This window comes from Pseudomonas sp. AD21, assembly GCF_002878485.1.
Classification (GTDB): Bacteria; Pseudomonadota; Gammaproteobacteria; order Pseudomonadales; family Pseudomonadaceae; genus Aquipseudomonas.
The window spans coordinates 1-56,346 of the sequence record NZ_NQYG01000002.1 but is presented as its reverse complement, the minus strand read 5'-3'; the positions used below and the strand labels follow the sequence as shown (position 1 = coordinate 56,346).

The window sequence follows — 56,346 nt, the reverse complement described above, 5'->3', positions numbered from 1 at the left end:
TGGCCACCAGCACCACCAGACCCACCGCCAGCACTGAGCTGGAGAACAGAAAACCTTCGTCCGATGGAATGTTCATGAACGTCGGTAGCCCGACGTATAGCAGATAGACCGTGTAGCAGATGGCCGCCGTGCCGACGATCATCCCCAGCCACATGTGCGGGTACAGCGCCGCCAACCCGCCAACGAACAGTGGCGTCGCGGTATAGGTGGCGAATGCCACGCAACGGGCCAGGCTCGGGTTGGCGTCATAGGTGCGGGCCATCCAGTGCACGAAAGCGCCCATGACCGCGACCCCGCCAAGCATCGCCAGGTACGACATGACGGTCATCCAGATGGCGCTTTCCACGGTGAGCATCACCGGGGCGCGGTTGCCGATCACCCAGCCGACCTGAGTGGTGCCGATAAACGCCGAAATGGCCGGAATCGCCGCCAGGATCAGCGTGTGCGTCAGGTACATGTGGCTGATGCTTTCCTCTTGGTCGCCACGGATTTCCTTCCATTCCTGATCGGGGTGGGTAAAAAGTCCCACTACGTGATGGATCATGCCAGTCACTCCTCTTGTTATTGCCATCGCCCCCCAACGGAGCGCCTACGGGCCAAGGTGGCCGAGCAAATACAGGTCTTCAGATGTGTGCGACCTTATGTCGCAGTATAGAAAGGACTTAACCGCACAGGGACTAGGGACTTAGAGCAAATCGCGCTGTAAACCCGGGGCTTAATTGCCTTGGGGTCTTGGCGTCCACTCAAGTTGATATTTGAAATACCCTGTGGTGAGGGGATTTAGCGCAACGGCGCACCGCACCGCCCCGACCGGCTGCGCAGCAGTCGCCAAGCCATTCACCGCGCCGTCTCAGGCAAAAAGAGTTCTCAGGTTCTGGGGCTGCTGCGCAACCCATCGGGGATGAATCCCCTCGCCACAGGGAATGAGTGAAGCAGGGGGCAGACCCATGGCCCTTCGCGCATTCGGGGTTTTTTGCGTAAAATGCCGGCCTTTCGTCACACCTCACGGATTTCGCGTCATGGGCACTCTTACGGTCAACCAGAACAAACTGCAAAAGCGCCTGCGCCGCCTGGCCGGCGAAGCGGTCGCCGACTTCAACATGATTGAAGACGGCGACAAGGTCATGGTCTGCCTGTCCGGGGGCAAGGACAGCTACACCATGCTCGACGTGTTGCTGCACCTGCAGAAGGTTGCCCCGATCAAGTTCGAGATCGTCGCCGTGAACATGGACCAGAAGCAGCCGGGCTTCCCCGAGCACGTGCTGCCGGCCTACCTGAAAGAGCTGGGCGTGGAGTACCACATCGTCGAGAAAGACACCTACTCGGTGGTCAAGGAACTGATCCCGGAAGGCAAGACCACCTGTTCGCTGTGCTCGCGCCTGCGTCGCGGCACGCTGTACACGTTTGCTGATGAAATCGGCGCGACGAAAATGGCCCTCGGTCACCATCGCGACGACATCGTCGAGACGTTCTTCCTCAATATGTTCTTCAACGGCTCGCTCAAGGCGATGCCGCCGAAACTGCGCGCCGATGACGGCCGCAATGTGGTGATCCGCCCGCTGGCGTACTGCAACGAGAAGGACATTCAGGCCTACTCGGATTTCAAGGAATTCCCGATCATCCCGTGCAACCTCTGCGGTTCGCAGGAAAACCTGCAGCGTCAGGTGGTCAAGGAAATGCTCCAGGACTGGGATCGCAAGACCCCGGGCCGAACCGAAAGCATCTTTCGCAGTCTGCAGAACGTGATTCCGTCGCAACTGGCCGACCGCAACCTGTTCGACTTCACCAACCTGAAGATCGACGAGACGGCGGCTTCGCGCTTCGTTAACGTCGTAAACCTGTAAACCCCACCTGTAGGCGTGAGCCCTGTGGTGAGGGGATTTATCCCCGATGGGGCGCGAAGCTCCCCCAGAAAAGCCTGAGGCTGCCATGCAGCCCAATCGGGGATCAATCCCCTCGCCACAGGGCCCGCTCGTACTTTCGTTTCATTCAATAGGAGAGGGCATGCGCGATTACAAGTGGCTGCACGAATACTGTCTGAACCGCTTCGGTTCGGCGGCTGAACTGGAAGCCCATCTGCCCGTCCCCAAGACCCCGGCGCAATTGCGCAAGATCAGCGACGACCGTTATCTCTCGACCATGGCCCTGCGCGTGTTCCGTGCCGGGCTCAAGCACAGCCTGGTGGACGCCAAGTGGCCGGCCTTCGAAGAGGTGTTCTTCAAGTTCGACCCGGAAAAAGTCGTGCTGATGAGCGCCGAGCACCTCGAACGCCTGATGCAGGATGCGCGAATCATCCGCCATTTGGGCAAGCTCAAAAGCGTGCCGCGCAATGCGCAGTTCATCCTCGACGTGGAAAAAGAGAAGGGTAGTTTTGGCGCGTTGATCGCCGACTGGCCGGTGACTGATATCGTCGGTCTGTGGACCTACCTGAAAAAGCACGGGCATCAGTTGGGCGGGTTGTCGGCGCCACGCTTCCTGCGCATGGTCGGCAAGGATACGTTCGTGCCGAGTTATGACGTGGTCGCGGCGCTGAATGCGCAGAAGATTGTCGACAAGGCACCGACCAGCCTGCGCGATCTGGCGATTGTGCAGAATGCGTTCAACCAGTGGCATGAACAGAGTGGCGGGCGGCCGATGAGCCAGATTTCGATGATGTTGGCTTACACCGTCAACCATTAAAACCGAGTCGCGCCCAATCGCTGGCGAGCCAACCAGATAATTGTGGTTCAGCGCAGATCCTGTGGGAGCAGGTTTGAGACAGGCGCCAAAAGTCCCCGTTTATGGCAAACTTCGCGACCATAAATGCCGTTTTCGCGACCCAGAGCCTTAAGTGTGGTCACGAACGGGAATAAAAGATGCCAGGTCAGCGTCCCTGCACGGGAATAGACCCATTGTGTGTTGGTACGTCGGTGCCAGCGCTTTCTGCCTGAACAGATCAGAGAAACGACCATGCATAACGTCGTCATCAGCGGCACCGGCCTGTACACCCCGGCCAACAGCATTTCCAACGAAGAGCTGGTGCAGTCTTTCAATAGCTACGTCGCGCAGTTCAACGCCGACAACGCCGAAGCCATCGCCAGTGGTGAAATCCAGGCGCTGACCGAATCCAGCGCCGCGTTCATCGAGAAAGCCTCGGGCATCAAGAGCCGCTTTGTCATGGACAAGGACGGCATTCTCGACCCGCAACGCATGGCCCCGCGTCTGCCGGAGCGCTCCAACGACGAATGGTCTGTACTCTGCCAGATGGCCATTGGCGCCGCCGAACAGGCTTTGCAGCGCGCAGGCAAGACGGCCGCCGACATCGACGGCGTGATCGTTGCCTGCTCCAACCTGCAGCGCGCCTATCCGGCCATCGCCATTGAAGTCCAGGAAGCACTGGGCATTCAGGGTTTCGGTTTCGACATGAACGTGGCCTGCTCCTCGGCGACCTTCGGCATTCAGGCCGCGGCCAACAGCGTGCAACTGGGCCAGGCCCGGGCGATCCTGATGGTCAACCCGGAAGTCTGCACCGGTCACCTGAACTTCCGTGACCGCGACAGCCACTTCATCTTCGGTGACGCGGCAACGGCGGTGATCATCGAGCGCGCCGACCTCGCGACGTCCAAGTACCAGTTCGACGTGGTCAGCACCAAACTGCTGACCAAGTTCTCCAACAACATTCGCAACAACTTCGGCTTCCTCAACCGTGCCGCAGAAGAGGGCGTCGGTGCCCGCGACAAACTGTTCGTGCAGGAAGGCCGCAAGGTGTTCAAGGACGTCTGCCCGATGGTCGCCGAGCTGATCGGTGAGCACCTTGAAGAAAACAAACTCAACGTCGGCGACGTCAAGCGTTTCTGGCTGCACCAGGCCAACCTGAGCATGAACCACCTGATCGTGCGCAAGCTGCTGGGCCGCGAAGCGACTGAAGAAGAAGCGCCGGTGATTCTCGACACCTACGCCAACACCAGCTCTGCAGGTTCGGTGATTGCTTTCCACAAGAATCAGGATGACCTGGCCGCCGGTTCGGTGGCCGTGCTGAGCTCGTTCGGCGCCGGCTACTCGATCGGCAGCGTGATTCTGCGCAAGCGCTGAGTGCGCCTGAAAAGATCGCAGCCTGCGGCAGCTCCTACACTGATCTCTGTAGAGCTGCCGCAGGCTGCGATCTTTTGCTTTCGACCATCTGAAAACGAGGCGTGCATGGCCGCAACGGACGACACCCAACTGCTCGAACGGCTGTTGGCCGGTGAGCAAAAAGCTTTCAAGGAACTGGTCAGCACCTACCAGAGCGCCATGCGCGCCGTGGCGTATGCCATCGTCGGCCAGCGCCATGTCGAAGAAGTGGTGCAGGACGCCTGGCTGTCAGTGGTACGCCATATCGGCGGCTTCGAGGGCCGTTCCAGCCTCAAGACCTGGCTGCTGACCATCACCGCCAACTCGGCCAAGAGCCGCTACAAACAGAACCGCCGCGAAGTGTTGATGGATGACCTGCCATCGCCGCACGGCACCATCGATGACGATCGCTTTTCCCCCGGTGACGGCCATTGGCTGGTGGCGCCGTTTGCCTGGCACCAGGACACGCCGGAAGCCTTGCTGACCGAAAGCGAGTTGCGCGACTGCCTGGAACACACCTTGCTCAGCCTGTCGGAACTGCAAAGCAGCGTCTTGCTGCTGCGCGAGCGTCAGGGGCTGGAGCTGGAAGAGATCTGTAATCTTCTGGAGATCTCGCTCTCCAATGTCCGTGTGCTGCTGCATCGTGCGCGGCTGAAAGTCTTCGCCACGGTGGAGCATTTTGAGGAGACCGGCGAATGCTGACCTGTAAAGAGCAAGTGGCGCGCTCAAGCGATTATCTCGATGGCCAGTTGAGCTTTCGCGAGAAACTGATGGTGCGTCATCACCTGATGTTCTGCCCCAACTGTCGGCGTTTCATTCGTCAGATGCGTTTGATGCAGGCCACGCTGAAGGCGATGCCGCAGAAACCCGAAGAGGGCGTGGATGCGCTGGCCGAACGCCTGGCCGAGCAACGGCGCAACGACCGTTCCTGAGAAATGATGTGTGGCGAGGGAGCTTGCTCCCGCTGGGGCACGAAGCGACCCCCGCTTTACTTAGAAGCAGAGGACGGCTTTGCACTCCAGCGGGAGCAAGCTCCCTCGCCACGTTTTCACTGAATAGCCCGACGCAGGGCGAAACGAACGGAGGATGGGGATCGTTCCATCCACGCCAGGCTATAGGGTGAGGCTTTTTAGAACTTCGCTTCCGCATCCAGTTGCAGGGTGTTGATGTCGGAGTCGGTCTTCTTCAGGCTGGCATTGGTGTAGTCCGAGTTCGCCATGAAGTAGGTGGCGCCCAGCGTGAAGTTCTTGTCCAGCTCGTAGCTGACTTTCAGCTTGCTGCCGCGCGAACCGGTGTAGCCGTTGGCGAAGTCGGAGTCGGTGAAGGCACCGACCACCGCGTTACGCTGCACGTCGCGGTAGTTGTAGTCGATCCCGAAGCCATAAACCTTGGTCTTGACGCCGGCCAGCCAGCCGGTGTCCTGGTCGTTGCTGGCGTCTTTGTTGTTGACGTACTGACCGTAGATCGACAGGGGTACTGGCAGGTTGGCGACGTCCAGCTGACCAAAGCCTTCATACAGTTTGAAGGTTTCGTTCGGGCTGTTGCCGTTGACGGCCAAGGCGCATGGCGCAGTCACGGTGCCGGTGGTCGGGCAGGCGCTGTCCTTGTCGTTGTCGTAGGAATAGAGGCTGCCGCCCAGGGTCAGTTTCAGGCTGTCGGTCAGGGCGAAGCGACCGCCCAACTGGCCGGCGTACAGACGCAGGTCGTGCTTGAACTGCACGCCTTCGCCGTCGACGTTGTCCTTGAGGGTGTAGTGACCGGCGCTGCCGAACAGCTCGGTGCTGCCGCTCAGCGGGTACTTGTAGGTGACGGCCAGACCTTCCGGGTTGATGTCGCTGTCCCAGATGATGTCGCCCATGCTGACCCACGGCTGGTTCATTTTACCGGCGATCAGGTGCAGGTTCTTGATCGCGTCAGGGTGATAGTCGACGTAACCCTGGTCGAGCCAGATCTGCTTCTTGTCGAAGTAGTTGTTCAGGTCCTGGTTGGTGGAGCGGGCGTCGTCGCTGCTGCCGGTGGCGATACGGATACCGGTGTCCACCTGCGGGTTGATTTCGGTGTAGGCACCCAGACGGGCACGAATGCGCTGACGGTCCTGGTCCTTGCTGTTCGGCACGCCATCGTTCTTGACGGTCTCCTGACGGAAACGCACGTCACCCTTGAACTGGGTCTTGGCAGCCCAGGCGAGTTTCTGGTCGAAGGAACTCAGCTCATTGGTTTTCTTCGCGGTTGCCGCGATTTGCTCGTTGGTCTCTTGCTGCGCCTGCTGCGCGATTTGCTGAGCCTTCTGATCCTTGGCCAGTTCAGTTTGCAGTTCAACGTACTGCGCCTGGGAAATGGAACCGTTAGCCTTGAGCATGTCGAGCAGTTTGGCGTCGACTGCAGCACTGGCCGGAACGCTCATGGCCAGCAACAGGCCACCGCACAGGGCCGCCGCAGTTTTCGTGGAAGCAAGACGCATAGCAATCTCCGAAGATGAGAGGGGATGGCTGAACCATCCAGGGCACACCGACGCGCACGTCGGAAAACAGTGTCCGGGTAGAACCCGGCGCTCTAAAAACAGGAGCGAGTATCGCGATGGTTTATGACAGAGCAGTGGCTAAATGATGTCATGTCGATGACGAGGCAAAGCCTGCGTGAACTATTGAGCTAGAGCGCTGTCGCCCGATTGAACGTGTGCAATGGGTGCCGATCGGCGATACTCGCCGGGCTTTGACGCCAAGATGTGGAGAGCCAGTTGATGCCGTTGCAACGTCTGCAAAACCTGTCAGAAATCGCCCCGACGACATGGGATGCGCTGGTGCCCGAGAACCAGCCGTTTCTGCGCCATGCGTTCCTCAGCGCACTGGAAGACAGCGGCAGCGTCGGCCCCCATACCGGCTGGCAACCCGAGCATCTGCTGCACGTTGAAGACGATCGGCTGATCGCGGCGCTGCCCAGTTATCGCAAGTGGCATTCCTACGGCGAGTACGTGTTCGATCACGGCTGGGCCGATGCCTGTGCCCGCGCCGGCATCGATTACTATCCCAAGCTGCTGACGGCGGTGCCGTTCAGTCCGGTCAGCGGGCCACGCTTGCTGGCCGCCCGGGTCGAGGACGGTTTCGAGCTGCTCAAGAGCCTACCGGGTTATCTGGAAATCGAAGGGCTTTCCAGCGCGCACATCAACTTCACCGACCCGTTCACCGATGCCGCGATGGCCGAGCAGCCGGGCTGGCTACAGCGCGTTGGTTGTCAGTATCACTGGCAGAATCGCGGTTACCGGGACTTCCAGGATTTTCTCGACGTGCTCAGTTCGCGCAAGCGTAAGCAGATGCGTAAAGAACGCGAGCAAGTGGCGGGGCAGGGCTTCGAGTTCGAATGGCTGGAGGGGCGCGAGCTGGACCAGGCGCAGTGGGATTTCGTCTATGCCTGTTACGCCAACACCTACGCGGTGCGTCGGCAGACGCCGTACCTTACGCGCGAGTTTTTCAGCTTGCTGGCTGCGCGGATGCCGGAGGCGATTCGGGTGGTCTTCGCCAGGCAGGGTTCACGGCCGGTGGCGATGGCCTTCAGTCTGGTCGGGGGCGACAGCTTCTACGGACGCTATTGGGGATGTCTGGCCGAGTTTGACCGGCTGCACTTCGAGACGTGTTTCTATCAGGGCATGGACTATGCGATTGCCCAAGGGTATCAGCGCTTTGATGCGGGTGCTCAGGGTGAACATAAACTGATTCGCGGTTTTGAACCGGTGATCACCCACTCGTGGCACTACCTGCGTCATCCGGGTCTGAAGGCCGCAGTAAAAGACTTTCTGCAGCAGGAACGTGCGGGGGTGTTGGCTTATGCAGCAGAGGCGGTCACGGCTCTTCCTTATAAACAGACCTGATGTATTCACCGGGGGCGATGGCACGGAATTGCAAGGTGACAGCACAAGGCCCGAAATGATTCGGGCCTTGTGCTTTCCACTTTAAGTGTGCCCCGCTATTAAACAGGCCAAGACAAGAAGTTAGAAACCTGCACCGGCAAAGCAATTCGCCAGGCCCTTCTCGGCGGCCACTTTGTCAAACTCTTCGATAGTGGCAATCGACGAGTGATAATAAATCATCAGGCTGGGTTTTTTGGCAATTCTGCAAGTGTATACGTTGGCCGGTCGCTCGCATTGCGTAACGCCGGTACTGCCATTTACCGAGCACTTTATTTCCGGGCGTACTTCAGACAACGCTTCGGCGATGTTGAATCCAATAGGAGTGTCACTGTCCACGGTTGGCGATAGCATCGCCGAGGCGAAACCGGAATAAGTCGCAGCGATGAATAAGGACAGGATAATGGTTTTGTAGTTTTTCATTTCAGTTGACCCGATTTTTAGTGTTGTTCTATTCGAATTAGTTTGGTAGTGCGTGACATGTGTGATCGCCAGAGCTTCCGTTATTTGGAGCTTTCGGCATCACCGCGCGACTCTGCTCGAAGTGGCAGTGTGCGCCTGATATAAACCATGTCGATCGGCTGTTACCACTCCCAATGGGTGGCGTTATCTTTGTCCAGCCAGACTTTGCAGTTCTTTAAACCCAATGTCTTGGCGGAATCGGTATTCATGAACTCTTCGGCGGTGTTCGCTTCATGATAAAAGCGTTTGAACTTCCAGATGTAATTCTTGAAGTCGTCGCTGTACTGCTGGCAGCGATAAATGTTGGTGGTTCCGTTTTCGGCGGCGAACGCGCTGCTTTGCATCAGGCCAGTAGTCAGTGCAAGGGCAATCATTCTCTTGATCAAAGTGTTCATGTCTCAGTCCTTGAGAAGCTAATGTTTTAGTGTGTGAAGAAAGTTGCTGGGGTTCACGCTTTTAAAGTAATACGGATGTTCGGGAATGTCAGCGATTTCGCTGTTTCAGGATGTTTGATGTTGCTGGGTTGTTAGTTTAAAAGACGCATCGCCAGTTATAGCGATGCGGCTTTTGAGTCGAGCGGTATTCAGTTCTTTTCAGCGCCCAGCGAGCGATAGATTACGCCGCCAATTACTGCGCCCATCAAGGGTGCGACCCAGAACATCCACAACTGCGCAATCGCCCAGCCGCCGACCATCAGCGCCGGCCCGGTGCTGCGCGCGGGGTTGACCGAAGTGTTGGTGACCGGAATCGAGATCAGGTGAATCAGGGTCAGACCCAGGCCGATGGCAATCGGTGCGAGTCCCGCCGGGGCGCGTTTGTCAGTGGCGCCGAGGATGATGATCACGAACATCCCGGTCATCACCAGTTCGGTAACAAACCCGGCCGCCATCGAGTATTTGCCTGGTGAATGCTCTCCGTAACCATTGGAGGCCAGGCCGGCGGCGATATCGAAGCCTTCCTTGCCGCTGGCGATGTAGTAGAGCAGCGCGGCGGCGAGTATCGCGCCGAGCACCTGGGCGATGATGTAGGCGGGTAGCTCCCTGGCCGGAAACCGCCCGCCGACCACCAAACCGACCGACACCGCGGGATTGAGGTGACAGCCGCTGATGTGGCCAATGGCGAACGCCATGGTCAGCACCGTCAGGCCAAACGCCAGGGCCACCCCCAGCACCCCGATGCCCAGAGGCGAAGACGCGGCGATCACCGCACTGCCACAACCACCCAAAACCAACCAGAACGTACCCAACAACTCAGTGACTGAACGTTTGAACAGAGACATGAGAGTGTCCTTGATAGGCGTGCTATCGAGACTGTATCGATTTGTGCTTCCTTGCCAATTTACGACAGGTTCCCTGCTGGAGCCTTGGCTGAGTACAGCAGGCTTTGGACAGATTTCCAGCAGGCGCAAAAAAACCGCCGTGGCCCGTGGGTGGCGGGCTGTGGCGGTTTTATTCGGTCAGGATTGCAAAAATCCTTGTAGGAGTGAGCCTGCTCGCGATAGCGGTATATCAGACAACCTGAATGGAGCTGACACACCGCTTTCGCGAGCAGGCTCACTCCTACAGGTTTGTGGTGATCTGACGTATCAATCGATCCCGACAAACCCTCCGGTCTGATGCGCCCACAACCGTGCATACAGCCCGCGATGCGCCAGCAGTTCGGCATGGGTGCCGCTCTCGGCGATCTTGCCGTTTTCCAGCACCACCAGCCGGTCCATGCGGGCGATGGTCGAGAGGCGGTGGGCGATGGCGATCACAGTCTTGCCCTGCATCAGGGTTTCCAGGCTTTCCTGGATCGCCGCTTCGACTTCCGAGTCGAGTGCCGAGGTCGCTTCGTCCATGATCAGGATCGGCGCGTCCTTGAGCAGCACCCGCGCGATCGCGATGCGCTGGCGCTGTCCACCGGACAGTTTCACCCCACGTTCACCGACGTGCGCATCGAAACCACTGCGACCTTCGGCGTCCGACAGCAACGGAATGAACTCATCGGCACGGGCCTTGTGCACCGCATCCCAAAGCTCTGCGTCAGTGGCATCGGGTTTGCCGTACAACAGATTGTCGCGGATCGAGCGGTGCAGCAACGACGTATCCTGGGTAATCATGCCGATGCGCGCGCGCAGGCTTTCCTGGCCGACTTCGGCGATGTTCTGCCCATCGATCACAATCCGCCCGCCCTCGACGTCGTATAGGCGCAGCAGCAGGTTGACCAAGGTCGATTTGCCGGCACCGGACGGGCCGATCAAGCCGATTTTCTCGCCCGGTTTGATGGTCAGGTTGAGGTCGCCGATGATGCCTTTCTTCTTGCCGTAGTGAAAATCCACGTGCTCGAAACGCACTTCACCACGGGCCACGGCCAGCGGTTTGGCCTGCTCGCGATCGGTGACGCTGACCGGTTGCGAGATGGTCTGCAGACCGTCCTGGACCATGCCGATGTTTTCGAAAATACCGGTGACCACCCACATGATCCAGCCGGACATGTTGACGATGCGAATGACCAGGCCGGTGGCCAGGGCAATCGCGCCGACGGTGATCAGCGACTGCGTCCACAGCCACAGCGCCAGCGCGGTAGTGCCGACGATCAGCAGGCCGTTCATGGTGGTGATTGCCACGTCCATGCTGGTGACCACGCGACCGGCCATCTGCGCCTTGACCGTCTGTTCTTCGATGGCTTCCTTGGCGTAGTGCTGTTCGAAATTGGTGTGGGCAAACAGCTTGAGGGTGGCGATGTTGGTGTAGCCGTCGACGATCCGCCCCATCAGTTTCGAGCGTGCGTCGGAGGCTTCCACCGAGCGATCTTTCACCCGTGGCACGAAGTAATACAGCGCGCCGATGTAGGCGGCGATCCACGTCAGCAGCGGGATCATCAGGCGCCAGTCGGCTTCGGCGAACAGCACCAGCGAACTGATCGCGTAGATCACCACGTGCCACAGCGCATCCACCGCTTGCACTGCCGAGTCACGTAGCGAGTTGCCGGTCTGCATGATGCGTTGGGCGATGCGCCCGGCGAAGTCGTTCTGGAAGAAGTTCAGGCTCTGCTTGAGCACGTAGCTGTGGTTTTGCCAGCGGATCATGCTGGTCATCCCCGGGCTGAGGGTCTGATGCACCAGCAGGTCGTGCAGGCCGAAGAAGATCGGCCGCAGTACCAGCGCAACCACCACCATCCAGGTCAGTTCGAGGGCGTGGTCGCTGAAGAAGTTCGGGTTGGGCGTGCCCTGGGCCAGGTCGATGATGCGGCTCAGGTAACTGAACAGCGCCACTTCGATCAGCGCGGCGAACAGGCCAACGACGAGCAGGGCGGCAAAACTCGGCCAGACCTGCTTGAGGTAATAGGTGTAGAAGGGCCAGACGCGATCTGGCGGAGACGCCGTCGGGGCGTCGCGGAATATGTCGATCAGTTGTTCGAAACGGCGATAGAGCATCAGATAACCGCCCGGACGCCGGGCTCTCCTTTTATCGGTGTGAGCGGCGTGAGGTTGAGTTCACGCCGCTCGAAACGCCCTGTACAGCTTAGTCGATGACTTTGGCCGACTTGATGATCACAGGGTCGGAAGGCACGTTTTGCATGCCTTGTTTGGTGGTGGTTGGCGAGTTGACGATGATGTCGACCACGTCCATGCCTTTGACCACTTTGCCGAATACGGCGTAGCCATCGCCCTGATCGAGGAAATCGTTGTCCTTGACGTTGATGAAGAACTGGCTGGTCGCCGAATCAGGTACGGAGGTGCGAGCCATGGACAAGGTACCGCGCACGTTGGCCAGACCATTTTTGTGTTCGTTCTTGATCGGCGCCTTGGTTTCTTTTTGCTGCATCTGCGGGGTGAAGCCACCGCCCTGCGCCATGAAGCCCGGGATCACACGGTGAAAAATGGTGTTGGTGTAAAAGCCGCTGTTGACGTAATCCAGAAAGTTCTTGGTACTGATCGGCGCCTTGACCGGATCCAGTTCGATTTCGATCTGGCCGTTGGTGGTGTCCAGCAGCACGTGCGGTGCTTTGGCCGGCGTGGCAGCCATCAGGTTGGCAGCAAACAGCACAGTACCAGCGGCGAGGGCGAGTTTTTTCAGCATGGGTCAGTGATCCTGAGATTGAATATCGGCTGCGGCGAGGAACTCCAGCAGCGTTTGGTTGAAGCGTTGGGGTTGATCGAGCGGGGTGGCGTGGCGCGAATCGGCGATCACCACCAGCCGCGCATCGGGCAGCAGTTTTACATAGGTTTCTTTCAGCGCCACCGGTGTGTAGTCACGGTCGGCGCTGATGACGAGCGTTGGACAGGTCACTCGGGAAAGTCGTTCCTGAACCCCCCAGCCAACAATCGCATCGAAGCTGGCGAGATAAGCACGTTTGTCGTTTTTTGCCCAGCGCTCGGCCATTTTCTCTCGCAGATCGGCCTGTTCAGGCTTGGGAAAAAGCTTGTCGCCCAGCGCCTTGCCGATGGTTGCCAGATTCAGCACGCGCATCAGGCTCCAGCGCTTGAACCACTGCCAGTAATCGTCGCGGCTGCGGATTTTGACTTCGGGGGCGCTGTTGACGATGGTCAGGCTTTTCAGCATTTGCGGCTGATCGACGCCGAACTGAAAGCCGATCATCCCGCCCATCGACAGCCCGACGTAGTGCACCGGGCCGAGTTTCAGGTGCTCGATCAGCGCCAGCAGATCGGCGCTGAACCCGGCGATGCTGTAGCGCTCGCGGGGTTTGTCCGAGCGGCCGTGACCGCGTATGTCCGGGACGATTACCCGGTAATGCGCCGACAGCGCCGGAATCTGCATTTCCCAGTCCTGGGTGCTCGAGCCGAGCCCGTGAACCAGCAGCAACGGCGTACCGTGGCCATATTCCTCGTAGTGCAGGTTGCAACCTTCATGTTCGAAATAGGCCATCGGTGAACTCCGTGTCAGGCTTGTTCAGGGGCGGCGAACGGTGCGTCCAGCGGTAATGTGTCGAAGGTGCGCAACAGTTCGATGAGGATTTGCGTCGCCGGGCCCAGTGGTTTGTCCTTGTTCGAATACAGATAGAAGCTCGGGTTGCGGCTGCCGCCCTGATCCAACGGTAGCAGCTTGAGCGAACCTTCCTTCAATTCGCGTTCGATCATGTGCCGCGGCAGCCAGGCAAAGCCCAGGCCACTGCTGACGAACGTCGCGGCGGTGGCGAGGCTGCCGACAGTCCAGCGTTGTTCAGCGCCGAGCCAGCCGACGTCGCGCGGTTGCTGGCGACCGGAGTCGCGGATCACCACCTGCATCTGGGTTTCCAGGTCCTGGAAGCTCAGTTCGCGATTGAGCCGATGCAGGGCGTGATCGGGGTGGGCGACGGCGACGAATTCGACGTCGCTCAATTCCGCGCCGAGGTAGCCGGGAATGCTCAGGCCGGTAATGGCCAGATCGGCCACGCCTTCAAGCAGTACTTCTTCCACGCCCGACAACACTTCTTCGCGCAGACGCACGCGGCAGCCGCGACTCTGCGGCATGAACGCTGTCAGCGCCCGGACAATCCGTGCGCTCGGGTAAGCGGCGTCGACCACCAGCCGCACCTCAGCCTCCCAACCTTGCTCCATGTGGTGGGCGAGGTCTTCCAGTTGGCTGGCCTGTTTCACCAGTTGCCGCGAACGACGCAGCAGTACGCCACCGGCTTCGGTGAGCACCGCTTTGCGCCCATCGATGCGCAGCAATGGCACGCCGAGTTGGTCTTGCATGCGGGCGACGGTGTAACTCACCGACGATTGCGAACGGTGCAGAACCTCGGCGGCCTGGGCGAATCCGCCATGGTCGACCACAGCCTGCAATGTTCGCCATTGATCAAGGGTCACGCGGGGCGCTTTCATCAATAGCTCCTCTTGTCCTAAGCTGGCCGTCCCTCATGGAGACTGGCGAATGAAAAAATTCTGTTGTGTGGTGCTCGCGTTGCTGCCGCTGACTGCGTTTGCTTACCCGATCGATGTGCAGAAGAACCTCAATGACTTGAAGATCGACTACGAAACCTTCGATACCGACAAAGACATCGGCTCCATCCGGGTCGCCAACTACGGCGATGTCGACGCGCTGTGCAAGGCTGTGTTCAGCAATGGCCCGGAAGCACCGCGCACGCGCAATATCGAAGTGCCGGCCGGCAAGCATACGAACGCCACGGCCAAGTTCTCCCGCGAGATCATCAGGCTGCGCATCGAACTGAGCTGCAGCCCGAAATAACAGCAATCCCTGTGGGAGCGAGCTTGCTCGCGAAGGCGTAGTGTCAGTTGACGCCTTCTCTGACTGATACATCTCCTTCGCGAGCAGGTTCGCTCCCACAGGGTATAAGCTGCATCTAAACTAATTATTCGATGCTTTGCAGCAATTATTTGCGCTTTTTCATCGATCCACCCCTGTTTAACCTTCACTCCATCGACCTACAACATTCTCGGATGGAGGCTACACCCCATGTCCCGCGTTCTGATCATCGAAAGCAGTGCCCGCCAGCAAGACTCGGTATCCCGTCAACTGACCCAGACTTTCATCAGTCAGTGGAAAGCGGCGCACCCAGACGATCAGATCACCGTGCGTGACCTTGCCGTGAACCCGGTGCCGCACCTGGACGCCAACCTGTTGGGTGGCTGGATGAAGTCTGCCGAGCAGCGCAACGCCAACGAACAATCGTCGCTGGACCGTTCCAACCAATTGACCGATGAGTTGCTGGCCGCCGACGTGCTGGTGATGGCTGCGCCGATGTACAACTTCGCGATCCCGAGCACCCTCAAGGCCTGGCTCGACCACGTGCTGCGTGCCGGCGTGACCTTCAAGTACACCGAAACCGGCCCGCAAGGTCTGCTCAGCGGCAAGCGTGCCTACGTACTCACCGCTCGCGGCGGCATCTACGCCGGCGGCCCGGCCGACCATCAGGAACCGTACCTGCGTCAGGTCATGGGCTTCATCGGCATCCACGACGTGACCTTCATTCACGCCGAAGGCATGAACCTGGGTGGCGACTTCCAGGAGAAGGGCCTGAATCAGGCCAACGCCAAATTGTCCCAAGTCGCTTGATTGGTTAATCGCCAGATAATCGCCGATTGTTTTAGTGACCTGGCGCAACCCCTTCAAGGCTCTACGCGCATCGAACCTCCCTTTGCACTTGTTGCTCCTGAGTGCTGTAGCCCGATTGAACGCTTTAGCGAGATCGGGCTTTTTTTTGCCTGAGATTCACAGAACGACGTAGATCCCTGTAGGAGTGAGCCTGCTCGCGATGGCGGTTGTTCGGACACATCAGTATTGACTGACACGCCGCTATCGCGAGCAGGCTCACTCCTACAGGGGATTTGTGTTGTTGGAGGGTTCGCGGTCTTGCGCAAAAACCGCTATCGTCGCCGCCATTCGATTTCGAGGCGAGCATGGGCTATCTACTTTTTGTCACGCTGATCCAGGCGTTTTCCTTCAGTCTGATCGGCGAATACCTGGCCGGTCACGTCGACAGTTATTTCGCGGTGCTGGTGCGCGTCGTGCTGGCGGGGCTGGTGTTCATTCCGTTGACCCGCTGGCGCTCGGTCGAACCTTCGTTCATGCGCGGCATGCTGGTGATCGGCGCGTTGCAGTTCGGTGTGACCTACGTCTGCTTGTACCTGAGCTTCCGCGTGCTGACGGTGCCGGAGGTGTTGCTGTTCACCATCCTCACGCCGCTGCACGTGACCCTGATCGAAGATGCCCTGAACCGGCGCTTCAACCCATGGGCGCTGATCGCCGCGCTGGTGGCGGTAGGCGGGGCGGCGGTGATTCGCTTCGACAGCATCAATCCGGACTTCTTCATGGGCTTCCTGCTGCTGCAACTGGCCAACTTCACCTACGCGGCGGGGCAGGTGATGTACAAGCATCTGGTGGCGAAACACCCGAGCGACCTGCCGCATTACCGCCGTTTCGGCTTCTTCTACCTCGGCGCGCTGGCGGTGGTGCTGCCTGCATTCCTGATGTTCGGCAAAGCCAACTTCCTCCCGGAAGCGCCGCTGCAATGGGGCGTGTTGCTTTTCCTCGGCCTGGTCTCGACCGCGCTGGGCATGTACTGGTGGAACAAGGGCGCGTGCATGGTCAACGGTGGCACGCTGGGGGTGATGAACAACCTGCATGTGCCGGTGGGCTTGCTGCTGAATCTGCTGATCTGGAATCAGCATGAGGAACTGGGACGGTTGTTTCTCGGCGGCAGCGTGATACTGGCAGCCGTGTGGATCAGCCGGTTGGGGAACAGGCACGTTCCTCAATCAAGGTAGGCATCGTCGTTGGCGCAGGATTTGATTTTGATGGACCAAGGAACACCACAACCGGTGGTTACGAACCTTGCGGGCATTCATGGACAACCGGACTAAAGGATTGACTGCGTGAGATCTGCGTACTGCAAAGTGATTTTGGCTGCTTCCCTAGTGGGCAGCCTGACGGGGTTTGGCTATATAGGAGTGATCCATCAAGGCAATAAGGCAAGTTCGGCAGAGTTTGAGGAGGGGCAATCGGCGGCCGGAAATGCAATAACGCCAGAAACCCCGCGAATCCGGTCAATGGCGAACCCCTCCAGGATCATGGATGCCCGGGTATTGCAGGCGGTAACGTCGTTAACCGTAGCAACCATTGTTGATGTCGAAGTTTTCCAATCCGAGAGTGCTGTTTTCGAGGTCGTGGGCGAAAGTCAGGAGCTCATTGACTCGATAAAAGCGGACTACGCAGAAGGTAACCTGATACTCAGCCATAAGCGGGGCAATTCCCGATTGCTCTCGTGCGGGAACGCCTCTGCATCGACGGATCTGACAGGCGGGGTTGTGGTTATCAATACACAAGGGGAAAGCAAGACAGCTCCGTGCCCGCTGGTGAGGATCGGTGTCAGGAAAATCCCTGAAATCAAAGTCGAGAGCAGTGGCGATGTAAAAGTCATGAACGTGAGTCAGGAGCAACTCGTTCTCAGCATCCACGGTTCTGGAAACATTTCGGCCGATGGGAGGGTTAAGTCGTTGATGATCCTGATTCATGGCTCGGGTGATCTAAACACGACGAAGATGCCGGCGGACAGGGTTTCGATCCTTTCTCAGGGATCGGGTGACGTCACTGTCGCGGTCAAGGAGCAACTGCAGTCGACGCTACAAGGTTCGGGCGACATTACAGTCTTGGGAAACCCGGTGAGCTTGCAAAGTTCGAAGAACGGATCGGGGAACTATCGAATCGTCAGTAAAAGTGTAAAGTAAATTGTAAGTTTTTGAGGTTTTAAACGAATACGCTTGCTAAAGGTCAGTCGGCTTTGCTAGGCGTTGTAGGAGTGGAAGGTGAGCGATCACTAGTTCTTGAAAAAATTAGCAATAATTACTATCGGGCGGTATTGCCTTCGACTTGTAACGCAATTATGATCCCGCGCCTCGGACCAGTCGTCTTGAACGACACCTCTATTAGCTAAGGATTGGCTATGACTCCCTCTCAAGATATCTAACTACCACACATATTCCGACTCCAGGTACATGCTATGAGTCGGTTTGCCTGTGTTCGGAAATCAATCTCTATATAAAAGTTTTTCGTGGAACTGTTTTCACGAAATAAATGGGCGTGTTTTAGCCAAGCTTAAGCGTGCCCGCAACATTAAGACAGCAAGGAATAGCCGTGGAAAATAAAGCCAGTGGTACTGAGCTCGTTGAGTTTGACGAGTATGGATCGTATGAAATTAAAGACTTGGAAGTACTGGATGCTGTAGCCGGCGGATGGGAAGTCAACATTGGTTGTAACGGCGGCTCGGGCAATGCCAAGTGTGGCGACACTCCCGTGAACGGCGGTTGCGGTTCGCCGCCTGTCAACTCGAGTTGTGGTGATGACCAGGATGGTTGATTGATGTGATGAACGTGGAGTACCAGTCTGGTACTCCACTCACATAAATAGAATGAGTAAGTTAGATGGATCTAGATAAAAATATTCTGGCAACACTCAATCCGAAGAGTCTCGAGCTCATTCTTTATCCCACTGAGCAGTGCAACTTCAGGTGTACCTACTGTTATGAAGATTTTCTGATAGGGCGAATGGATGAAAAAACTCAGGAGGGCATAAGGAATCTCATCGCCAGGCGATTGCCGAAACTGGATAACCTTCACCTCCAGTGGTTTGGTGGCGAGCCACTTGCAGCGAAAGATCTAGTTCTTGAGTTGAGCGAGTTCGCAAAAAAAGCTTGCGATCAGGCCGGTGTTAACTTCAGTGGATCCCTGACTACCAATGGGTATCTCCTGACACTTGATCTGGCAGAAAAGCTTTGTGACCTGAATCAGCGAAACTATCAAATCTCGCTGGACGGGTTTGAGAGCGGTCATGACAAAACCAGAAAACTTGCTTCAGGCGCTGGCACGTTTAACAGAATATGGTCAAATCTCCTGGCTTTGAAGGGGTCAAACCTGGATTTCAACGTCACCCTGCGGGTTCATCTCACCAAGGAAAACGTCTCGTCCGTAAAGCGACTGGCTGAAGAAATAAAGAAAACGTTCTTGTCTGATCGAAGATTCAAGGTGTTCCTGAAGACAATTGAAAACCTGGGCGGGCCGAACGACACGTCAGGCGTTTTGCTTTCAAAAAACGAAAGACTCGCAACGCTTGCAGAGTTGAATGAGTTGTTGAACGAGAAAACGGTCAGCAAATCCGATAACGGCCTTTACGTTTGCTATGCATCGCGCCCTAACTCCCTTGCGATACGAGCGGATGGAACGATACAGAAGTGTACCGTGATGCTTTCAGATGACAGGAATTCCGTCGGCAAAATAAACGAGAACGGAACCGTCAAGCTTGATTCGGAGCGGATGAACTTGTGGATGAGGGGGTACTCTGACGACAAGAAAACTCTAAGTTGTCCAGCTGTCGGTTTACCAAAAATACCGAACCTGATTCCAGTCGTAAATGCCAGCTAACCAATAATTGTCATCCTGTTGCAGTTGAGAGATTTGAATGCTTATTGATCTTGGAGTGTCGAATGAGTATTTCTTGAATACAATTCAGGAAAAAAACTTTTACCTTCGTCGCGGAGCGATCAAAGCCGATGCCTTCACGCTCGCCGATATAGATAATATTCTGGGTACGATCGAACCGGAATCCCCCAGTGTCAATCTCCATAATGGAACATTCATCCCGGAAAGTGAGTATGTCTTTACCTATAACGAAGTAGGAAAGCCGCGAAAGACGATCATCAAGCCAAAGTTCTACAAATTAATGCAGGAAGGGGCAACGCTGATTCTAAACAGGGTGCAGAAAAGCTCTCTATATATTGACAGCCTCTGTAAGGAAATTGCCGGTGTGGTGAGTCAAGAGACACTGGGAAACGGCTATCTGGCATTCAATCCGCAGGCTGCCTTCGGAAATCACTGGGATTGTCATGATGTTTTTGCCATTCAGTTGGTGGGAAGGAAAAGGTGGAGGATATACCCGCCCACCTTCGAACTTCCAATGCCGGGGCAGACCAGTAAGGAATTCAAGAGTGAGTGTTCGGAAACTCCCGTCCTAGATACGGTGCTGGAGGCTGGTGATCTTTTATATGTGCCGCGCGGATGGTGGCACAGTGCGATAGCCGTGGGCGAGCCAACGTTCCATGTTGCGGTGGGGGTGCATACGACACATATAAGTACCTATGTTGAATGGGTGTGTAACAAGTTCCTTGAAAAACATCTTGAATGCCGTAAAAGAATTGGCTTTTCGGAAACTGATTTACATGATATCGAGTCGGCCTTTGAAAGGGTCAGGCAGGAAGTCATGAGCGAGGAAAATTTCAGTCTGTTCAAACAGACAATCGTTTCCTCAGGCCGGACCAGCACGAAGTTTGATGTAGCGGCGAATGTGTTCGGGCGTGGTGATGGTCTGTGCGGTAGTGAGAAGTTGAGTTTGAGTAGTCATTATGCAGCTGTTATTGATGAAACTTGTGTTGTCAACGGAATAAAAATACCGGCCGATAGCCTTGAGTGGAAAGTAGTAAAGCTGCTTTCGCAGCAGAGTGGTCTATCGATCGATGAACTGTCGGTGAAACTCCGAGTTCCGCCTGCGTCAATGAGAAAAATCGTAAGCTCATTGATGTTTCATGATGTTCTGTATCGCGCCAGTGCGTAAGTCGCCACGAGTAATATTATGTTCAGGAAAGAGGCTCTGATTGCCAAGGCGAGCAAAAATGAAGTTTACGGCGAAATTATCCTCGCAAGTCCGATCAATCATACGCTGATATCTGTTTTTGCCGTTGTGTGTACATTGGTAACAGCTGCGTTTCTGTTCGGTGGGTATTACACAAAACGAGTGACAGCGCATGGGGAGTTGATTCCGGAGAGCGGGGTTACCCAGGTCTATGCAATCCAAAGCGGATTGATCAAGAGCCGATCTGTCAGCGAAGGACAGAAAGTCAAAGCCGGTGACACATTATTTGTTTTGTCCAGTGATCGAAAAAGCCAAAAAAAGCAGGCCATACAAGAAACCATAAATGCGGCTCTTCAGGACAAGCGAAGTAGCTTGGCGTCTGCAATCAAGACAACAGAGCATATTCACGCACTTGAGATGGAGGCATTACGTAACAATGCCTCTACGTTGACGCGTGAAAGAGATAATCTTGATCAGCAGATATCGCTTGCTGTCAAGAAGATGGCGTTGTCGGAAGGCTCGGTAAAACGTTACAAAGGTTTGATGGAGCAAGGCTACATTGCTCCAGAGCAACTTGATCAGAAACAAGAAGAGTTGCTTGAACAAAAAATACGCCTGAAGGACCTGGAGCGCAGTCGTGCAGATGTTGATTACAAATATGCGACAGTCGTTCAAAACATCTCAAGCACACCGCTTACGCAATCGAATATCAGGGAAGAACTTACCCGAAGCTTACAGGTTGTCGATCAGGAAATGGTCGAAAATGAAGCTAAATATGAAACGGTCATCTCTGCCCCAAGCGACGGTATCGTTACAGCGATAAGAGGAAACGTTGGCCAGACGGCAAAGGTTGATGAGGCATTGGCTGCCATTGTTCCCGGTGATTCAAGGTTTCAGGCTCATTTATATGTTCCTAGTCGTGCAGTAGGCTTTATCCGTAAAGGTGCAGTAGTAGGCGTTAGATACCAGTCCTTTCCTTATCAGAAGTTTGGTCAGGCCAAAGGAACAGTTCTGGAAATATCCGAGGCTCCACTTCTTCCTGTAGAAATACCGCCAATAGCGAATCCTGAGTCCAGTAAAGAACCAATGTATAGAGTGACGGTTGAGCTTGAACGTCAATATGTAAGAGCATACGGCGATGTCATTCCTTTGCGAGCAGGAATGCTGCTGGACGCAGATGTGATGCTCGAGAAGCGAAAGTTATATGAGTGGATTGTAGAACCAATCTATTCGATAACAGGCAAGATATAACTGGAAGTGACAATGAAAGAGTTGCTTGGAAAAATAAATTTTCACTCCGGAAACAGTACGCCTGTCATTCATCAGTCCGAGCGTTCAGAGTGCGGGTTGGTGTGCGTCGCGATGATAGCGAGCCATTTTGGATGTCACACCGATCTAAGAGAAATCCGTCAGCGGTTTTCGGTTTCCCAGCAAGGGTTGACTTTGCGTGGGCTCGTAAAGATTTCAAATGCGATGAATTTGAATAGCCGGCCTGTAAAGCTGGAAATGGCCGGTTTGAATAGTCTCAAATTGCCTTGTGTTCTTCATTGGAATTTTGACCATTTCGTGGTTTTGGTTGAAATAAAAAAAGCGGGTTTTGTCATACATGATCCTGCGCTCGGAAAGCGTACAGTCACCTACGAAGAAGTCTCAAAGTTCTTCACTGGCATAGCCCTTGAGCTGTGGCCAAATCCAGGCTTTGAACTAAAGGAAAAATCACCGCGTGTCGGCATAACCTCGGTCATCGGCAATGTTCGTGGCGCCTATCGATCGGCGGCAAAAGTGCTGGCTGTCGCGTCAGCCTTAGAGCTTATGTCACTCATGTCGCCGTTGTTTTTACAGCTCACTCTGGACAATGTCCTGCCGGCGTTTGATGTCGATCTACTCGTCATGCTGGCGCTTGGTTTTGGGGGGCTGATGTTGGCCCAGGAGTTTATGAAGCTTATAAGAGCTAGAATGCTTTTATATTTTGGTACGCACCTGAATATACAGCTTAAGGCCAATGTATTTAAGCATCTCATAAGTTTGCCAATCGAATATTTTGAGAAGCGAAGTCTGGGTGATATAACGTCGAGGTTTTCTTCCATTGACCAAGTTCAGAGGACGCTGACTACCTCGCTGTTGGAGGCTCTGCTTGATGGTGTAATGTCGGTAGCCATTGTCTGTATGATGTTCTACTACAGTGTATTCCTCGCATCGATCTCCGTTGCTGCTCTTGCACTATACCTGGCAATACGCTTTTTATGGTTTGTGCCTTTGAAGAAGGCGACAGAACAGCAGATAATACATTCTGCCCGGCAAGAAACTCACTTTCTGGAAACGGCTAGGGGTATTCGTGCGATAAAGTTATTTCAACGTCAGGAAGACAGAAGGGCGTCTTGGCTATCGATGCTTGTCAGTCAAGTGAATCTGGACTTGAAGACTCAGCAGATTCACATTTTATATCATGGTGCGATAGGCGTAATTACCGGTATAGAAAACATATTGATCATTTACTACGGTGTCAGCATGGTGATAGATGGAAGGTTTTCTATCGGCTTCCTGATGGCGTTCATTGCCTATAAGTCGGTTTTCAACTTGCGGCTCACTGCGTTGATCAATAAAGGCTTCGAAGTAAAGATGCTACAGGTTCAAGGAGAGCGTCTTGCTGATATAGTGCTGACGAAACCCGAGCACATGATGGAAGAAGTCGGGGGCTATAATAAAACTATTGAGCCCAGTGTTGAGGTGTTCGGACTGAGTTACAAGTATGGAGACCATGAAAGGGAAGTACTGTCCGATATCAGTTTCAAGGTCAGCCCGGGCGAATTTGTAGCCATCACTGGGCCATCCGGATGTGGTAAAACAACATTGCTGCATCTGTTGCTTGGTATTTTCAAGGCGACTTCTGGAGAGGTTCTGGTTGGCGGTGTAGATATTAAAAAAGTTGGAGTCGAGAATTTACGGGGATTGATCGGTACTGTACTTCAGGATGATGATCTATTCTCTGGCTCCATTGCCGATAATATTTGTTTTTTCGACCATCAACCTGATCAGGAATGGATTGAGACGTGCGCGAGGATGGCGGCAATCGATGATGACATCAAATCTATGTCGATGGGATACAATACGTCTATTGGTGATATGGGAAGTGTTTTGTCCGGTGGTCAGAAGCAAAGGATCCTTTTGGCCCGTGCCTTGTACAAGCGTCCGAAGATTCTTTTGCTCGATGAAGCGACGAGCCATCTCGATCTGGAGAAGGAAAAAGAAGTAAACAATGCTGTGGCCAATTTGAAAATGACGCGAATTATCGTTGCTCATCGGCCTGATACCATTGCAGCGGCTGATCGTGTGATTCAGATGAGGCGGTCTTGATATGTACAAGTATTTGTCGCCATTATTGGCAGTACTTGTTCTGCTGCCTTTGTTTTGTCGTGGGGAACAGGTTTCCGATTTCTCAAGATCTGGAGAGGTGGGCTATCTGGATGGTTCAACAAAGCGAAGCGGTATCCCTGAAAAGAAAAAGGATAACTTTTCTTTTGGATGTAAGTGGGATGAATCCTTAAGTATTGACGAAGCACTGGAGCTCGCGCTTTGTGCGAATCCAAAGTTGTCACAGGCGAGGGCAAACGTACAAATCCAGAAGCATAAGCTGGCTGCGGCCAAGTCTGCCTATTTGCCGACACTGTATTTGAACAGTGAAGGACTCAAGGACGTGGTTGCTTCAAATGAAAAATCCTCATGGGACTCATCGTTGAATATCTCATGGCTTCTTCTGGATTTTGGTGGAAGGCACGGTAGTGTTGAGGAGAATAGAAGTTTATTACTGTCGGCAGTTTTGGCTCAGGATGCAGATTCGTTGTCTCTGGTGTCAGATGTTTCCAGAGACTATTTTTCCGTTGCGGCGGCCAAAGGTGTAATCGACTCGAGCCTGAACAACGAATCAGCGGCAAAAGAAAGTTTTCTGGCTGCTCAGGCTAAATATGTTGCGGGTGTAGGCGCGCGTGCAGATTTGCTGCAGGCTCAAACAGCTCATTCTGAAGCCATCCTGGATCGCGTGAGAGCACAAGGGAACTACCAAAAGGCCGTGGCGCAATTAGCTTATACACTAGGGGTGGATCCGGGGGCTGAGATAACAATTGACACCCTCGATGAGTCTGTTTTTTCTGATGACTTGAATAAGTCACTGGAGTTGCTGATTCGCGAGGCGACTGCTCTGCACCCATCCGTTCGCTCTGCCAGAGCTCAATTGGAGGCAAGCAAGTTTCACCTGCAAACCGTCATCTCCGAGGGGAAACCCAGTCTGTCTTTTGTAAGTTCCTATTCCGAGAAGCGCTATATCCAGGAGAACGCCAAGGACTTTAACTCAATGGAAGTCGGACTGAAATTGTCATTTCCTTTGTTTGAAGGCTTCCGTAATAACTCCAGAATCTCCGAGGCGTATGAAAACATACAGCTTCAGGAGGCACTGTTGAGACAGGCTGAGCTGAATGTTACCAATTCTATATGGGTCAACTATTCGGAACTCAAGACAGAAAACGAGAGCATCAACATCGCGAAAAGTCTGGTGCGTTCGGCCGAGGAATCTTCTGGAGTAGCCAAAGGGCGGTACAGAGCGGGAGTAGGCTCAATTATCGAGTTGTTGAACGCTCAAACAGCGCTCGCCAACGCAAACCAACAGTATGTACAGTCGCTGGCTCGATGGAGAGCTGCCAGGATTCGATTGGCTGCGAGTGTTGGTGTCCTTGTTCGCAATGACCAGAGGATTTCCATGTGATCATATTGCTTCGCTTAGGTGCATTTGCATGATTGATGTATGGAATAGAGTTCTGGCGGTTGTCCTGATGGGGGGCGGTGTTATGGGTTCTGTATTTGCTGATGAGGCGAGCACGAATAGATTTGCAGAGTCGGCAATCAGAGACCTTTCTGCCGTTCACCAACTTATAGTCACCTCTCATCCGGGTGCCATAGATAAAGAAAATACAAATTTTGCTGGCTGGGTTGAATACGGGTATTTGCAAGCAAAGAAACTCAGCCTGCTTGTCAGCTCAAGAAGGGATGCTCAAGCTGTTCTGGGTTTTTATATTTCAGGCTTCAAGGATGGCCATGTAGGTATTTATCATTCTGAAAAAGGCAGATCTTCGTGGGCCGGTTTTATCCTGGACAAGAGAGGGGAGGACTTCGTTGTCAGTCATGTTGCAAAGGGCTGGCCAGCCTCCTTGCCTCCAATCGGTTCCAGCGTCCTCTCATGTGACGGGAAAGAGCTCCATGAAATATTGGCTGATGAGATATCACCCTATGTCGATCGCAGACTGGATCTGAAATCTACCTGGAATCACTTGGCCAAGCATTTGACTGTTGATGATGCGGACTATCCTGTGCTGGGCAGAAAACCGGCGAGCAACTGTCAAGTTGTTCTGCCGAGCGGACTAAAGCAAAACTTTGATCTGCTGTGGCTGGAGGATAGCGGGCAATTGGCGGATTTTCTGCTTCAGCCTCAACCGCCTCAGACTGTCCAGAACCTCGGGGGTGGACGGTATTGGGTGCATGCGTCGAATTTCGCACCTTCGGCGGACGAGAATGCGTCCCTCGAAAAAATGCTTGAGGCTCTCGAAAGAATCGATAATGCCCAGTTGGTTGTACTTGATACGCGCGGTAATCGTGGTGGCAACAGCCTGGTCGGGATCAGGATTCTCTCGGCTTTGTTGGGTGACAAATATGTCAAAAGTCTGGATCGATCCTCCCGTTCGTATGCAATGTGGCGAGTTTCGCCTCTTGCACTTTCAACGCTCAACAATGCCCTGGCCAGTACGGAACGCGATTACGGAAAGAGCAGCGATGCCTACACGTTTGTTGCAGGCTTGCGTGAATCGATGAACGTTGCGCTGGTTGAGAAGAGAGAGTGGTTGCAACAGCCCGATACGTCTTCGCTCGAGCATGACCGTTCGAAAGATTCAAACCACAAGAATTTCAGGGGCCGACTTGTGCTGGTGACGGATTCGTTCTGTGCGAGTGCTTGTCTGGATTTTGCAGATACCGTTCTAGCTGTTCCTGGAGCGATCCACTTTGGGTTACCGACGAGTGCTGACACGGTGTACATCGATATCGGTGCTGAGGTTCTACCGAGCGGGGCCCAGTTCTGGTTGCCGTTGAAAGTCTGGAGAGGTCGAGTGCGGGGAAATAATCAAAGCTATGATCCGCGATATGTTTTCGATGGCGATATAAATGACACGGCTGCTGTTCAAAAATGGGTTCTTGGTCATTTTTGAACAGACAGTTCCTTGCCCCCGGTAACTCGCAACAGTTCGGCAGACGTTACCGGAGGAGATTGTGGCATTACATGATGTGCTTCTCGGTCTCGGGAATATGGCTTGCACCAAGGACTGCCGGCAGCAACCCGGAACGCAAATCCCCACCACTCGGCTGCTGATACAGACTCAGCCCGAACTCCGGCAGCACCGCCAGCAGATAATCGAAAATATCCCCCTGAATCCGCTCGTAGTCGGCCCATGCCGTGGTGCTGGTGAAGCAGTAGATTTCCAGCGGAATGCCCTGCGCGGTGGTCTGCATCTGGCGGACCATGCAGGTCATGTTCGGCTGCACCTCCGGGTGGCTCTTCAGATACGCCAAGGCGTAAGCGCGGAAGGTGCCGATGTTGGTCATGCGCCGACGGTTGGCTGACATCGCCGCGACGTTGCCCTGCGCCTCGTTCCACGCCTTGAGTTCGGCTTTCTTGCGGCTCATGTAATCGGTCAGCAGGTGCACCTGGGAGAGTTTTTCTTCCTCATCGTCGCGGATGAAGCGCACGCCGCTGGCATCGATGAACAGGCTGCGTTTGATCCGCCGGCCACCCGACTGCTGCATGCCGCGCCAGTTTCTGAACGACTCGCTCATCAGGCGCCAGGTCGGGATCGAGACAATGGTCTTGTCGAAATTCTGCACCTTGACCGTGTGCAAAGTGATGTCGACCACGTCGCCATCGGCGCCGACTTGCGGCATTTCGATCCAGTCGCCGACCCGCAGCATGTCGTTGCTGGTCAGTTGCACGCTGGCGACGAACGACAGCAGGGTGTCCTTGTAGACCAACAGAATCACCGCCGACATCGCACCCAGACCGGAGAGCAGCAACAGCGGCGAACGGTCGATCAGGGTGGCAACGATGATGATCGCGCCGAACACGTACAAGACCATTTTCGCCAGTTGCACATAGCCCTTGATCGAGCGGGTGCGGGCGTGTTCGGTGCGCGCGTAGATGTCCAGCAGCGCATTGAGCAGGGCGCTGACCGACAACAGCAGGAACAGGATGGTGAAGGACAGCGCGACGTTGCCAAGAAAGGTCATCGCGGTTTTGCTCAGTTCCGGCACCAGGTGCAGGCCGAACTGGATCACCAGCGACGGCGTCATCTGCGCCAGACGCTGGAACACCTTGTTATGACGAAAGTCATTGATCCAGTGCAGGGCCGGCTGGCGACCAAGCATGCGGCTGGCATGCAGGATCAGATAGCGCGCCACTCGTCCGAGGACCAGCGCGATCACCAGTAGCAGCATCAGCGCCAGGCCGGATTGCAGGAGCGGGTGCTGTTCGAGGGCTCCCCAGAGGTCTTGGGCGTTGAGCCAGAGCTGTTTGAAATCCATGTGAGCAACAATTCTTCTGTAAGACGCGATGGGCGATTAGAGCATTTAAGACGCTGTGTATTACCGTTGAAGACAAATCGAGCAACAAAAAAACCACTGATTACGCCCGTTTGTATAAAGAAACTCGGCCTGAGCGCTCGAAACCGGTAACCTATGCAGCTGTTTTTTTGCATATCTTCGAGGTAGCACCCGTGTTTTCCCAATTCGCCCTGCACGAACGCCTGCTCAAAGCCGTGGCCGAGCTGAAATTTGTCGAGCCAACGCCTGTGCAAGCAGCGGCCATTCCGCTGGCGCTCCAGGGGCGTGACCTGCGGGTGACGGCGCAAACCGGTAGCGGCAAGACCGCCGCTTTTGTCCTGCCGATCCTTAATCGCCTGATCGGCCCGGCCAAGGTCCGCGTCAGCATCAAGACCCTGATCCTGCTGCCGACACGCGAACTGGCCCAGCAGACCCTGAAGGAAGTCGAACGCTTCTCGCAGTTCACCTTCATCAAGTCCGGCCTGATCACCGGCGGTGAAGACTTCAAGGTCCAGGCCGCGATGCTGCGCAAGGTGCCGGACATCCTCATCGGCACCCCGGGCCGGATGATCGAGCAACTCAACGCCGGCAACCTCGACCTGAAAGAAGTCGAAGTGCTGGTGCTCGACGAAGCCGACCGCATGCTCGACATGGGTTTCGCCGAAGACGTACAACGCCTGGTCGACGAATGCCCGAACCGTCAGCAGACCATGCTGTTCTCCGCCACCACCGGTGGTTCAGGCCTGCGCGAGATGATCGGCAAGGTGCTGAACAACCCTGAGCACCTGCAGCTCAACGCGGTCAGCCAACTGAACTCGACGACCCGTCAGCAGATCATCACTGCCGACCACAATCAGCACAAAGAGCAGATTGTGAACTGGCTGCTGGCCAACGAGACCTATCAGAAGGCCATCGTCTTCACCAACACCCGAGCCATGGCCGACCGCATCTACGGCCGCCTCGTGGCTCAGGAATACAAGGCGTTCGTGCTGCACGGCGAGAAAGACCAGAAGGATCGCAAACTGGCGATCGACCGTCTGAAGCAGGGCGGTGTGAAGATTCTAGTGGCGACTGACGTCGCGGCCCGTGGTCTGGACGTTGATGGCCTGGATCTGGTGATCAACTTCGACATGCCACGCAGCGGCGACGAATACGTGCACCGTATCGGTCGTACCGGCCGTGCCGGCAACGACGGTCTGGCGATCTCGCTGATCTGCCACGGCGACTGGAACCTGATGTCGAGCATCGAGCGCTACCTGAAGCAGAGCTTCGAGCGCCGCACCATCAAGGAAGTCAAAGGCACCTACGGCGGACCGAAAAAGGTCAAGGCCTCGGGCAAAGCCGTTGGGGTGAAGAAGAAAAAGACCGACGCCAAGGGTGACAAGAAGAAAACCGCCGCCAAGACCCCGACCAAGCGCAAGAGCGCCAATCGTCCGAAGCCGGATTCTCTGGTGAGCAGCGACGGCATGGCCCCGCTCAAGCGTCGCAAGCCGGCAGAGTCTGCGGCTGAGTAAGCCGTTTCGCAGGCCAATAAAAAACCCGGACAGTGTCCGGGTTTTTTTATGCGCAGCGTTTGTCAGCTGCCGAGTTGCCCACTGGTGTCCGCGTCAAAGCGTTGTTTGGCGCGATCTGCCGCCGGTTTCAACAGGGCGAGCAGGGCCGCTTCGCTGTACAACCGCGAGTCGCCCAGCGCCTTCGGCGTTGGCTCGATCGGGATCAGCACATCCTCGCCGTCCGCATGCAGCCAGATCGCCACGACGTGCAGGGCCGAGACAAACAACACGCGCAATTCGACGGTTTTACCCTGCAGTTGCGGCGCCTGTTCCGCCAGTTTCAACGCGCCCACGGTGTCGGCGGCCCGGCTGCCGTGGTTCAGCGAAGAAAACTCGACATGGCCGCGAACCTCCGCCAGTTGCGCATCGGCGATGGTCACGCCGTCGGCAAACACCAGGTAATGCCAGTCACCGATACGCGCGTTCTGCAGACCTTTGCCATGGCTTAGATCGTCCAGGGTCAGCGAGTAGCCGCGATAGGCCTCGCTCAGGCTGATCTTCGCCGCTCCCGCGCTGGCGAATTGGCGATTGATGCCGAAGCCCTGGGTGTGCAGCGCGGCTTGCAGCGCCGGACGCAAAGTCTGAACGCCGTTGGAAGGCGCCTTTGGATAAGTCAGTTGCATGATGTCGCCCTCCTAGTTTTTCGCGGTGAAGTAAGTGTGGGTCCAGTTTCCGCCGCCGTTGTACGAACCGGGGAACGCGTTCAGTGCACGGGTCGAGTAACCGTAGATCGAGTCCGCGACCAGTACGTAGTTGCCGTTGGTGCCGTAGATCGTCAGAAAGTGCGCACCGCCGCCGTACCAGGCGCAGCGCAGGCCGACCGGACGGCCCATGTTGATCTGGTTCTGGATGGCCGACATCTGCAGCGAACCCTGATTCATGCCGTTGTAGCTGCGGGTGGTTTGCAGGGCCGAATCCAGATAGCCGTAGACGTTGCAGGGTCCCGGCTGTTTGCAGCAATTGCGGTCCAGTTGGGTGCTGGCGACACCGCACTGGGTCCAGGACCCGGTGCCGTAGTAGTTGCCGACCGAGGCGGAAACGGCCGCCCAGCACCAGTTGGTCTGGGTCTGTTTCTGCATCGTGAAGTTGAGGTTTGCGGCGGCCAGTGCAGTGGTTTGCGCTGCCGCTTCAACGTCGACCAGTTGCGGGTCGAGCAGATGGCCAACGAGGCACCTTGGCAGGGTCTCGCCGGTGAACGATGTTGCTTGATTGGTTAACATTTTTCAGTCCTCCATGAATGAAAACAAGCATCCAGCTTGTGATTTTGTTGCGGTGATGCCGAGCGATCGGTGGTTAACGGTTTTCATCTTCGATGAACGGTGCCGATCTCCTTGCTCGAGGTAACCCTAGTCTGATTATGCGTTTATGCAAGAAAATAAATGCATTGATGCATTTTAATGGGCAAAAAATCGCAGCCTGCGACAGTTCCTGCACCGATTTCTGCAGGAGCTGTCGCAGGCTGCGATCTTTTGATTTTGGCGGGATTAGCCCTCGGTTTTCTTCTCGGCCGAATCCAGCTCTTTCAATCGCTGATCAATCAACTGGCACTTGTCCGGCAGATCGGCGCTGGCGGTACCAAGATCCATCTTCTGCAACTCAGCGTTGATCTCCTTGGCCTTGGCCGGATTCTGTTCGGTGAGTCTGGAGACTTCCTTGGCCAGTTGTTCACGCTTGGCGGTGGCTTCCTCGGGCGTACAGGCCCACACGGGCAGGGCGCAGGCAAGGATGGCGGCGAGGGTGAGCTTGAGCAGGGTTTTCATGGGGGGGCGGGCCTCCGTTCCGGTTAAGGCGGGTTAACCGGTGGAGGCCTCGGGGCGGTGAAAAGTTCAGTCAGGCTCGCCGCAGTCGGTTGCTATTCGCCGCCATGGCAGCAACTGGACTGGCTGCCACCCTCATAGCGATCATGATGGCGCACCCACTCCATGATCTCCTCTTCATTGCGGCCCTTGGGCGTCAGATCAAGGTAGTTGTAAGCCCCCACCAACATATCCAGCCCACGCGCATATGTTGAATAGGTATGGAAAATTTCCCCGGCCGCATTTCGATAAAACACGCTCAGCCCCGGCATTTCTTCTTCGGCGCTGTCAGTTTTTTCGTAGTTGTACGTCGCCTTTCCGGCTTTGGCGTCCTCCTCCCGGGCGCACACGCCAAAGTCGTAGTTGAAATCGGAACCGTCTGACGACACCCAGTCGAATTTCCAGCCCATGCGCCGCTTGAAGGTCTGAAATTGCTCGAACGGTGCGTGGGAGACCGCGACCACTGCAATGTCGTGGTGGGCCAGGTGCTGGTTGGCGCCGTCAATGTGGTCGGACAGGAACGAGCAACCCTGGCAGCCTTCTTCCCAGTCCTTGGCAAACATGAAGTGGTAAACGATCAGTTGGCTGTGTTTACCGAACAGGTCGGCCAGTTTCAGCTCGCCGTTCGGGCCGTGAAAGCGGTAGTCCTTGTCGACTTTGACCCATGGCAACGCGCGACGCTTCGCGCTGAGGCGGTCGCGCTCCCGGGTGAAGGCTTTTTCGTCGGCCAGATGTTGTTGGCGCGCGGCAAGCCATTCTTCACGCGGCACCACTGGATGATTCTCAACGTTCATGATGATTTCTCCTGCGGGGGTTGAAACCGTCTTTGTCAGACTAGTCGTTTAACCCTTGGGCAAATCGACAGACCGCCGGTCGGTCGTCCCTGAAAATGCGGCTGAACGGCTGCGACAGGCTTCGGTCACAACCTATGAACGCGCCATAAATCACGCGCACCGGAGGTTGAATCAGGATGACCACTTATAACTGGGATTTGATTGAACGCTTGCTGCATGAAGTGCAGAACAGTGCTGGCGAAAGTTTCGCTCCTCGAAAATATGCCGAGGACTATGCGGCGGAGAAAGCCAGTGCGGGCGAGCCGATCGAGAATCTGGATCACCTGAAAACGGTGGCCTGTGAGTACGAAAAGTTGCTGTTGGACCGTGGATACATCGAACCGCGTCCGGATCATGAGGGCAGTACCGGCAACAATTTCATTCTGACGGCGCGCGGCTCGAGCCTGTTGAGCCTGATCGACAGCAGTATCCCCGGCAATGATCACCCACGGCAGGTGCTGGATGATCAGCAGGATGCGCTGGATGAAGCGACCTTTGATGAAGTGGCTTCCAAGGCACAGATTGCTTGATGGCCCGCTCCCGCATTGGATTGGCATCTTGTTTAAGGTTTTTGTGCTGCCTTCAGGCACTTGAGGTCATTGAAGTCTTTACGCACTCCCTCGATCTTCTTCAACAACCGCTGCCGTTGCTGCGGCGTGCTCTGCGCCATCAAATCAACTGCCAGCGCACGCGCCTGGGCTTCGGTGTTGGCGTAGGCCTTCTGGTAATCCGGTGTCCATAAACGCTCGCGATTGACCAGAAGCGTCTCGATCCGTTGTGGGAATTCAGGACTTTTGCGCTGGACCACTGCCGCGCTGAACTGCTGTTGCCAGTGCGCGCGGTTGGCGATCCATTGGCTGTTCTGATCGCCCAGTGCGGTTGACCAGGCCATCACCCGTTGTTCCTGAGTGACGCTCAACGGGCCAAGCCAGTCGGTCAGGCGCTTGTCCATGCGCGCGCCGCGTTCGGCGATCTGCTGGGCCAGTGGCGGTTTGACGTATTCCTGCTGACGCTTGCGCAGATCCTTGGCAAAGGCGTCGTTCATTTCCGCGACCTGTTTGTCATCCAGCCCTTGCAGCAACTCGATGGCCGAAGGCGTGATCTGCCGGGCGGTGTCAGCGATGGCTTTCTTCGCTTCTGCGGTTCGCGCTTGCAGCGCCGCGTCGGTCACCTGATTGGTTTCAACCATGCTCTGCAAGCGATCCAGCCAATCCAGGTAACCCGGCAACTGCGTGGTGCAGTGCCAGTTCAGGTGTTCCTTGAGGCGCTCGTTGAACCAGTCCTTTTGCTCGCCGTTCATGTCCAGGTAGTCGCTGAGCGTCCACGGGATTATCACGTCGAGGTTGCGATAGGCCAGGCCGACGCGGCTGCAGGCGCCGAGGGCGAGGGTGAAAATCAGCAGGGTGGCGAAGTGTTTGAACCAGCGAGACATGAGCGAATCCTTGCGAAAGCCTGGCGTCTGATTCTTATGTGAACGCAGGATGCTCCCGGCAGTTCAGCCGATCAATAGAACGCGCGTGCGGCCTTGAGTGTGACCAGCCCGTCGCACTCGCTGTTGTGTCCGGAGTAGGCTGAGCAATCACTGCCGCTGAGGCTGGAGTTGCTGTAGATCAGGTCGAGGTCGATGCCCATGAACGGCCGGGAAAACTTTACCGACCAATCGGTAAAACTGCTGACGTAGCCACCGTCCACCGAGACCGGCGAGTTCAATTGATGAGTGGTGTACTTCATGCTGATTCCGATGCCGAACGGCTGATTGCCGCCTAGGTCGGCGAACAGTGTGTTGTTCTGTTTATCCGGATCATCGCTGAAGGCTACGCCGAAGCGGCTGCCGAGCAGGGTCAGGCCGCCGAACAGCTCCTGGCTGTCGAGGGTGTCTACCTTGGGATAGCTGTAGTGGATCATCCCGACTTCGTAGCCGAGGGTTTGATCGAAAGGTTGTTTAAAGCCGACGTAGGAATCGATCTCGAGGTTTTTGCCGGGGCTGATGCCCATGCTCGGCGCGTATTGGCCGACATACAGGCCACTGTCGTGGCTGAGGTCAAGGCCACCGTGGAACGAGCCGGCCGCCGAAGGCTTGACCAGCCCCTGGGCCATGCTGCGGCTGGGGGTGGTACCGAGTTTGAGGTCGAAGTCGCCGAACTCGCGCTGGAAAATCTGCGCGTGCGCCGATGAACAGGCCAGCAGGCCTACAAATGATAAACAGGAAAATTTGAGCATGCGTCACTCCATGAACAGCGAGCGCAGGTCGTCGGGCCTGCTGAAACGCTTGATCTAGACGCGTGAAAGGATACCGGCGAATCATCAGAGTCGATGGCCGTTCGTCGATTTTTGCGGATTAATTAAACAGAAGAGGTGTAGCGCGGGTGCCAGTCCAGGCGCTTCGAAGCTCAAAGCGCCTCTGGACGGGTGTATTACCGGGTATTACTTCTTGCCCAGGCTGATCTGCTTGGACGGGCCGAACGTCTGGCCGCTGACGCCTTTGGCAATTTGCTGGATTTCGCCGCCGGACTTGAGGAACGCTGCGATCTGATCGTTGATCGATTCGCTGGTTTCAACGGCTGGAGCTGGCTTTGCTTTGCTGGTGGATGCTTTTACACGCATGGCGGCCATTAACCTGTAGAAAAGTAACTCGGCCAGGCATCGTACAGGAATAACTTGACAATTGCTTGATAAATATCCCCGGGAATAACCAGGTGCGTGGGTGGATTATTCTCGATTAATTATTCGAAACATCCCCCTAAGCTACTGTTTTAAATAAGAACATTTATTCGTCGTTACTGAAAATATCCCGAATGAAACGGCGCTGCAGGTCGTGCGTTGGCCAGACGAATGGCAAGCGGCCCGCGCCAAGCGGAGGAAAATCAAGGCGTCCCGGCGATTTTCTCGAACCGGGTGTTCAGTCAGCGAACGAGACGGGCAAAACCGGGTAGAATGCCGCCACGCAATGAGGGTTTTGGAAAATGGCTTTAGTCGGGCGTTACAACAGTTTGCAAGTGGTTAAACACACTAACTTCGGTTTATATCTGGACGGCGGTGCCGACGGCGAAATTCTTTTGCCCAACCGTTATATCCCTAAAGATATTCCCAGCGAAGATGAAGACTGGCTCAACGTATTTATTTATCTGGACAGCGAAGACAAACTTCTCGCTACCACTGAAAAACCAAAAGTTCAGGTCGGTGAATTTGCCAGTCTGAAAGTAGTTGAAGTCAACAGCATCGGTGTGTTCCTCGATTGGGGCCTGCCGAAAGATCTGTTGCTGCCGTACTCCGAAGAAAAACGGCAGATGACCGCTGGCGAATACTGCGTGGTGCACGTCTACCTCGACAAGCACACGCGCCGCATCACCGCCACCGCGCGCCTGGATCGTTACCTCGACAAGACCCCGGCCAACTACAGTGTCGGGCAGGAAGTTGGCCTGCTGGTTGCCGAAGCCACCGACATGGGCTTCAAGGCGATCATCAACAACAAACACTGGGGCCTGATCCACAAGAACGAAATCTTCAAGTTCATGCGTTCCGGCATGAGTGAGAAGGGGTTCATCAAGGAAGTGCGCGCTGACGGCAAGATCAGCCTCAGCCTGCAACCGGTTGGCCAGGAGGCTGCCAGCAGCCTGAGTTCGAAGATCCTCGCCAAACTGCGCGATAACAACGGCACGCTGGCGGTCAGCGACAAGAGCGATCCGGCGCTGATCAGCAGCCTGTTCGGCGTCAGCAAGGGTAATTTCAAGAAGGCCATCGGTTCGTTGTACAAGGACGGCAAGATCGTCATTCACGCCGATCGCATTGAACTAACCTGACCCGCGAGGGGCCCATGTTGCATGGGCTCACTGGAGGTCGGGCAGATGAAAAAAGCACTGATTGCCTACGGCGCCACCCTGGTGGCGTTTCTTCTGCTCGATGGCGTCTGGCTTGGCGTGTTGATGGCGCCGACCTATCGCGAGTTGCTCGGTTCGCTGATGCTCGAAAAACCGCTGCTGGTTCCGGCAGCGGTTTTTTATTGCCTGTACGTTTTTGGTTGCGTGCAATTTGTGGTGTTGCCGGCGCTGAGCTGGCAACGCGCGGCGCGCATGGGGGCGTTGTTGGGGCTGGTGGCGTACGGCACGTATGACCTGACCAATTGGGCGACGTTGCGTGGCTGGTCGGTGCAGGTGAGTTTGATGGATTGGGCGTGGGGGACGTTTGCCACGGCTGTTGCCTGCTCGGTCGGTTTTTTAGCAGCGAAGCGATTTGTGTAGTCAGCCCCGTAATTTTTGTTGTTTTGACCGACGCCTTCGCGAGCAAGCCCGCTCCCACAGGGGCATGCGGTCTACTGTGGCAGCGGGCCTGCTCGCGAATGGCGGCGCAGCCGACAGCCATTCACCCCTGACGCAACAGACAAACTAAATGTCTTTTCCAGACGGCTTTTTCTGCCTGGCTGATTGATAATCCCCGACACAGATTTTCGACCATTGGATGGCTGCCATGTTGTGTGTGTTCGAGGTGTTGCGGTGAGTGTCGAGCGGCGCAATGCCGACGGTTTTGCCTTGCAGGTGATGATCGGCCTGTGCCTGATCTGGGGCGTGCAGCAAGTGATGATCAAGTGGGCCGCGCCGGACATCGCGCCAGTGATGCAGGCGGCCGGGCGTTCGGGGATTTCCGCGTTGCTGGTCGGCCTGCTGCTGTGCTGGAAGGGCGGCTGGGATCAAGTGGGCAACACCTGGCGCGGAGGTTTGCTGGCCGGCGCGCTGTTTGGCCTGGAGTTCTTCTTCATCGCCGAAGGCCTGCAGCTGACCACCGCAGCGCACATGTCGGTGTTCCTCTACACCGCGCCGATTTTCACTGCGCTCGGTGTGCACTTTCTGCTGGCCAGCGAACGCCTGCGGCCGCTGCAGTGGATGGGGATTCTGCTGGCATTCATTGGTATCGCCATTGCCTTTGCCGGCGGCGTGTCATGGGACAACCTCGACCGGCGCATGCTGCTGGGTGATGCGTTCGGCGTGCTGGCCGGGGCCTGCTGGGGCGCGACCACTGTGGTGGTGCGCGCCTCGCGGCTGTCGGAGGCGCCGGTGACGTTGACCCTGTTCTATCAGTTGATCGTCGGCTTTGTCGGCCTGTTGTTGATCGCGCTGTTCAGTGGTCAGATCACTCACGTCAGTTTGACCACCGTGGCGGTCGCCAGCGTGCTGTTCCAGGGCCTGGTGGTGTCGTTCTTCAGCTACCTGACATGGTTCTGGCTGTTGCGGCGCTATCTGGCGGCCAATCTGGCGGTGTTTTCGTTCATGACGCCGTTATTCGGCGTCACTTTCGGCGTAGTGCTGCTCGGTGAACAACTGAGCCTGAACTTCGTCATCGGCGCGGTGCTGGTGTTGCTCGGCATCACTTTTGTCAGCGCTGAGCAGTGGGTGCGTCGGCGTTTGCGCAAAGCGCTCGGCCAGCAGTAGACGATTGCAGGGCCAACCCGCCGGCCATCAGCAAACCGCTGCCGGCGATCACCAGTGCCGGTTGCAGCCCACCGCTGAAATGGCTGCTCAGCGCGGCCAGCAACGGACCGCTGAGCTGGCCGATGGCGAAGCAGGCGGTCAACAGGCCGGCGTTGCGCTGGGTGGTATGCGGCGCCAGTTCCCGCGAACGTTGCATCACCAGTTGCATGCAGGCCAGAAACGGCATGCCGCACAACATCACCCCCAGTGCCAGGCCATAACCACTGCCCAGCAGACACGCAAAGACCCCAAGCGCCTGTAGCCAGAGGGTGGCCGTCAGCCAGTGCCGCGTGGTGTTCGGGTCGTGGCGACGCAGGCTCACGAGCAGCACGCCAATGGCCGCGCCAAGGCCGAAGCACGGCCAGAACAAATCGGCCTGCCATTGCCCGTGAAACTGCGCATTGGCCATTTGTGAGAGAAACGTGGCCGGGATGATGTAACCCACGCCATACAGCGCATACACCGCCGCCAGTCGCGGGATGCCGCGATTCGAGTGGCTGACATTGAGGGTGGCGACCGGCGTGTGAGTGCCCGGTTGCGGCAGGATCCGCACGATTGCCAGCAACATCAGCAGCGCCACGGCGGCGTAGATCAGCCACAGCGTGGCCGACGTCTGCTGCAGTAGATGTGAGACCAGCGCCAGCAGCCCTGTGAGAAAAATTCCCAGCCCCGGACCGGCAAACACCAACGCACCCAGCCGTGGTCGACCCGCCGCAGCCGCCAGTGGCTGACTCAGCGCAGTAATCATCACCAGCACCCAGGCACTCGCCACGCCGGTGCCGAAGCGCAGCAACAGATGCGACCAGAAACCGTTGGCCCAGAACGATGCCAGGGTCAGCAGCACACATAGCCACAAACCACCGTAGAGGCGGCGCTGCACTTGCTGCGGACGGTGGGCGAACATTGCGTCCACCGCGCCTAGCAGGTAGCCAAGGTAGTTGGCCGCCGCGATCAGACCGGCGGCGGTCAGGTCGAGCTGGCCTTCGCTGAGCAGGTGCGGCATTTGCGGGGTGAGGGCGAAACGCCCGATGCCCATGGCCATCATCAGGGCGACGAAACAGGCGGATAAGCGAATCAGAGGCGACATGGTCGGGATTCCTTTGAAGGAGCAATGACCGTCAGGCTAGAACTGATTGACTTTCTTTAAAATTGAATAATATTGATTAACTTGTTCTGTTATGGAGAAGAGTCGTGGAGTTCAGCCAATTGCGGATCTTTCAGGCGGTGGCCGAGGAAGGTTCGATCACCCGCGCCGCCGAGCGCTTGCACCGGGTGCCATCCAACCTGTCGACCCGGCTCAAGCAGTTGGAGGAGCAATTGGGTGTAGAACTGTTCGTCCGCGAGCGTCAGCGGTTGCAGTTGTCGCCTGCAGGAAAAGTCCTGCTGGACTACACCGGTAAACTGTTTGCTCTGCGCGATCAGGCCAGTGCGGCGGTGATGGGCGGGCAACCGGCGGGGGATTTCGTCCTCGGCACGCTGTACAGCACGGCGGCGATCCATTTGCCGGCGTTGCTGGCGCGCTATCACAAGCAATACCCGGCGGTGAACCTGCAAGTGCAGTCAGGGCCCAGCGGTGAGTTGCTCGAAGGTCTGGTCTCCGGGCGCCTCGATGCGGCGCTGGTGGACGGCCCGCCACAGCTGGCGGGCATCGACGGCGTGCCGTTGTGCGACGAGCGTCTGGTGCTGATCAGCGAGGCCGATCATCCGCCGATCCGTAGCGCCAAGGAGGTCGAGGGCAGGGCGGTGTTCACTTTCCGTCACGGTTGCGCCTACCGCGCACGGCTGGAGGCGTGGTTTGTCCATTATCAGGCGGCGATGGGGCGGGCAATGGAGATCGAGTCCTATCAGGGCATGCTCGCCTGCGTGATTGCCGGCAGCGGCGTGGCGCTGATGTCGGAGTCGATGCTCGCCAGTCTGCCGGGGCGCGAAAGCGTTGCGGTGCACCCGTTGGCCGAGCCGTTTGCCAGTGCGACAACGTGGCTCATGTGGCGCAAGGGCATGGTCGGGGCCAACCTCAATGCCTGGATTGAACAGCAGCAGGCGCTCTATCCCGTGGCATCGAATGAAAGCCGGCAGACGGCATGAACCAACCGATCGGAACTCTGTTCAATTCAGTAACAGATCATTGCGGATTTGACCGAGCATTGCGTAGGACTTCGGACTATTATCAGTGCGAAGCGGCCTCAGAATTCCGGCCGCTCAGCACTACCCTGAAGGGGGCATGACGATGAAAGAGAAAATTCAGAACTGGCTGCACGATTTGGGTGTTGCCCTCGGCTTGATCGAACCGCCTCTGCAACCCGTACCGATCCGCACCGATGACGAACAGCGCCGCCGTCAACAACGGCGCCGGTAACGCCCCCGATCCGAGATCACAGGATTCAAGATCAAGAGATCGCAGCCTGCGGCAGCGCCTACATGGATTAATGTAGGCGCTGCCGCAGGTTGCGATCTTTTGCTTTTAATGACGGCCGATCTCCAGTAAAAACCGGCTCAAGTCATTCGCGGTTTTCGCGGTCTTGAGCATGCGGTCCTCCTCGGCGGTGAACGCCGTCAGTCCGAATTCATCTTCCAGATGAAAGATCAGATCCTCGATATCCGCTTTCTCCAGGCCCAATTGCACCAGGCTGGTGTGGTCATTGAATTTGCGGTTTTCCAGCAGACGCCGGATGTATCGGTGCACGGCGGCACGCACGGCAGCTCTTCTCATGGCAGATTTTTCTGATGGTTGTTCTGCTTGAGTGAAGCAGGCCTCAGGCGTGCCCGCGCAACCACTGGTCAATCATCGAGCGCAAATGCTCGCCGGAAAAACTGCCGAAATGCCCGCCATGCACCGTGCGGATCGGCAACGCCTGCAAACGTCGCAGGCTGGCGGCGTAGTCCTCGAGATTCGAATGGTAGGCGTCTTCGATTAATGGCCCGTCATAGATGATGTCGCCGCTGAATAACGTTTCCGTCGCCGCCTCATACAGGCTGATCCCGCCCGGCGAATGCCCCGGCGTGTGCAGCACCTGCAGCGTGCGATTGCCCAGATCCAGTACATCGCCGTCGTCGACAAATCCGGTGGCCGGCGCGGCTTTGACCCGGTATTCGGCGTAGCACAGCGGGCAATCCGGATGCGCCTCGAACATGTCATCGCCGACATACGCGCGGCTCAAATCGTTCTCGCCATCCGGCGCCGCAAGGATGTCCGCTTCGGCGCGATGCACCAGCCGCTCGGCAAATTCGTGATGCCCGGCGATGTGGTCGAAATGGCAATGACTGGCCACAGCCACCAGCGGCCGCTCGGTGATCCACGGCAACTGCTCACGCAGACTGACCAGCCCCGAACCACTATCGAGCAAAAGGTCTTTGTCACGGCCCTGAATGTGCCAGAGGTTGCAGCGGTAAAAAGGCCGAATATACGGCTCGTGAATCAGCCGAATGCCGTCACTCAGGTGCTGCACTTCAAACCACTGATCGCGAGAAACGATCTTCATAAATCATTTTCTCCAAGCGTAAAAAAACGGGTGTGGCAACCGACGCCACACCCGTCGAAGAAAGCATCAAGTCGTTACATCAGAGCTTAGATCGCGCTCGCCACCGTCGCAGGACGACGGGAGAACAGGCTGACCACCACAAAACTGATCAGGCCCACAGCCAGGCTGTAGTAGATCGGGGTGTTGGCGTCCAGACCGTCCTTGAACATGAACAGCAGCGCCGTGGCGAAACCCAGGCCCATGCTCGCAATGGCGCCGGCAGTGGTCGCGCGTTTCCAGAAGATCGCACCCATCAGCGGGATCAGCATGCCGCCGACCAACAGGTTGTAGGCCAGAGTCAGGGCGCTGATCACGTCATTCACCACCAGCGCGATGCCCAGTACGACAACACCGGTGAGCAGGGTGAACAGGCGGTTGATGGCCAGGCTCGATTGTTTGCCGCCACGCAGTTTCGGCAGCAGGTCTTCAGTCAGAGTAGTGGCAGCGGCGAGCAGGCCGGCGCTGGCGGTGGACATCATGGCAGCGAGTGCAGCAGCGATCACCAGGCCACGGATGCCGTCCGGCAGCGACAGTTTGACGATGGCGGCGAAGGCGTTGTTGACGTTGTCCAGATCCGGGATCAGCACGTGCGCGGCCATGCCGATCAGTGCGCAGGCCAGGCCGTAGACGATGCAGTAGATGCCCGCGATACTGCCGGCGTACTGGGCGACTTTGGCGGTCTTGACGGTGAACACCCGTTGCCAGATGTCCTGACCGATCAGGATGCCGAAGAAGTAGATCATGAAGTAGGTGATGATCGTGTCCCAGCCGATGGTGGTGAAGCTGAAGGCGGTCGCCGGCAGTTTCAGCACCAGTTCGTCCCAGCCGCCAACGCGGTACAGGCAGATCGGCAACAGGATGAACATCAGGCCCACGGTCTTGATGATGAACTGGACGATGTCGGTCAGGGTCAGCGACCACATGCCGCCGATGGCCGAGTAGACCACCACCACACCGCCGCCGAGCAATACCGAGACCCAGAACGGCAGGCCGAACAGCACTTGCAGCACGGTGCCGATCGCCAGGATCGAGGTCACGCCGATCATCAGTGCGTAGGCCAGCATGATCGCCGCGCTCGCCGAGCGGGCCATCGGGTTGTAGCGTTTTTCCAGGACCTGGGTAACGGTGTAGATCTTCAGTTTCAGCAGCGGTTTGGCGAGGAACAGGTTCAGCGCAACGATGCCGCAACCCAGTGCCGCGCAGAGCCAGAAGCCGGAGATGCCGTGGACGTAGCCCAAGCGCACGGTGCCGACGGTGGACGCACCACCGAGCACGGTCGCGGCCATGGTGCCCATGTACAGGCTCGGGCCCAGATTACGTCCGGCGACCAGAAAGTCCTCGTTGGTCTTGGCCTTGCGCATGCCGAAGTAGCCGAGCAAGAGCATGCCGGCGGCGTAGATGAGGACGACGAATAAATCCAAAGCCATGATGGCGTGTCTCCGATTGTCTTTTTTATGGTGAAACAAATTTGGTTCTGAGTTGCTGCCCTTGTGGGAGCGGGCTTGCTCGCGAAGGCGTCGGCACATTCAAAAGTGATGTGACTGACAGATCGCTTTCGCGAGCAAGCCCGCTCCCACAGGGGTTGTGTGTTTCTTCAGGCCGCCTGGCGCAGTGCCGATTTGGCCGGTGCTGATGCGCCTTGGCTGCGCGCATCCTGCGGCCCGAACACTTCTCGCGGTTCCGGGAACAGGCTCAGCAGCGTCAGGTACACCACCGACGCCAGACCCAGGGTCACCGGCAAGCTGATGTCGATACCGCCGGCTATTTCACCCAGCGGGCCGACGAACTGCCCCGGCAGATTGACGAAGCACAGGCCGACCGCCGCGCTCGGGATCCATGCACCCAAACCGCGCCAGTTCCAGCCGTGGCTGAACCAGTAGCGTCCGCCCTGTTCGCCGCGAGTGAACACTTGCAGGTCATCCGGGCAGTAGAAACCGCGACGCACCAGCAGACCGATGATCATGATCACCATCCATGGCGTGGTGCAGGTGATGATCAGTACGGCGAAGGTCGAAACGCTTTGCACCAGGTTCGCCGCGAAGCGTCCGATGAAGATGAAGGCAATCGACAGCACGCCGATCAGCAGCGTTGCCTTGACCCGCGACAGCACCCGTGGGAACACGCTGGACATGTCCAGCCCGGTGCCATACAGCGACGTAGTGCCGGTGGACATGCCGCCGATCACCGCAATCAGACACACCGGCAGGAAAAACCAGCTCGGCGACACCGCCAGCAGACCACCCACATAGTTGTTGGCCGCGATGAAATCCGGCGCCTTGATCGCGACGATGGTCGCGGTGCTCAGGCCGAACAGGAACGGGATGAACGTGGCGATCTGCGACAGCACCACGGCCGCCATGATTCGCTGCTTGGAGGTGTCACGCGGGATGTAGCGCGACCAGTCGCCGAGGAAGGCACCGAAGGAAATCGGATTGCTCATCGCGACCAGCGCAGCCCCGATGAACGCTGCCCAGAAGCCCGGCTGACCGAGGTTCACCGTGCCGGCGTAGTTCACATCGAAAGGACCGGCGAAGGCGAAGATGCCCAGCAGGAATAACAGGCTGGCGCTCCACACCGCGATCTTGTTCACCCACAGCAAAAAGCGGAAGCCGTAGATGCACACGGTCAGCACCAGAATCGCGAACAGACCGTAGGCCAGACCCAGGGTCAGGTCGGTTTCCGGCAAGCCGATCAAGCGTTTCGCACCACCGATCAGCGCATCCCCCGAACTCCACACCGAGAGCGAGAAAAACGCGATAGCGGTCAACAGCGACAGGAACGAGCCGACGATGCGCCCGTGCACGCCGAAATGCGCACCGGACGACACGGCATTGTTGGTGCCGTTGAGCGGGCCGAACAGGCCCATCGGTGCGAGGATCAGCGAGCCGAGCAACACGCCCGACACAATCGCCCAGACACCGGCCTGAAACGACAGACCGAACAGCACCGGGAAACTGCCGAGCACGGCGGTGGCAAAGGTATTCGAACCACCGAAGATCATCCGGAACAGATCCGTCGGGCCAGCGGTGCGTTCGTGGTCCGGGATCTGCTCGACCCCGTGGGTTTCAATTTGCGTAAGGCTTTGGTCGTTGTTGTTGTTATTCATGATCTGCTCCGATCATAAAGGCGCGCTCATCGTGCGTGAGCGTCACCTGTCTTGGATAGGGTCTGCTGACGTTGGGTGACGAACCGCGTTGCTGCGCCAAAGTGCGCGAGGCAAGGCGCGGGATGCCGCCCATGGTTGTTCCCTTGGCAAATCCCGCAACGCAGCCTCGCGCACTTTGGCGCGCAACCCGAAGGGACGGGACCCATTTGGCGCAGGGCTGCGTTGCTCGGAACTTATTTGGAACAACCAAACTGCGTTCCTCGCGCCTTGCCCTGCGCCAAATGGGTCTCCGTCGCGGTCGTCACCCAACGTCAGCAGACCCTAGGGGATGGCAGCCCTTCCGGCATTGCGGACAAATGTTCATGGCAGGCCAGCCAATGGCCTTGTTGTTCTAGGCTCGACGCTTGTTTCTTGAAAACAATCGTCTCGCGCTCCTGGCTGAAGTGTTGCTCCCCTTGCATGCGCAGCTCGGTGGCCACGTCATGGATAAACACCGCCACGTCACCTTGCAGGCTGACGAAGGCGTTGCTCGAAGTGCACGACAGCACTTCAAAGCCATCCTCGGCGCGCCAGCTGTCCCACAAGGCCTGATAGGCATCGCGCGACAGCAGGGGCTGTTCGAGGGTGTAGAAGACGAAGCTCGCATCGATGCTGAACGCGCCGAAGTAAGCCTCGCGATCATTACGGGCGAAGGCGGACACCAGGTCGGCGGCCGCTTTCAAGACCTGATCACGTTCGTTCATGACCGAACCCTCAGCGGTGGACCACGCCAGGCAGTACGCAGAGCATTTCGTACAGCAGGTTGGCGGCCAGCAGCGAGGTGTTGCCGGTGGTGTCGTAAGCGGGCGAGACTTCTACCAGATCGCAGCCGATCAGGTCGAGGCCCTGACAGCCACGGACGATTTCAATCGCCTGAATGGTCGTCAGACCACCGATCTCCGGGGTGCCGGTGCCCGGCGCCCAGGCCGGGTCGATGCCGTCGATGTCGAAGCTCAGGTACACCGGACCGCCACCGACTTTCTCGCGCACTTCGGCCATCAGCGGTGCCAGCGACTTGTGCCAGCACTCTTCGGCCTGCACCACGCGGAAGCCCTGATCGCGGCTCCAGTTGAAGTCGTCAGCGGTGTAGCCCTGCGCGCGCAGACCAATCTGCACCACGCGGTCGCAGTCCAGAAGACCTTCTTCGACGGCGCGACGGAAGGTAGTACCGTGAGCGATCTTCTCGCCGAACATGTGATCGTTGACGTCAGCGTGTGCATCGATGTGCACCAGACCGACCTTGCCGTGCTTTTTGTGAATTGCCCGCAGGATCGGCAGGGTGATGGTGTGGTCGCCACCCAGGGTCATCGGGATCACGTTGTGCTCGAGGATGTTGTCGTAGGCTTCTTCGATGATGCGCACGGCGTCGAGCAGGTTGAAGGTGTTGATCGCCACGTCACCGATGTCGGCGACCGACAGCGAGTCGAACGGCGCAGCCCCGGTGGCCATGTTGTAAGGGCGGATCATCACCGATTCGGTGCGGATGTCGCGTGGCCCGAAGCGGGTGCCGGGGCGCAGCGAAGTACCGATGTCCAGTGGCACGCCAACAAAGGCTGCGTCCAGGCCGGCAGCAGTCGGAACATGGGGGAGTCGGAGCATGGTGGCGATGCCGCCGAAGCGCGGCATTTCGTTGCCGCCCAGTGGTTGGTGAAGAATCTTGTCCACGGGTAGGGCCTCATCGTCTTTGTTTTATTTATGTCGGCGCGCCGCATTCGCAAGGTCACGGGCACCGCTGTGGCACCGATTCTGCGAAATGTAGTGAGGCGGAAGAATCGCTACGGGCAAATACTTAGTTCAGATTTTTCTAAACTAATGCCAGACTTCCCCCCTACCTGCTCGTTCCCACGCTCGGCGTGGGAATGCATCCACGGACGCTCCGCGTCCAGCCGTAATCGCAGGTGACGCAGAGCGTCACGGGCGGCATTCCCACGCAGAGCGTGGGAACGATCCTTGGAGTAGACATGGCCAACGCTTTACCCGACCTGAAACTATTGCGCATCTTCGTCAGTGTGGTTCGGCATCAGGGCTTCGCCAATGCGCAGCAGGAGCTCAACCTGTCGACCTCGGCGATCAGCACTTACATGAGCCAGCTCGAAGCGGCGCTGGGTCTGGTGCTGTGCCATCGCGGGCGGGGCGGGTTCAGTCTGACCAGCAAGGGTGAACTGTTCCATCAGGAAACCCTGCGCCTGCTGGCCGAACTCGAAGGTTTCGAGCAATACGCCGCCGCGCTCAAGGGTGAATTGCGCGGCACGCTCAACCTCGGGGTGATCGACTCCACCGTCAGCGACAAGGCCTTGCCGTTCGCCGAAGCCATCGGCGCCTACAGCCAGGAACACCCGGCGGTGCATTTGCACTTGTCGGTGATGAGCCCGTACGAACTGCAACTTGGCGTGCAGGACAACCGTCTGGATCTGGCGATCGGCGCGTTCTCCACGCGCATGAGCGGTCTGGTCTACATGCCGCTGTACCGCGAGCAGCACTGGCTGTATTGCAGCAGCCGCCACCCGCTGTTCAACGAGCGACGCATCCCCGAGCAGGTCATCACCCAGCAACGCATGGTTGGTCGTGGTTACTGGAGTCAGGCGGAACTTGCGCGCCACGGTTTCAAGCACAGCGCTGCCACCGTGGAAAGTATGGAAGCGCAGCTGATTCTGGTGCTGTCTGGCGCCTACATCGGTTACCTGCCGGAACACTACGCCCAGGCTTGGGCCGACAAGGGCGACTTGCGCGTGTTGTTGCCGGCGACCTTCGGTTATCAGGCGCCGTTTTCGATGATCATGCGCCGTGCCCGCAGCCGGGAGCCGCTGATCCAGACTTTCCGTGATCTGCTCAAAGCACAGCTCAATCAGGCTTAGCTTGTAGGGAAAAGAATTATGTCCAGACCTCAATGCCCGCGCTGCCTGCGCCCACAAACCCATTGCCTGTGCCCGCTGATCCCGAGCCTCGACAGCCGCACCCGGGTGTTGCTGTTGCAGCACCCGAGCGAGGTCAATCACGCGCTGAACACGGCGCGACTGGCGGCGCTGGGTTTGACCAATGCCGAGCTGATTGTCGGTGAAGTGTTCGAGGATCTGCCGGCGCTGCTCAACCGACCGGGGTATCAGGCGCGCTTGCTGTTTCCCGCCGACGATGCGCAACCGATGCAGGCTTATGGCGAATCAGATGAGCCGCTGTTGCTGGTGGTGCCGGACGGCACGTGGCGCAAGGCGCGCAAGATGCTCCACCTCAATCCGCTGCTGGCGGGGTTGCCACGGGTGACGCTGGCCGCGGGCGGAGTGTCGCGCTATCGGCTGCGCAAGGCGCCGGGGCCGGGGGCGTTGTCGACCATCGAGGCGATCGTGCAGGCGCTGGAAACCCTTGAAGCGCCGACCACGTTTGCGCCGTTGCTCAAGTCGTTCGAGGCGTTGATCGAGGGGCAGATTGCGGCGATGGGGGAGGAGACCTTCCAGCGTAATCATGGCGATAGATGATCGTTCCCACGCGGAGCGTGGGAACGATCATTCGCTAGCGCTCGCGCATCGCCTCGGTCCTGGCCTTGAGCACGGGTTTGAGCAGGTAATCGAGGACGCTTTTCTCCCCGGTAATAATGTCCACCGTCGCCACCATCCCCGGGATGATCAGCAGTGGTTTCACATCCCCGCCCAAATGGTTTTTATCGGTCCTGACCTGAATCAGATAGAAACTGTTGCCCTTGTCATCGGTGATGGTGTCGGCGCCGATCAGCTCCAGTTTTGCGCTCAGCCCACCGTAGATCGTGTAGTCATAGGCGCTGAACTTGACCATGGCTTTCTGGCCCGGGTGCAGGAACGCGACGTCCTGTGGACGGACCTTGGCTTCGATCAGCAGGTTGTCTTCCAGCGGCACGATTTCCACCATGTCGCTGCCCGGCTGCACCACGCCGCCGATGGTGTTGACCTTGAGTTGCTTGATCACCCCGTGCACCGGCGAGGTCACGGTGGTGCGGCTGACGCGGTCGTCGATGGCGATGCTCGACGCGGTGATTTTCGACAGGTCGGTGCGTTTCTGATTGAGGTCCTTGGCCGCGTCGGAGCGGAAGGTCTGCTCCGATTCGTCGATCTTGCTCTTGATCTCGTTGATCGCCGATTCCGCCCGGGGGATGGCCAGCGTCGTCGCGTTCAGCGAGCCACGAATCTCCACCGCGCTGCGCTTGAGCCGCAGGATTTCCACTGGCGATACCGCACCAGTGCCAACCAGCGGCGCCGACATGTTCATCTCTTGCTGCAGCAGCGCCAGGCTGGAGCTGTACTGGCCTTGTTTGGAGCGGAATTCCGCCAGCTCCTGGGTTTTCTGCCGCAGCTGTTCGGTGAGGGTACGTTGCTCACTGGCCAGTCGCCGCTGGCGCTGGTCGTACAGTGCCCGTTCGTCTTCGGCGACCTGTGGCGCCTTGGCGATCACCTCGTCAGACAGCTTGAACGGGCGCCCCTCGGCTTCGGCGGAGAGGCGTTCGACTTGCGCGGTCAGGGCGTAACGGTCGGCCTCGCTCTCACCCTTGTTCGACAGGAAGCGCGTGTCATCCAGGCGCAACAGCTTGTCGCCCTTGTTCACCATCTGCCCTTCACGCACAAAAATTTCGGTGACGATCCCGCCCTCGAGGTTCTGGATCACCTGGACCTTGCTCGACGGAATCGCCTTGCCTTCGCCCATGGTCACTTCTTCAAGCACTGCAAACTTGGCCCAGACCAGCGCGCTGATCAGCAGCGCCGCCGCCAGCCACACGGTGATCCGCGACCAGCGCGGCGAGTCCTGCAAGGACGCGCCGGCCGTTTCCGGCATGAACTCGGCTTCGGCGCTTTTGCCGAAACTGTCGAAGTAGCCGCGTGACTTACTACCTGAAGATGCAGACATGGGGCGATACCCCTCAGTTGAGAAACATCAAACTGGATGACCCATCAGTGGCCAGGGACACTAATCTGTGACCAGAGAACTCCCCTGTTGCCATAGAGCCACTCTGTGACCCGATAGCTTCCCTGTTGCCATAGAGCCTCCCTGTGGTGAGGGGATAAATCCCCTCACCACAGGTTTTTGTGTAAAGCATGGGTTTGTGTAGTGACACAGGTTTTGTACAAGCCACCGGGTTCGTGAAAACCATCCTTATGTGTACGCCTCTACACCGCCGCCGAGCCGACACGGCCCTTGCGCAGTGCATCGATGACCGCTTCTTTCGGGCCGTCGGCGACGACTCGACCGTTGTCCAGTACCAGCAGTCGGTCCACCAGACTCAGCATCGAGGTGCGATGGGTGACCAGCAGCAGTGTCTTGCCTTGCACCCAGCCGTGGAGCTTCTGGCGCAGCAGGTCTTCGCTGCTGTTGTCCATGGCGCTGGTGGGTTCGTCGAGCAGCATGATCGGCGGGTCGAGCAGCAACGCCCGGGCCAGCAGCACGGCCTGGCGTTGGCCGCCGGAGAGCAGTTGTCCGCGCTCGCCCACCGGGCGGTCGAAACCTTGCGGATGCTGGCGGGCCAGTTCGGTGACACCGGTCAGTTCGGCGACTTCGAGCATGCGCGAATCGCTGATGTAACGTGCGCCGAGGGTCAGGTTGTCGCGCAGGCTGCCGGCCAGCAGCGGCAGGTCGTGGGCGACGTAGCCGATCTGCTGGCGCAGGTCGGCGACATCCAGTTGCCGCAGGTCGAGGCCGTCGAGCAGCAACTGGCCTTCTTCGGGTTCATAGAAGCCCATCACCAATCGCGCAAGGGTGCTTTTGCCTGAACCGCTGCGGCCGATGATGCCGATCCGCTCGCCGGGTTTCATGCTGAAGCTGATGTTGCTCAGCGCCGGTGCATTCTGACCGTTGTAGTGAAAGGTCACGCCGCTGACGTCCAGCGCACCTTGCAGTTGCGTGCGTTCCAGAGGCCGCTGCTTGCCGTCGCGCTCCTGCGGCAGGCCCATCAGCGCATCGGTACTTTTCATAGTCAGTTGCGCTTGCTGATAGCGGGTGATCAGCCCGGCGATCTGCCCCAGCGGCGCCAGTACGCGGCTACCGAGCATGTAGCTGGCGACCAGCGCACCAACGCTGAGGTTGCCGGCGATGATGCTGTAGACCCCGGCAACAATCGTCGCCATCCCGGAAAACTGTTGAATGAACAGTGTGCCGTTGGTCGCCAGCGCCGAGAGGTTGCGCGCATGGCTGTCGAGGCGGGTGAGGGCGCCGTGGGTGCTTTCCCATTTGTGCTGGCGCTCGCTTTCGGCGCTGCAGGCCTTGAGGGTTTCCAGGCCGCCGAGGGTTTCGATCAGCAGCGCCTGACGTTCGGCACCCAGGCTCAGGCTTTTTTGCACGGTGTCACGCAGGCGCACCTGAATGGCCAGGGCAAAAATGATCGTGATCGGAAACGCCAGCAGCGGAATCACCACCAGCCAGCCGCCGAGCAGGCCGATCACCACCAGCATCAACACCACGAAGGGCAGGTCGATCAGGCTGGTCAGGGTCACCGCCGTGAGGAATTCACGCAGGCCCTGAAAGTCATGAATGCTCTGGGCGAAACCACCGATGGTCGCCGGCCGCGCCTTCATCGCCATGCCGGTGATGCGTTCAAATAAAGTCGCAGAAAGGATCACATCGGTTTTCTTGCCGGCGGTGTCGAGCAAGTGCGCGCGCACCACTCGCAGCACCAGTTCGAAGCCGGTGCCGATCAACAGGCCGATGGCCAACACCCACAGGGTCGAGGTGGCCTGATTGGGCACCACGCGGTCGTAGGTCTGCATGACGAACAGCGGCACCATCAGGCCCAGCAGGTTGATCAGGAAACTGGCGAGGATCGCGTCGCTGTACAGCCATTTCGACAGCTTCAGGGTGTCGCGAAACCAGGCGTGGACCCGCGGCACCAGCGGGGAGCGCAAGTCTTCGAGTTCGTGGCGCGGACGGGCGAACAAGGCCTGGCCGCTGTAGTGTTCGGCCAACTCTTCACGGCTGACCCATTGCTCGCCGCCATCGGCTTCGCTGGGCAGAATCAGCACCTTGCCGTCGTCGGCGAAACGCCGCAGCACAGCGGTACGCCCATCCTTGAGCAGCAGCAGAATCGGCAGGTTCAGCGCTGAGATGTCTTTCAGTTCTCGTCGCAGCAAACGCGCCTGCAAACCGGCCCGGGCTGCTGCACGGGGCAGCAGATCCAGGCTCAGGCGTTGCTTGTTCAGGGGCAGCCCGGCACTCAGGCTGGCGCGACTGACAGTCGCGCCGTGGAGTTTGCAGAGGATCAACAGACCGTCGAGTAACGGATCATCGAAGCTCAACCGCGGATCGACCCCGGTACTACCGGGTTCCATGCTGGTCATATTGATCGCCTCTGTTGAACGGGCTCAAGTTGATCGTTTGATCGTTCCCACGCTCTGCGTGGGAATGCCTCTAGGGACGCTCTGCGTCCAGTGACGCGGAGCGTCACGGACTGCGTTCCCACGCAGAGCGCGGGAACGATCAACATGGGACTTATTTCAGTTCCGGCAAACGCGCTTCGTTCTTCACCTCGGTCGCAGCGATCGCATCTGCCGGCAGCACGACCCGTTGCTTGCTCAGCAACTGGCCCATGTTCGCCAGCACGCGGTACATCGAATATTCCTCGGTATAGCGGATTTCGGTGTAGCGGCGGTTGGCGTTGTAGAGCTCGTTTTCACTGTCGAGCAAGTCGAGCAGGGTGCGCTGGCCGAGGCCGAACTGATCCTGATAGGCCGCGCGCACACGCTTGGTGGTCTCGGCGTATTCGCGGGCGGTCGGGGTCTGTTTCTTCGCGTTGACCATGGCGTTCCAGGCCAGGTGAATGTTCTCGTTCAACTGACGCAGGGCGTTGTTGCGGATGTCCATCGCCTGGTTGATCTGGTGCGCATCGGACGCCAGACGGGCCTTGTCGCTGCCGCCACGGAACAGGTTGTAGTTCATGATCACGCCCACGCGCCATTCGTTGTCGTGGCCTTCATCACCCTGCACGTTGTTGTTTGCACCGACTGCCGCTTCGGCATCGAAACGTGGATAGAACGGCGACTTGGCGACTTCGTACTGGCTCTCGGCCGACTGCACGTCCGCCTGCGCGGATTTCAGGTACGGGTTGTTCTCGACCATGCTCTGCTGGGCTTCCGGCAGGCTGGTGGGGATCTCGCCGCGAGTCGACGGTGGCGCTTCGAGTTCATCGGGCATGCGCCCGACCACAGCGTAGAAGTTCGATTCGGCGTCGGCCAGATCGACTTCGGCGGTGTCGAGGTTGTTTTGCGCCAGCGCCTTACGGGCCACCGACTGATCGGAGTCGGCGGTGCTGCCGATGCCGCGCTCGGTGCGCAGGCCGATCTGATCGTTGACGCGCAAGTGCGCTTGCAGGTTGTTCTTGGCCAGGGTCACCAGTTCGCGCCGCTTCAGCACTTCGAGGTAAACCTCGATGGTGCGCAGGGCCAGATCCTGGGCGGTACCTTGCGCATAGTAGGCGCGCGAATTGGACACGCCCTTGGTGCGCTCGACCTCGTTGGCGGTGTTGAAACCGTCGAAGATCATTTGCCGCAGCCGCAGTTCCGACTGGGTGTAATTGAGGATTTCGGTGTGATGATTACCGAGGGCCCGGGTGTTGGTGTTGTCGCTGTAGCCACGCCCGTAGGCGGCGTTCAGATCGACGGACGGATAGAAGCCGCCCTTGGCGACTTTCACTTGTTCATCGGCCGACAGTTTGGCATCCACGCGCGAAGCGAGTTCCGGGTGGGTGGCAATGGTGCTTTGAATCGCTTCGGTCAGGTTCATGGCCTGGGCTTGGGAAGTGCAAGCCATGGCCAGCAAAACCGCGCTGCAGAGGGGGGTTAAAACGCGCATGGGGTGCATCTCCCTGGTCCTGATGGTGCGTTACTGTCGCCAAATATTTGACGATATTTTGAGGTGTAAGCGTTTCACTCTTGTAACAACAGAGCTAAGAACATCCTGAAGCGTAGCTAAGAAAAAATTTTCATAAGTCTTATGCCGAAAAAAACTTATGCGCTTGGCAAAATCCGGCACATTGTTCAGGACGAAAGCCTTTGTTTCATGCGCTTTAGGGAGCACAAAAAGGCTTGAGGAAAGTTCCACTCACTTTGCGACATACGGCGAAGTAATGCTGAAGGGGAGGGACGCGTAGCGGCAGATGAGCGACAGATTTTTGTCACTCGGGTGATTCACCACCGTTACGTAGCGTTAGTGGGCCTGCTGCATCGATCAGGATTCTGAAGTGCTTGAAAGCACTGAAGTTTCCTTGTTTGCGCAAACCTGCGAAACGAACTGTCGAGGTGCGAGCGTCACCCCGGCAACCCGATTGAGCCATGGGCTGCTTCGCGAACCAGTGCCGACGGTGGTCGGCAGCGGAGGAATTTCACATGGCAACGCTCATCGGGATCGTCACTAAAGTCATTGGTCAGGTTTTTGCGCAGGGCACCGACGGCACGCGCCGCGCCTTGGTCGAAGGCGACCGCCTGTTTGCCGGCGATCAAGTGATCACCGGCGCAGAAGGCGCCGTCGCCGTTCATCTGCAAAACGGCCATGAGTTGACCCTGGGCCGCGACAGCAGCATGACCATGTCCGGGCAACTGCTGGCCAACCAGGCGGTGCACGTCGATTCCCCTGAAGCGCTGACGCCGAGCGAAGCGCAACTGACCGATGTCGAGCAGATCCAGAAAGCCATCGCCGCCGGTGAAGATCCGACCAAAGCCGCGGAAGCGACCGCTGCCGGTCCAAACGCACCGACTGGGGTACCAGGCGAGGCGGGTGGCGGCCACAGCTTTGTATTGCTGACCGAAGTAGGCGGGCGGGTGGATCCGGTCATTGGCTTCCCGACCGCCGGTTTCAATGGCATTCCCGAGTTTCCCGAAGAGCGCCATAACGTCGTCATCGACAATGGCAACAACACGCCAATCGTGCCGCCGCCGGTGAACAATCTGGTGACGCTCAGCGGCCTGGCAGTACCCGGGGGCGAGTTGACCCTCAACGAAGCCAATCTGCCTGACGGCTCCTCGGCCAATCCCGGCGCGCTGACTCAGAGCGGCAGCTTCACGGTCTCGGCGCCGGATGGTCTGAGCAGCCTGAACATTGGCGGCATCAACGTGATCAGCGGCGGCGTGGCGGGCGGATTTCCACAGTCGATCACCACGCAACTGGGCAATACCCTGACCATCACCGGCTACAACGCCGCGACTGGAGTTGTCAGCTACAGCTACACCCTCAACGGCAATGACGCGCACCCGGCCGGTGACGGCGCCAATAGCCTCAGCGAACATTTCACCGTGACCGCCGGCGACAGCAATGGCGACAGCGCCACCGGCTCGCTCGACGTCAACATCATCGACGACGTGCCCAAAGCGGCGAATGACAGCAACGCCAACACCGCCTCGGAAACCCTGTTGACCCTGACCGGCAACGTCCTGACCAATGATGTGCAAGGCGCTGACCGCGTGCCCACCGGCCCCGTCACCGCCGGTACATTTACCGGAACGTTCGGTACCCTGGTGTTGAATGCCAATGGCACTTACACCTATACCCTGAACACCAGTGACGCCGATTTCAAAGCCCTGCACGGCGGTGGCAATGGCACTGAAACCTTCAGCTACACCATCACCGATTCCGATGGTGATATCAGCACCGCCAACCTGGTGCTGCAGATCCACAACAACGACGATCCGGTGGTGATCAACGGGTTAAGCGTTGAAGGTGGCGAGCTGACGGTTTACGAAAAAAACCTCAGCACTGGCAGCGAGCCGGATTCCACCGCGCTGACCCAAAGCGGCACCTTCAGCATCACGGCGCTGGATGGCGTCACCACGCTGACCGTCGGCGGCATCGCTGTCGTTACCAATGGCGTGGCCGCAGGCTTCCCGCAATCGATCACCACACCACTGGGCAGCACGTTCACGATCACCGGTTTCAACGCCGCCACCGGAGTGGTCAGCTACAGCTACACCCTCGATCACAACGATGCGCATCCGACCGCCAATGGTGCCAACTCATTGCCTGAGCAATTCGCCGTCACCGTGGTCGACGACAACGGCACGACTGCCAATGCGACCCTTGATGTGAACGTGGTCGACGACCTGCCCAAAGCGCTGAACGACAGCAACACCGGCACCGCCTCGGAAACCAACCTCACGCTGACCGGCAACGTTCTGACCAACGACGTGCAAGGTGCCGACCGCGTGCCCACTGGTCCAGTCACCGCCGGCACTTTCACCGGCACTTACGGCACTCTGGAATTGCACACCGACGGAACTTACACCTACACGCTGAACCCAACCGATGCCGACTTCAAAAACCTGCATGGCGGTGGCAATGGCACGGAGAACTTCACCTACACCATCACCGATTCGGATGGTGATACCAGCACCGCGAACCTCGTCCTGCAAATCCATAACAACGATGACCCTGTGATCATCAATGGCTTGAACGTTGATGGGGGGGAGCTAACAGTCTTTGAGAAAAACCTCGGCACCGGCAGCGCCCCGGATTCCACTGCATTGACGCAAAGCGGTACTTTCACCATTACCGCACTGGACGGCGTTACGACGCTGACCGTGGGGGGGATTGCCGTGGTCACCAACGGCGTGGCCGCAGGCTTCCCGCAATCGGTTACCACGCCGCTGGGCAGCACGCTCACCATCACCGGCTTCAACGCCACAACCGGTGTTGTGAGTTACAGCTACACCCTCGATCACAACGATGCGCATCCGACCGCCAATGGTGCCAACTCGCTTTCGGAACAGTTCGGCGTCACGGTGGTGGATGACAACGGCACCACTGCCAACGCAACCCTTGATGTGAACGTGATCGACGATCTGCCTAAAGCGGTTAATGACAGCAACAATGGCACCGCCTCGGAAACAACCCTCACGCTGACCGGCAACGTTCTGACCAACGACGTCCAGGGCGCCGACCGCGTGCCGACTGGTCC

The 56,346-nt window shown here is 57.6% G+C and carries 54 protein-coding genes (1 of these 54 only partly in view); 27 read left to right on the top strand and 27 right to left on the bottom strand.

Going from position 1 to position 56,346, the window contains the following annotated elements; all coding sequences use genetic code 11:
- Positions 1-544, bottom strand: the 5' portion of a protein-coding gene (locus tag PseAD21_RS01440) for a Yip1 family protein (RefSeq protein WP_053122787.1). 59 nt of this gene lie to the left of the window's left edge; 544 of the gene's 603 nt are visible here — the first part of the coding sequence; the start codon lies at positions 542-544; its stop codon lies beyond the left edge, outside the window.
- Positions 545-1,019: 475 nt separating this feature from the next.
- Here PseAD21_RS01440 and ttcA point away from each other — a divergent pair, with 475 nt between their 5' ends.
- The 5 genes from ttcA to PseAD21_RS01415 all read left to right on the top strand — a co-directional run bounded on the left by ttcA (position 1,020) and on the right by PseAD21_RS01415 (position 5,021).
- On the top strand, positions 1,020-1,844 hold the full coding sequence (gene ttcA, locus PseAD21_RS01435) for a tRNA 2-thiocytidine(32) synthetase TtcA (protein WP_102354187.1): 825 nt from the start codon (positions 1,020-1,022) through the stop codon (positions 1,842-1,844).
- A 160-nt stretch (positions 1,845-2,004) separates the two neighbouring features.
- The gene (locus tag PseAD21_RS01430; protein ID WP_102354186.1) at positions 2,005-2,679 is read left to right on the top strand and encodes a DNA-3-methyladenine glycosylase I; all 675 of its coding nucleotides are present in this window, start codon (positions 2,005-2,007) and stop codon (positions 2,677-2,679) included.
- 270 nt (positions 2,680-2,949) lie between these two features.
- Positions 2,950-4,071: a beta-ketoacyl-ACP synthase III gene (locus PseAD21_RS01425; RefSeq protein WP_102354185.1), complete on the top strand. Its 1,122-nt coding sequence runs from the start codon at positions 2,950-2,952 to the stop codon at positions 4,069-4,071.
- 105 nt (positions 4,072-4,176) lie between these two features.
- The gene (locus tag PseAD21_RS01420) at positions 4,177-4,791 is read left to right on the top strand and encodes an RNA polymerase sigma factor (RefSeq protein ID WP_025110617.1); all 615 of its coding nucleotides are present in this window, start codon (positions 4,177-4,179) and stop codon (positions 4,789-4,791) included.
- Positions 4,785-5,021, top strand: coding sequence for an anti-sigma factor (locus PseAD21_RS01415; protein WP_102354184.1), 237 nt, complete (start codon positions 4,785-4,787; stop codon positions 5,019-5,021). The genes PseAD21_RS01420 and PseAD21_RS01415 overlap by 7 nt, the downstream gene beginning before the upstream one ends.
- Before the next feature lie 197 nt (positions 5,022-5,218).
- Here the strand turns inward: PseAD21_RS01415 and PseAD21_RS01410 are convergent, their stop codons facing one another.
- Positions 5,219-6,550, bottom strand: coding sequence for a putative porin (locus PseAD21_RS01410; RefSeq protein ID WP_102354183.1), 1,332 nt, complete (start codon positions 6,548-6,550; stop codon positions 5,219-5,221).
- Positions 6,551-6,829: 279 nt separating this feature from the next.
- Here PseAD21_RS01410 and PseAD21_RS01405 point away from each other — a divergent pair, with 279 nt between their 5' ends.
- Positions 6,830-7,954 (top strand): GNAT family N-acetyltransferase, encoded by a 1,125-nt coding sequence (locus PseAD21_RS01405; RefSeq protein ID WP_102354182.1) that lies wholly within the window; start codon positions 6,830-6,832, stop codon positions 7,952-7,954.
- 120 nt (positions 7,955-8,074) lie between these two features.
- Here the strand turns inward: PseAD21_RS01405 and PseAD21_RS01400 are convergent, their stop codons facing one another.
- From PseAD21_RS01400 to PseAD21_RS01365, 7 genes are all read right to left on the bottom strand, one after another.
- Positions 8,075-8,413 carry a hypothetical protein gene (locus PseAD21_RS01400; RefSeq protein WP_102354181.1) on the bottom strand — a complete coding sequence of 113 codons (339 nt, stop codon included), beginning with the start codon at positions 8,411-8,413 and terminating at the stop codon, positions 8,075-8,077.
- Positions 8,414-8,574: 161 nt separating this feature from the next.
- Complete coding sequence (locus tag PseAD21_RS01395) at positions 8,575-8,847, bottom strand: hypothetical protein (protein WP_102354180.1); 273 nt, start codon at positions 8,845-8,847, stop codon at positions 8,575-8,577.
- A 188-nt stretch (positions 8,848-9,035) separates the two neighbouring features.
- Positions 9,036-9,731 carry an aquaporin Z gene (gene aqpZ / locus PseAD21_RS01390; protein WP_102354179.1) on the bottom strand — a complete coding sequence of 232 codons (696 nt, stop codon included), beginning with the start codon at positions 9,729-9,731 and terminating at the stop codon, positions 9,036-9,038.
- A gap of 306 nt (positions 9,732-10,037) precedes the next feature.
- Positions 10,038-11,870, bottom strand: a complete 1,833-nt coding sequence (locus PseAD21_RS01380) for an ABC transporter ATP-binding protein (protein ID WP_102354177.1) — start codon at positions 11,868-11,870, stop codon at positions 10,038-10,040.
- Between the two features lie 88 nt (positions 11,871-11,958).
- Positions 11,959-12,516, bottom strand: coding sequence for a peptidylprolyl isomerase (locus tag PseAD21_RS01375; RefSeq protein ID WP_041070262.1), 558 nt, complete (start codon positions 12,514-12,516; stop codon positions 11,959-11,961).
- 3 nt (positions 12,517-12,519) lie between these two features.
- Positions 12,520-13,323 (bottom strand): alpha/beta fold hydrolase, encoded by an 804-nt coding sequence (locus PseAD21_RS01370; protein WP_102354176.1) that lies wholly within the window; start codon positions 13,321-13,323, stop codon positions 12,520-12,522.
- A 14-nt stretch (positions 13,324-13,337) separates the two neighbouring features.
- Positions 13,338-14,261: a LysR family transcriptional regulator gene (locus PseAD21_RS01365; protein ID WP_102354175.1), complete on the bottom strand. Its 924-nt coding sequence runs from the start codon at positions 14,259-14,261 to the stop codon at positions 13,338-13,340.
- 49 nt (positions 14,262-14,310) lie between these two features.
- Between PseAD21_RS01365 and PseAD21_RS01360 the strand changes: the two genes are divergently transcribed.
- From PseAD21_RS01360 to PseAD21_RS01310, 11 genes are all read left to right on the top strand, one after another.
- Entirely contained in the window at positions 14,311-14,625 is a 315-nt protein-coding gene (locus PseAD21_RS01360; protein ID WP_102354174.1) for a 3-phosphoglycerate kinase, read from the top strand.
- Between the two features lie 228 nt (positions 14,626-14,853).
- The gene (locus PseAD21_RS01355) at positions 14,854-15,453 is read left to right on the top strand and encodes an FMN-dependent NADH-azoreductase (RefSeq protein ID WP_102354173.1); all 600 of its coding nucleotides are present in this window, start codon (positions 14,854-14,856) and stop codon (positions 15,451-15,453) included.
- Between the two features lie 344 nt (positions 15,454-15,797).
- Positions 15,798-16,664, top strand: coding sequence for a carboxylate/amino acid/amine transporter (locus PseAD21_RS01345; protein WP_102354172.1), 867 nt, complete (start codon positions 15,798-15,800; stop codon positions 16,662-16,664).
- Between the two features lie 108 nt (positions 16,665-16,772).
- Entirely contained in the window at positions 16,773-17,624 is an 852-nt protein-coding gene (locus PseAD21_RS01340) for a GIN domain-containing protein (protein WP_102354171.1), read from the top strand.
- A gap of 406 nt (positions 17,625-18,030) precedes the next feature.
- A complete protein-coding gene (locus PseAD21_RS29425) occupies positions 18,031-18,252 on the top strand; it encodes a hypothetical protein (RefSeq protein WP_146011251.1) in 222 nt (73 codons plus the stop codon).
- Positions 18,253-18,317: 65 nt separating this feature from the next.
- Positions 18,318-19,313 (top strand): radical SAM protein, encoded by a 996-nt coding sequence (locus PseAD21_RS01335; protein WP_102354170.1) that lies wholly within the window; start codon positions 18,318-18,320, stop codon positions 19,311-19,313.
- A gap of 37 nt (positions 19,314-19,350) precedes the next feature.
- Positions 19,351-20,499 carry a JmjC domain-containing protein gene (locus tag PseAD21_RS01330; protein WP_102354169.1) on the top strand — a complete coding sequence of 383 codons (1,149 nt, stop codon included), beginning with the start codon at positions 19,351-19,353 and terminating at the stop codon, positions 20,497-20,499.
- Positions 20,500-20,517: 18 nt separating this feature from the next.
- Entirely contained in the window at positions 20,518-21,768 is a 1,251-nt protein-coding gene (locus tag PseAD21_RS01325) for an HlyD family secretion protein (protein ID WP_102354168.1), read from the top strand.
- A gap of 12 nt (positions 21,769-21,780) precedes the next feature.
- Positions 21,781-23,871 (top strand): peptidase domain-containing ABC transporter, encoded by a 2,091-nt coding sequence (locus PseAD21_RS01320; protein ID WP_102354167.1) that lies wholly within the window; start codon positions 21,781-21,783, stop codon positions 23,869-23,871.
- 1 nt (position 23,872) lies between these two features.
- Complete coding sequence (locus PseAD21_RS01315; RefSeq protein WP_102354166.1) at positions 23,873-25,273, top strand: TolC family protein; 1,401 nt, start codon at positions 23,873-23,875, stop codon at positions 25,271-25,273.
- Positions 25,274-25,301: 28 nt separating this feature from the next.
- Positions 25,302-26,765: a S41 family peptidase gene (locus PseAD21_RS01310; protein ID WP_102354165.1), complete on the top strand. Its 1,464-nt coding sequence runs from the start codon at positions 25,302-25,304 to the stop codon at positions 26,763-26,765.
- A 67-nt stretch (positions 26,766-26,832) separates the two neighbouring features.
- On the opposite strand, the gene PseAD21_RS01305 is transcribed toward PseAD21_RS01310, so the two are convergent.
- Positions 26,833-28,131, bottom strand: coding sequence for a mechanosensitive ion channel family protein (locus PseAD21_RS01305; protein WP_102354164.1), 1,299 nt, complete (start codon positions 28,129-28,131; stop codon positions 26,833-26,835).
- Positions 28,132-28,322: 191 nt separating this feature from the next.
- On the opposite strand from PseAD21_RS01305, the gene PseAD21_RS01300 reads away from it, so the two are divergent.
- Complete coding sequence (locus tag PseAD21_RS01300; protein ID WP_102354163.1) at positions 28,323-29,663, top strand: DEAD/DEAH box helicase; 1,341 nt, start codon at positions 28,323-28,325, stop codon at positions 29,661-29,663.
- Positions 29,664-29,725: 62 nt separating this feature from the next.
- Here PseAD21_RS01300 and PseAD21_RS01295 read toward each other — a convergent pair whose 3' ends face one another.
- The 4 genes from PseAD21_RS01295 to PseAD21_RS01280 form a co-directional block, all read right to left on the bottom strand.
- Positions 29,726-30,325 carry a hypothetical protein gene (locus PseAD21_RS01295; protein WP_102354162.1) on the bottom strand — a complete coding sequence of 200 codons (600 nt, stop codon included), beginning with the start codon at positions 30,323-30,325 and terminating at the stop codon, positions 29,726-29,728.
- 12 nt (positions 30,326-30,337) lie between these two features.
- The gene (locus PseAD21_RS01290; RefSeq protein ID WP_102354161.1) at positions 30,338-30,922 is read right to left on the bottom strand and encodes a papain-like cysteine protease family protein; all 585 of its coding nucleotides are present in this window, start codon (positions 30,920-30,922) and stop codon (positions 30,338-30,340) included.
- Between the two features lie 264 nt (positions 30,923-31,186).
- A complete protein-coding gene (locus PseAD21_RS01285) occupies positions 31,187-31,462 on the bottom strand; it encodes a hypothetical protein (RefSeq protein ID WP_102354160.1) in 276 nt (91 codons plus the stop codon).
- A 92-nt stretch (positions 31,463-31,554) separates the two neighbouring features.
- Positions 31,555-32,292, bottom strand: coding sequence for a thioredoxin family protein (locus PseAD21_RS01280; protein ID WP_102354159.1), 738 nt, complete (start codon positions 32,290-32,292; stop codon positions 31,555-31,557).
- Between the two features lie 176 nt (positions 32,293-32,468).
- Between PseAD21_RS01280 and PseAD21_RS01275 the strand changes: the two genes are divergently transcribed.
- Positions 32,469-32,861: a transcriptional regulator gene (locus tag PseAD21_RS01275; RefSeq protein ID WP_102354158.1), complete on the top strand. Its 393-nt coding sequence runs from the start codon at positions 32,469-32,471 to the stop codon at positions 32,859-32,861.
- A gap of 32 nt (positions 32,862-32,893) precedes the next feature.
- Here the strand turns inward: PseAD21_RS01275 and PseAD21_RS01270 are convergent, their stop codons facing one another.
- The 3 genes from PseAD21_RS01270 to PseAD21_RS01260 form a co-directional block, all read right to left on the bottom strand.
- On the bottom strand, positions 32,894-33,763 hold the full coding sequence (locus PseAD21_RS01270) for a DUF6279 family lipoprotein (protein WP_102354157.1): 870 nt from the start codon (positions 33,761-33,763) through the stop codon (positions 32,894-32,896).
- A gap of 71 nt (positions 33,764-33,834) precedes the next feature.
- Positions 33,835-34,551, bottom strand: coding sequence for a TorF family putative porin (locus PseAD21_RS01265; protein ID WP_102354156.1), 717 nt, complete (start codon positions 34,549-34,551; stop codon positions 33,835-33,837).
- A 204-nt stretch (positions 34,552-34,755) separates the two neighbouring features.
- Positions 34,756-34,944 carry a hypothetical protein gene (locus PseAD21_RS01260; protein WP_016985943.1) on the bottom strand — a complete coding sequence of 63 codons (189 nt, stop codon included), beginning with the start codon at positions 34,942-34,944 and terminating at the stop codon, positions 34,756-34,758.
- 350 nt (positions 34,945-35,294) lie between these two features.
- Between PseAD21_RS01260 and PseAD21_RS01255 the strand changes: the two genes are divergently transcribed.
- From PseAD21_RS01255 to PseAD21_RS01240, 3 genes are all read left to right on the top strand, one after another.
- Positions 35,295-36,131, top strand: coding sequence for a S1 RNA-binding domain-containing protein (locus PseAD21_RS01255; protein WP_102354155.1), 837 nt, complete (start codon positions 35,295-35,297; stop codon positions 36,129-36,131).
- A gap of 45 nt (positions 36,132-36,176) precedes the next feature.
- Positions 36,177-36,569, top strand: a complete 393-nt coding sequence (locus tag PseAD21_RS01250) for a DUF2177 family protein (protein WP_102354309.1) — start codon at positions 36,177-36,179, stop codon at positions 36,567-36,569.
- 252 nt (positions 36,570-36,821) lie between these two features.
- Entirely contained in the window at positions 36,822-37,754 is a 933-nt protein-coding gene (locus tag PseAD21_RS01240; RefSeq protein WP_102354153.1) for a DMT family transporter, read from the top strand.
- Here PseAD21_RS01240 and PseAD21_RS01235 read toward each other — a convergent pair.
- The gene (locus tag PseAD21_RS01235) at positions 37,699-38,880 is read right to left on the bottom strand and encodes an MFS transporter (RefSeq protein ID WP_102354152.1); all 1,182 of its coding nucleotides are present in this window, start codon (positions 38,878-38,880) and stop codon (positions 37,699-37,701) included. The genes PseAD21_RS01240 and PseAD21_RS01235 overlap by 56 nt on opposite strands.
- A 104-nt stretch (positions 38,881-38,984) precedes the next feature.
- Here PseAD21_RS01235 and PseAD21_RS01230 point away from each other — a divergent pair, with 104 nt between their 5' ends.
- Positions 38,985-39,878 carry a LysR family transcriptional regulator gene (locus PseAD21_RS01230; protein WP_102354151.1) on the top strand — a complete coding sequence of 298 codons (894 nt, stop codon included), beginning with the start codon at positions 38,985-38,987 and terminating at the stop codon, positions 39,876-39,878.
- A 142-nt stretch (positions 39,879-40,020) separates the two neighbouring features.
- A complete protein-coding gene (locus tag PseAD21_RS29935) occupies positions 40,021-40,149 on the top strand; it encodes a PA1414 family protein (protein ID WP_007914492.1) in 129 nt (42 codons plus the stop codon).
- A gap of 105 nt (positions 40,150-40,254) precedes the next feature.
- Here PseAD21_RS29935 and PseAD21_RS01225 read toward each other — a convergent pair whose 3' ends face one another.
- The 6 genes from PseAD21_RS01225 to speB form a co-directional block, all read right to left on the bottom strand.
- A complete protein-coding gene (locus PseAD21_RS01225; RefSeq protein WP_102354150.1) occupies positions 40,255-40,503 on the bottom strand; it encodes a phosphopantetheine-containing protein in 249 nt (82 codons plus the stop codon).
- A gap of 43 nt (positions 40,504-40,546) precedes the next feature.
- Complete coding sequence (locus PseAD21_RS01220) at positions 40,547-41,272, bottom strand: MBL fold metallo-hydrolase (RefSeq protein ID WP_102354149.1); 726 nt, start codon at positions 41,270-41,272, stop codon at positions 40,547-40,549.
- 86 nt (positions 41,273-41,358) lie between these two features.
- Positions 41,359-42,738 (bottom strand): sodium:solute symporter, encoded by a 1,380-nt coding sequence (locus tag PseAD21_RS01215; protein WP_102354148.1) that lies wholly within the window; start codon positions 42,736-42,738, stop codon positions 41,359-41,361.
- 167 nt (positions 42,739-42,905) lie between these two features.
- On the bottom strand, positions 42,906-44,417 hold the full coding sequence (locus tag PseAD21_RS01210) for a cytosine permease (protein ID WP_102354147.1): 1,512 nt from the start codon (positions 44,415-44,417) through the stop codon (positions 42,906-42,908).
- Between the two features lie 311 nt (positions 44,418-44,728).
- Complete coding sequence (locus PseAD21_RS01205) at positions 44,729-45,160, bottom strand: nuclear transport factor 2 family protein (RefSeq protein ID WP_102354146.1); 432 nt, start codon at positions 45,158-45,160, stop codon at positions 44,729-44,731.
- Between the two features lie 10 nt (positions 45,161-45,170).
- Entirely contained in the window at positions 45,171-46,121 is a 951-nt protein-coding gene (speB, locus tag PseAD21_RS01200) for an agmatinase (RefSeq protein WP_003222717.1), read from the bottom strand.
- 296 nt (positions 46,122-46,417) lie between these two features.
- On the opposite strand from speB, the gene PseAD21_RS01190 reads away from it, so the two are divergent.
- Both PseAD21_RS01190 and PseAD21_RS01185 read left to right on the top strand, forming a co-directional pair.
- Positions 46,418-47,311: a LysR family transcriptional regulator gene (locus PseAD21_RS01190; RefSeq protein WP_102354145.1), complete on the top strand. Its 894-nt coding sequence runs from the start codon at positions 46,418-46,420 to the stop codon at positions 47,309-47,311.
- Positions 47,312-47,329: 18 nt separating this feature from the next.
- Positions 47,330-47,926, top strand: coding sequence for a tRNA-uridine aminocarboxypropyltransferase (locus tag PseAD21_RS01185; protein ID WP_102354144.1), 597 nt, complete (start codon positions 47,330-47,332; stop codon positions 47,924-47,926).
- Between the two features lie 34 nt (positions 47,927-47,960).
- Here the strand turns inward: PseAD21_RS01185 and PseAD21_RS01180 are convergent, their stop codons facing one another.
- The 3 genes from PseAD21_RS01180 to PseAD21_RS01170 form a co-directional block, all read right to left on the bottom strand.
- Positions 47,961-49,322, bottom strand: a complete 1,362-nt coding sequence (locus tag PseAD21_RS01180) for an HlyD family type I secretion periplasmic adaptor subunit (RefSeq protein ID WP_102354143.1) — start codon at positions 49,320-49,322, stop codon at positions 47,961-47,963.
- Positions 49,323-49,582: 260 nt separating this feature from the next.
- A complete protein-coding gene (locus PseAD21_RS01175; RefSeq protein WP_102354142.1) occupies positions 49,583-51,742 on the bottom strand; it encodes a type I secretion system permease/ATPase in 2,160 nt (719 codons plus the stop codon).
- 151 nt (positions 51,743-51,893) lie between these two features.
- On the bottom strand, positions 51,894-53,252 hold the full coding sequence (locus PseAD21_RS01170; RefSeq protein ID WP_102354141.1) for a TolC family outer membrane protein: 1,359 nt from the start codon (positions 53,250-53,252) through the stop codon (positions 51,894-51,896).
- A 533-nt stretch (positions 53,253-53,785) separates the two neighbouring features.
- On the opposite strand from PseAD21_RS01170, the gene PseAD21_RS01165 reads away from it, so the two are divergent.
- The coding region (locus PseAD21_RS01165) for a retention module-containing protein (protein ID WP_146011250.1) at positions 53,786-56,346 on the top strand (2,561 nt) is incomplete at its 3' end.

Coding starts and splice junctions, on each gene's coding strand:
- ttcA (WP_102354187.1), top strand. CDS start 1,020: ATGGGCACTCTTACGGTCAACCAGAACAAACTGCAAAAGCGCCTGCGC.
- PseAD21_RS01430 (WP_102354186.1), top strand. CDS start 2,005: ATGCGCGATTACAAGTGGCTGCACGAATACTGTCTGAACCGCTTCGGT.
- PseAD21_RS01425 (WP_102354185.1), top strand. CDS start 2,950: ATGCATAACGTCGTCATCAGCGGCACCGGCCTGTACACCCCGGCCAAC.
- PseAD21_RS01420 (WP_025110617.1), top strand. CDS start 4,177: ATGGCCGCAACGGACGACACCCAACTGCTCGAACGGCTGTTGGCCGGT.
- PseAD21_RS01415 (WP_102354184.1), top strand. CDS start 4,785: ATGCTGACCTGTAAAGAGCAAGTGGCGCGCTCAAGCGATTATCTCGAT.
- PseAD21_RS01410 (WP_102354183.1), bottom strand. CDS start 6,550: ATGCGTCTTGCTTCCACGAAAACTGCGGCGGCCCTGTGCGGTGGCCTG.
- PseAD21_RS01405 (WP_102354182.1), top strand. CDS start 6,830: ATGCCGTTGCAACGTCTGCAAAACCTGTCAGAAATCGCCCCGACGACA.
- PseAD21_RS01400 (WP_102354181.1), bottom strand. CDS start 8,413: ATGAAAAACTACAAAACCATTATCCTGTCCTTATTCATCGCTGCGACT.
- PseAD21_RS01395 (WP_102354180.1), bottom strand. CDS start 8,847: ATGAACACTTTGATCAAGAGAATGATTGCCCTTGCACTGACTACTGGC.
- aqpZ (WP_102354179.1), bottom strand. CDS start 9,731: ATGTCTCTGTTCAAACGTTCAGTCACTGAGTTGTTGGGTACGTTCTGG.
- PseAD21_RS01380 (WP_102354177.1), bottom strand. CDS start 11,870: ATGCTCTATCGCCGTTTCGAACAACTGATCGACATATTCCGCGACGCC.
- PseAD21_RS01375 (WP_041070262.1), bottom strand. CDS start 12,516: ATGCTGAAAAAACTCGCCCTCGCCGCTGGTACTGTGCTGTTTGCTGCC.
- PseAD21_RS01370 (WP_102354176.1), bottom strand. CDS start 13,323: ATGGCCTATTTCGAACATGAAGGTTGCAACCTGCACTACGAGGAATAT.
- PseAD21_RS01365 (WP_102354175.1), bottom strand. CDS start 14,261: ATGAAAGCGCCCCGCGTGACCCTTGATCAATGGCGAACATTGCAGGCT.
- PseAD21_RS01360 (WP_102354174.1), top strand. CDS start 14,311: ATGAAAAAATTCTGTTGTGTGGTGCTCGCGTTGCTGCCGCTGACTGCG.
- PseAD21_RS01355 (WP_102354173.1), top strand. CDS start 14,854: ATGTCCCGCGTTCTGATCATCGAAAGCAGTGCCCGCCAGCAAGACTCG.
- PseAD21_RS01345 (WP_102354172.1), top strand. CDS start 15,798: ATGGGCTATCTACTTTTTGTCACGCTGATCCAGGCGTTTTCCTTCAGT.
- PseAD21_RS01335 (WP_102354170.1), top strand. CDS start 18,318: ATGGATCTAGATAAAAATATTCTGGCAACACTCAATCCGAAGAGTCTC.
- PseAD21_RS01330 (WP_102354169.1), top strand. CDS start 19,351: ATGCTTATTGATCTTGGAGTGTCGAATGAGTATTTCTTGAATACAATT.
- PseAD21_RS01325 (WP_102354168.1), top strand. CDS start 20,518: ATGTTCAGGAAAGAGGCTCTGATTGCCAAGGCGAGCAAAAATGAAGTT.
- PseAD21_RS01320 (WP_102354167.1), top strand. CDS start 21,781: ATGAAAGAGTTGCTTGGAAAAATAAATTTTCACTCCGGAAACAGTACG.
- PseAD21_RS01315 (WP_102354166.1), top strand. CDS start 23,873: ATGTACAAGTATTTGTCGCCATTATTGGCAGTACTTGTTCTGCTGCCT.
- PseAD21_RS01310 (WP_102354165.1), top strand. CDS start 25,302: ATGATTGATGTATGGAATAGAGTTCTGGCGGTTGTCCTGATGGGGGGC.
- PseAD21_RS01305 (WP_102354164.1), bottom strand. CDS start 28,131: ATGGATTTCAAACAGCTCTGGCTCAACGCCCAAGACCTCTGGGGAGCC.
- PseAD21_RS01295 (WP_102354162.1), bottom strand. CDS start 30,325: ATGCAACTGACTTATCCAAAGGCGCCTTCCAACGGCGTTCAGACTTTG.
- PseAD21_RS01290 (WP_102354161.1), bottom strand. CDS start 30,922: ATGTTAACCAATCAAGCAACATCGTTCACCGGCGAGACCCTGCCAAGG.
- PseAD21_RS01285 (WP_102354160.1), bottom strand. CDS start 31,462: ATGAAAACCCTGCTCAAGCTCACCCTCGCCGCCATCCTTGCCTGCGCC.
- PseAD21_RS01280 (WP_102354159.1), bottom strand. CDS start 32,292: ATGAACGTTGAGAATCATCCAGTGGTGCCGCGTGAAGAATGGCTTGCC.
- PseAD21_RS01275 (WP_102354158.1), top strand. CDS start 32,469: ATGACCACTTATAACTGGGATTTGATTGAACGCTTGCTGCATGAAGTG.
- PseAD21_RS01270 (WP_102354157.1), bottom strand. CDS start 33,763: ATGTCTCGCTGGTTCAAACACTTCGCCACCCTGCTGATTTTCACCCTC.
- PseAD21_RS01265 (WP_102354156.1), bottom strand. CDS start 34,551: ATGCTCAAATTTTCCTGTTTATCATTTGTAGGCCTGCTGGCCTGTTCA.
- PseAD21_RS01260 (WP_016985943.1), bottom strand. CDS start 34,944: ATGGCCGCCATGCGTGTAAAAGCATCCACCAGCAAAGCAAAGCCAGCT.
- PseAD21_RS01255 (WP_102354155.1), top strand. CDS start 35,295: ATGGCTTTAGTCGGGCGTTACAACAGTTTGCAAGTGGTTAAACACACT.
- PseAD21_RS01250 (WP_102354309.1), top strand. CDS start 36,177: ATGAAAAAAGCACTGATTGCCTACGGCGCCACCCTGGTGGCGTTTCTT.
- PseAD21_RS01235 (WP_102354152.1), bottom strand. CDS start 38,880: ATGTCGCCTCTGATTCGCTTATCCGCCTGTTTCGTCGCCCTGATGATG.
- PseAD21_RS29935 (WP_007914492.1), top strand. CDS start 40,021: ATGAAAGAGAAAATTCAGAACTGGCTGCACGATTTGGGTGTTGCCCTC.
- PseAD21_RS01225 (WP_102354150.1), bottom strand. CDS start 40,503: ATGAGAAGAGCTGCCGTGCGTGCCGCCGTGCACCGATACATCCGGCGT.
- PseAD21_RS01220 (WP_102354149.1), bottom strand. CDS start 41,272: ATGAAGATCGTTTCTCGCGATCAGTGGTTTGAAGTGCAGCACCTGAGT.
- PseAD21_RS01215 (WP_102354148.1), bottom strand. CDS start 42,738: ATGGCTTTGGATTTATTCGTCGTCCTCATCTACGCCGCCGGCATGCTC.
- PseAD21_RS01210 (WP_102354147.1), bottom strand. CDS start 44,417: ATGAATAACAACAACAACGACCAAAGCCTTACGCAAATTGAAACCCAC.
- PseAD21_RS01205 (WP_102354146.1), bottom strand. CDS start 45,160: ATGAACGAACGTGATCAGGTCTTGAAAGCGGCCGCCGACCTGGTGTCC.
- PseAD21_RS01190 (WP_102354145.1), top strand. CDS start 46,418: ATGGCCAACGCTTTACCCGACCTGAAACTATTGCGCATCTTCGTCAGT.
- PseAD21_RS01185 (WP_102354144.1), top strand. CDS start 47,330: ATGTCCAGACCTCAATGCCCGCGCTGCCTGCGCCCACAAACCCATTGC.
- PseAD21_RS01180 (WP_102354143.1), bottom strand. CDS start 49,322: ATGTCTGCATCTTCAGGTAGTAAGTCACGCGGCTACTTCGACAGTTTC.
- PseAD21_RS01175 (WP_102354142.1), bottom strand. CDS start 51,742: ATGACCAGCATGGAACCCGGTAGTACCGGGGTCGATCCGCGGTTGAGC.
- PseAD21_RS01170 (WP_102354141.1), bottom strand. CDS start 53,252: ATGCGCGTTTTAACCCCCCTCTGCAGCGCGGTTTTGCTGGCCATGGCT.